Here is a 44,547-nt window from a genome sequence, read left to right on the forward strand (position 1 = left end):
GTGCAGAAGAAGCCGGACGGCAGCGACACGCAGAAGCTGGCGAAGCTGACGTTCGCGCCGACGCTGTCGACGGGCCCGGGCTTCTGGAACCGTCCGGAACTGCGCCTGTACGTGACCACGGCCAAGTGGAACGCGGCCGCCAACGCGGCCGAGAACGGCGGCGCCGGCGTCACCAACCGCGCCAACGGCGACACCAAGGGCACGTCCTATGGTGCGCAGGCCGAGATCTGGTTCTGATCGACGGACCTGCTGACGACTCCTTTCGAAGGGCCCTGCGGGGCCCTTTTTATTGCAGCGCCTCCGTAGAATGAAGCCTTTCCTGTTCGAAGGCGCCAGAGATGAAGCCTCGCACCGACACCGTGCCGCACCAGTCGAGCGTCAGCGTGCGTCAGTACGTTGTGGACCTCGCCCGTCAGCATCGGGTCTCCTACACAAGGACCTTTGCAGACGAGTGGGCTGAAGCGGCGACCCGACTTGCCGGCGATGACGTGCAGTCCGATGAAACCGCGGACCTGCTGGTGGCATTGAAGCGAGCCCACAAGGTCACGGACAGTGAGATGACCGCCTTGCTCGTCAACCACCTGAGGGAGAGGAAGGGTGTTTGACCCCTTCAAGGATTTCGCGACCGCGGGTTATCTCCGCAATTCCGCAGGCGAGAAGGATCTGCGGATCGTGAAGCGTGTCGAGCACGAGCTTTTCCGCGCCAATCTGCCTGATGCGGTGGCGTTTCTCGCGAAGCTTCCGAGCGTCGCCTATGCGGACTTCCTCGAAGTCCACCGGCTCCTGTTTCGGGGCCTCTATCCGTGGGCCGGACAGGATCGCCTTGTCGTGGCTCCGGAATGTGCCATCTCCAAGGGGGAGACCTTGTTCTCGCACCCGGCCTCTGCTCGCTTGGCTGTCGAAGAAGGACTTCGCCTGGGGCACGACAACAAGAGGATGAGCGAAGCGCCGGGCTTGGTGATGGGGCTCTTTGCCTACGGGCACCCATTTCTGGACGGAAATGGTCGAACGATGCTGATCGTGCATGCGGAGTTGTGCCATCGTGCAGACTTCTCCATCGACTGGCACGGGACGCGCAAGCCCGAGTATCTGCGGGCACTGAGCGACGAGATTGCTTCCCCCGGCAAGCGCATCCTCGATGACTACCTGTTGCGCTACATCGGTCCGCGTCAGGATCGCTCCATCTGGACGCAGGTTGCGCCGTCTCTTGAGGGGCTCGACGGACTGCCCTCCCTGGATCGGGTCGAAGGCAATTTCGGTGATGAAGCGATCGCGAGAAAGTACGACCAGTTCGACCGCGAAAGAAAAAAGGGTTACCAGTCCGGAGCCGCTTGACCGCGGCTCAGGGCTTCTCCCGATGTGGGCTTGGCCGCGAGAAGTCACATTTCGTTCGTCACTCAAACTATGTCGACGCGGCCCAACTTGCGCCCGCCGGCGGCCGAAGTGATGCTCCCACAAGACAGACCCCCACAAGACAGGAGAGAGACATGCAGTTCAAGCACACCCTGGGCGCCGTCGCGTTCGCGCTCGCTTTCGGATCCCTCAGCACCGCCGCCCAGGCGCAGCTCACCGTCGGCGTCAGCTGGTCGAACTTCCAGGAAGAACGCTGGAAGACCGACGAGGCGGCCATCAAGGCCCAGCTCGAGAAGCTCGGCGCCAAGTACGTGAGCGCCGATGCCGGCGGCTCGCCCGAGAAGCAGCTGGCCGACATCGAGGGCCTGATGTCCAAGGGCGCCAAGGTGCTGATCGTGCTGGCGATGGACAAGGACGCGATCCTGCCGGCCGTCAACAAGGCCGCGAAGCAGAAGGTGCCGGTGGTGGCCTACGACCGCCTGATCGAGGCGCCCGGCGTCTTCTACATCACCTTCGACAACAAGGAAGTCGGCCGCCTGCAGGCGCGCGCCGTCTTCAAGGCCCAGCCCAAGGGCAACTACGTGATGATCAAGGGCTCGCCGACCGACCCGAACGCGAACTTCCTGCGCGAAGGCCAGCAGGAGGTGATCGACGCCGCCGTCAAGAAGGGTGACATCAAGATCGTCGGCGAGGAGTACACCGACGGCTGGAAGCCCGAGGTCGCGCAGAAGAACATGGAGCAGATCATCACGAAGAACGGCGGCAAGATCGACGCGGTGGTCGCGTCGAACGACGGCACCGCCGGCGGCGTGGTGGCCGCGCTCACCAGCAAGGGCATCAAGGGCATCCCGGTGTCGGGCCAGGACGGCGACTTCGCCGCGCTGAATCGCGTGGCCGCCGGCTCGCAGACGGTGTCGGTCTGGAAGGACGCGCGTGACCTGGGCCGTGAAGCGGCCAGCGCCGCGGTGGCGCTCGGCGGCGGCAAGTCGCCCGAGAAGGCCGTCAGCTGGAACGGCGGCGAGAAGAAGATCGCGCTGCAATCGCGCTTCCTCGCGCCGGTGGCGATCACGCGCGACAACCTCGATGTCGTCGTGAAGGCCGGCTGGATCAAGAAGGACGAGCTGTGCAAGGGCGTGACGGGCGACAAGGTGCCCTCGGCCTGCAAGTGAGTCCACTGATCGAGCAGTTGCGCCGCGCCGCCGTCGACTGGCGGCTGGTGCTGATGGGGCTGGTGCTCGCCGTGATGTCGCTGGTGTTCCACGCGATGTCCGGCGGCATCTTCCTGTCGCCGGAGAACCTCTACAACATCGCGCAGCAGACGGCGGTGGTCGGCATCGTCTCGACGGTGATGGTGCTGGTGATCGTCGCCCGCCACATCGACCTGTCGGTCGGCTCGACGATGGGCTTCGTCGGCGTGCTGATCGCCTACCTGCAGTACACCGCGGGCTGGTCGTGGCAGGCCGCGTGCCTGGCCGGCCTGGCGGTCGCGCTGCTGGTGTCGGTGTACCAGGGCGGGCTGACGGCGGTGCTCGGCGTGCCGTCGTTCGTCGTGACGCTGGGCGGGCTGATGTCGTTCCGCGGCGCGGCCTTCCTGGTCGCCGACGGCAAGACCCAGCCGGTCAGCGACGATTTCTTCGTCAACCTCGGCGGTGGTTATGACGGCGCGATCGGCGTCGGACCGAGCTGGGTGCTGGGCGCGCTGCTCGGCGCGGCGCTGGTCGTGCGCATGCTGCTGCGCCGACGCGCCAGGCAGCGCCACGGCATGGCCCGGCAGCCGCTGTGGGTCGACGCGCTGCTGGTCGGGCTGACGATCGCGCTGCTGCTCGGCTTCGTCGCCGTGATGTCGGCGTACCGGATCTCGTCGAAGACCGAGGCGCAGGGCATCCCGGTGCCGGTGCTGATCTGGGGCGTGGTGGCCGCCGGGCTGTCGTTCATCGTGCACCGCACCCGCTTCGGCCGCTATGTGTTCGCGATGGGCGGCAACCCCGATGCGGCGGCGCTGGTCGGCATCCCGGTGCGGCGCGTCACGCTGATGCTGTTCGCGCTGCTGGGCGTGCTGATCACGGTGGCGGCGATCGTCTCGGTGGCGCGCCTGAACGCCGGCACCAACTCGCTGGGCAGCGGCATGGAGCTCTACGTGATCGCCGCCGCGGTGATCGGCGGCACCGCCTTGTCCGGCGGCAGCGGCTCGATCCTCGGCTCGGTGCTGGGGGCGCTGATCATGCAGTCGCTCGACAGCGGCATGCTGCTGCTCGACGTGCCGATCGGCAAGCGCATGGTGATCATCGGGCAGGTGCTGATCGTGGCCGTCGTGTTCGACGTGCTGTACCGCCGCTACGTGCAGGAAAGCTGATGGAACCCCTCGTCGAACTGGTCGACATCCACAAGGCCTTCGGCGGCGTGCGCGCCGTCGAGGGCGTCAACCTGAACCTCTTTCCCGGCGAGGTGGTCGCTCTGCTCGGCCACAACGGCGCCGGCAAGTCGACGCTGATGAAGATGCTGGCCGGCGCCTACCCGATCGACAGCGGCGAGACCCGCATCGGCGGGCAGAAGGTGCACATCCGCACGCCGGCCGAGGCGCAGTCGCACGGCATCGAGACGATCTACCAGACGCTCGCGCTGGCCGACAACCTCGACTCGGTCGCCAACCTGTTCCTCGGCCGCGAGAAGCTCACACCGTGGCGCACGCTGGACGACCACTTCATGGAGGTGCAGGCGCGGCAGGTCTTCCAGCGCCTCAACAAGAACTTCACCAACATCCGCACGCCGGTGCGCCGGCTGTCGGGCGGGCAGCGCCAGGTGGTCGCGATCTCGCGGGCCATCTACTTCAACGCGCGCATCCTGGTGATGGACGAGCCCTGCGCGGCGCTCGGCCCGGAGGAGACGCGCATGGTCGGCAACCTGGTGCGCCAGCTGAAGTCCGAAGGCGTCGGCATCTTCCTGATCAGCCACGACATGCCCGACGTGTTCGAGCTCAGCGACCGGCTCGCGGTGATGAAGAACGGCAAGCTGGTCGGCACCTACCGCACCGCCGACGTGACCGAGGACGAGGTGCTCGGCATGATCATCCTCGGCAAGCAGCCGGTGGGCAAAACGCAGGCATTTGCGCCGGTTTGACAGCCCGCCCCGCCGCTTGCTGCGGTGCGGGATGCTACATTTCGGGGGTTTGCCCTAGGGCCCGCGCGGGCCGATGCCTTCCGGCTCGCCCGCGGCTGTAACCACCCTGAAACCCATCCCGATCGCTGTCCTGATGGCCTTGCCCACCGCCGCGCCCGAGCGTCAGCTCAAGCATCGACGCAGCATCGACGTGCGCGTCTATGCGCGCGGCAACGGCCTGTGGGAGGTCGACGCCCACCTCGGCGACATCAAGACCCGCGACGCCACGCTGGGTGGCCAGGTGCGCCACGCCGGCGACCCGATCCACGACATGCTGCTGCGCCTGGTGATCGACGAGGCGTTCAACATCGTCGAGGCCGGCTCCGAGACCCGCTGGATGCCGTACCCCGGCCACTGCGACGACCTCGGCGATGCCTATGGCGCGCTGGTCGGCCTGAACCTGATGCAGGGCTTCCGCGCCGCGGTGCGCCAGCGCCTCGGCGGCGTGCTGGGCTGCACCCATCTGACGGAAATGACCCAGGTGCTGCCGACCGCCGTCGTGCAGGCCTTCGCCGGCGAGGTGCTGGACACGCGGGAGGACAATGCGTCCGGCCGCCAGCCGTTCCAGCTCGACCGCTGCCACGCACTGCGCACCGACGGCCCGGTGGTGCGCACCTTCTACCCCCGCTGGTACCGAGCGTTGCCTGTGCCAGGCACCCCCATCGACGGGCCTGCCCGTTGAATATCTTCAGAAACTGAGCGAGAGAGTCCGCGATGAAAATCCATGAGTACCAAGGCAAGGAAATCCTGCGCCAGGCCGGTGTCCCGGTCCCGAAGGGCTACCCGGCATTCAGCGTGCTGGAAGCCACCGAGGCGGCCCAGAAGCTGGGCGGCCCGGTCTGGGTCGTGAAGGCGCAGATCCATGCCGGCGGTCGCGGCAAGGGCGGCGGCGTGAAGCTCGCGCGCTCGCTCGACGACGTGAAGAAGCTGTCGGGCGAGATCCTCGGCATGCAGCTGAAGACCCACCAGACCGGCCCCGAAGGCCAGAAGGTGCGCCGCCTGCTGATCGAGGAAGGTGCCGACATCAAGAAGGAGTACTACGTTGCCGCCGTCACCGACCGCGCGACGCAGAAGGTCGCGATGATGGCCAGCAGCGAAGGCGGCATGGACATCGAAGAGGTGGCCCACAGCACCCCCGAGAAGATCCTGAAGGTCTTCATCGACCCGCTGACCGGCATGACCGACACGCAGGGCTACGAGCTCGCCAAGGGCATCGGCGTGCCCGAGGCCTCGCAGGCGCAGGCCGTCGACGTCTTCAAGAAGCTGTACGGCTGCTACATGAGCACCGATGCCTCGCTGGCCGAGATCAACCCGCTGATCCTCGAAGGCAACGGCAGCATCAAGGCGCTCGACGCGAAGTTCAACTTCGACTCGAACGCGCTGTTCCGCCACCCCGAGATCACCGCCTACCGCGACCTCGACGAAGAGGATCCGGCCGAGATCGAGGCCAGCAAGTTCGACCTCGCGTACATCCAGCTCGACGGCAACATCGGCTGCCTGGTGAACGGCGCGGGCCTCGCGATGGCGACGATGGACACCATCAAGCTGTTCGGCGGCGAGCCGGCCAACTTCCTGGACGTGGGCGGCGGCGCCACCGCCGAGAAGGTCACCGAGGCCTTCAAGATCATGCTGAAGAACCCCAAGGTGAAGGCGATCCTCGTCAACATCTTCGGCGGCATCATGCGCTGCGACACCATCGCCGAAGGCGTGATCGCCGCGTGCAAGGCGGTCAACCTGTCGGTGCCGCTGGTCGTGCGCATGAAGGGCACGAACGAAGACCTCGGCAAGAAGATGCTGGCCGACAGCGGCCTGCCCATCATCAGCGCCGACTCGATGGCCGAAGCGGCCCAGAAGGTCATGGGCGCCCTGAAGGCCCCCCTGAAGGCCTGAGCCTCCGCGCGACGACCCTCCAAGGAAAAATTCCATGAGCATCCTGATCAACAAAGACACCAAGGTCATCACGCAGGGCATCACCGGCAAGACGGGCCAGTTCCACACCCGCATGTGCCGCGACTACGCGAACGGCAAGAACTGCTTCGTCGCCGGCGTGAACCCGAAGAAGGCCGGTGAAGATTTCGAAGGCATCCCGATCTTCGCGAACGTGCGTGACGCGGCCGCCAGCACCGGCGCCACCGTCAGCGTGATCTACGTGCCGCCGGCCGGTGCCGCGGCCGCCATCTGGGAGGCCGTCGAGGCCGACCTGGATCTCGCCATCTGCATCACCGAAGGCATTCCCGTGAAGGACATGCTGGAAGTGCGCAACAGGATGAAGCAGAAGGAAGCCAAGGGCGGCAAGCAGACGCTGCTGCTCGGCCCGAACTGCCCCGGCCTGATCACGCCGGACGAGATCAAGATCGGCATCATGCCGGGCCACATCCACCGCAAGGGCCGCATCGGCGTGGTCTCGCGCTCGGGCACGCTGACGTATGAAGCGGTCGCGCAGCTCACCGAGATCGGCCTTGGCCAGTCGAGCGCGGTCGGCATCGGCGGCGACCCGATCAACGGGCTCAAGCACATCGACGTGATGCGCATGTTCAACGACGATCCCGAGACCGATGCCGTCATCATGATCGGCGAGATCGGCGGCCCGGACGAGGCGGATGCCGCCCGCTGGTGCAAGGACCACATGAAGAAGCCGATCGTCGGCTTCATCGCCGGCGTCACCGCGCCCCCCGGCAAGCGCATGGGCCATGCCGGCGCGCTGATCTCGGGCGGCGCCGACACGGCCGATGCCAAGCTGGAGATCATGGAGGCCTGCGGCTTCACCGTGACGCGCAACCCGTCGGAGATGGGCAAGCTGCTGAAGGGCCTGCTCTGAGCACGCTCGCCTAGTCGCCCGAGAAGGGGCCGCCTGCGAAGGCGGCCTTTTTTTTGAGGGGGACGCCTGGCCGCTGTGGAAACTACAGAAGCCGGGCGCCCGTTGGCTGAAAGACAATCCGGCCTTTCCCAGGCACACACAACAACCAGGAGGATCCAAACCCATGGACTTCACGTCAGGAGCCCTGTGGGGCGCCTTCGGCGCCATCATCGCCGCCAACATCCTGCTGTCGGGCGACAACGCCGTGGTCATCGCGATGGCCGCCCGTTCGTTGCCGCATGAGCAGCAGAAGAAGGCCATCTTCTGGGGCAGCGCCGCCGCGATCGTGATGCGGATCGTGCTGACCATCGTCGCGGTGCAGCTGCTGCAGCTGCCCTACCTGAAGGTGATCGGCGGCGTGCTGCTGCTGTGGATCGGCGTGCAATTGCTGGTCGACTCGGAAGACGACGGCGAGGTCAAGTCGCACGGCACGATGGGCGCGGCGATCCGCACCATCCTGGTCGCCGACCTGGTGATGAGCGTCGACAACGTGCTGGCCGTGGCCGGCGCCGCCGACCGGGCGCCCGAGGGCGCGCGGCTGCCGCTGCTGATCGTCGGCCTGGCGCTGTCGATCCCGCTGATCATCGCCGGCAGCACGCTGCTGATGAAGATCATGGACCGCTTCCCGATCATCATCACGCTGGGTGCGGCGCTGCTGGGCTTCCTGGCGGGCGAGATGTTCGTCAGCGACCCGTTGACCCGCGACTGGTTCCACGCCAACGTGCCGGAGGCCGACTTCATCGTCGGCGGCGTGTGCGCGGTGCTGGTGGTCGTGATCGGCCTGTGGCTGCAGAAGCGCGGCGCGGCGGCGAAGGCGCACGCGAAGGAATGAGCGTGTGATATGGTGCCCGCTCCATCATTTCCACGGTGCGGGCCATCGCCTTGGGGCAAGCAAGGAGCGTCATTCACTGCTGGTTTCGACGGAGCGCCGGCCTGAGCCTGGCAGGGCTTGCGGCCGCGCCTGCGCTGGCCCGTCCCGGCGCCGATGCGCTGCTCAGCGGCGGCCTCATTCCTCCTGAGCCCTCGTTCAATGCGGCGGCGACGCTCGTCGTCGTCGCGCTGCTGCTGGCCGCCGGGCTGGCGCATGTGCTGCTGGTGTTGCCGCGCCTGGAGACCGGTCGCGGCCGCCTCGTGAGCGGCGTGCTGGGCGCAGCGCAGATCCTGATCGCCTGGGGCCTGCTGCCTGCCGCCATCTGGGTGCCGTGGCTGCTGCCGCTGGCCGCGCTGGTCGCCGGGCACCTGGGATTCGAGCGCGGGCTGGCGGGGCGCCGGGTGGTGGCGCCCGAACCCCCCGGACTGCCCGCCCTCGATCTCGCGGCTACCCTGCCGCGCGCCGGTGCCGAAGGCAGCATGCTCGGCCGCTACCGCGTCGAACGCGAACTCGGCCGCGGCGCGATGGGTGCCGTCTACCTCGGCCGCGACAGCAAGATCGGCCGCATGGTCGCGATCAAGACGATGGCGCTGAGCCAGGAGTTCGAGGGCGACGAGCTGGACGAGGCGCGGCGCCGCTTCTTCCGCGAGGCCGAGACGGCAGGGCGCCTGCAGCACCCCGACATCGTGACGATCTTCGACGCGGGCGAGGACCAGGAGCTGGCCTACATCGCGATGGAATACCTGAAGGGCGAGGACCTGCAGCGCCACAGCCAGCCCGGCCGGCTGCTGCCGGTGCCGCAGGTGCTGCGCATCGTCGCGCGCGTCGCCGAGGCGCTGGCCTATGCGCACAGCCAGGGCGTGGTGCACCGCGACATCAAGCCGGCCAACGTGATGGTCGACCTGGCGCGCGACCTGGTGAAGGTCACCGATTTCGGCATCGCGCGGATCTCCGATTCGAGCCGCACCCGCACCGGCATGGTCCTCGGCACGCCGTCGTTCATGTCGCCCGAGCAGATGGCCGGCCTGCGCGTGGACGGGCGCAGCGATCTCTACTCGCTCGGCGTGATGCTGTTCCAGCTGCTCACCGGCCTGCTGCCGCACCGCTCGGAATCGATGGCCACGCTGATGCACCAGATCGCCAACGAGCCGGCGCCCGACGTGCGCAGCTTGCGCCCCGAGCTGCCGGAAATGCTGGCCGACGTGGTCACGCTCGCGGTCGAGAAGCGGCCCGAGGTGCGCTATGCCGACGGCCGGCAGATGGCCTCCGACCTGCGGCAGATCGCCTCGCTGATGGACGCCGCGGCGCTGGCGCCGCCGCCCGCCGTAGGATCGCCACCCCCCGATTCCAGCGGATTCACGGCGACCGTGAAGTTCGATCGCGCCGATCCAAGGCACAATTCCTGACCCCCTCGGTTTGAAGGTTCGATGACTCTGCCCGTGTCCGCCACCGCCATGTCGCTTGAATTCTTCAGTGCCACGGACACCGGCCGAGCGCGCAACAACAACGAGGATTCGGTCGCCGTCCACGAGGCTTCGGCGCTGGTCGTGCTGGCCGATGGCATGGGTGGCTACAACGCCGGCGAGGTCGCCAGCGGCATGGCCACCTCGTTCATCAAGACCGAACTGGGCCGCTGGCTGCAAGAGGCCTCGGGCAACGCGTCCGACACCGACGTGCGCCGTGCGATGGACATCTGCGTCGACAACGCGAACCGGGCGATCTTCAACGCCGCCAATTCCAACCCGCAGTACGCCGGCATGGGCACCACGCTGGTGGTCGGCGCGTTCCGCGACGGCCGGCTGCTGATGGGTCACGTCGGCGATTCGCGCGGCTACCGCTTCCGTGCCGGCAGATTGCAACAGATCACGCACGACCATTCGCTGCTGCAGGAGCAGATCGATTCCGGGCTGATCACGCCGGAACAGGCTGCTTTCTCCGCCAACAAGAACCTCGTGACACGCGCGGTCGGCGTCGAAGACACCGTGTTGCTGGAGACCCACCTGCACGACCTGATGCCGGGCGACATCTACTTACTCTGCTCCGACGGGCTGTCTGACATGCTGGACGATGAAAGCATCGGCCAGGTGTTGCAGGCGCACGACTCGCTCGACGAGGCGGGTGCGGCGCTGATTGACGCAGCCAATGATGCGGGTGGAAAGGATAATATTGCGGTGGTCCTGGTTCGGGTACGGGGCCAGAGCATCGCGCCACGGTCCTGGTGGCCGTTCAGGCGTTGAGGCGCCAGCACATTGCACGGGGCCCGCGTTCGGTGCCCAGACATACAAGAGAGACTAGAGGTCAAGCATGGGCAAGTTGGTCGTATCGCTCGACGGGGTCGTGATCAAGGAAGTGCAGATCACCAAGGACAAGACGACCCTTGGCCGGCGGCCCTACAACGACATCGTGATCGACAACCTGGCCGTCAGCGGCGAGCACGCGGTGCTGCAGATGGTCGGCTCCGATGTGTTCATCGAAGACCTGAACAGCACCAACGGCACCTACATCAACGGCAAGGCCGTCAAGAAGCAGCTGCTGGCGCACAACGACACCGTCGAGATCGGCAAGTACAAGATCAAGTACCTGGTCGAGGACGGCACCGACTACGAGAAGACGATGATCATGAAGCCCGGCGCTGCGCCGGTGCCTTCGGCCCAGGGCTTTGCGCAGACGCTGGCGCCGGCCTCGGGCTTCGGCGGGCTCGCCGCGTCGTCGAACCCGGCCACCATCAAGGTGCTGAACGGGGCGGCGGCGGGCCGCGAGGTCGCGCTCACCAAGGTGGTCACCACCGTCGGCAAGCCCGGCGTGCAGGTCGCGTCCATCACCAAGCGCCCCGGCGGCTATGTGTTCGCCCACGTCGAAGGCGCCACGCGCCCGACGATCAACGGCAACCCGCTGGCCAGCGACACGCTGCCGCTGAAGAACGGTGACGTGATCGAACTCGCCGGCACGCAGATGCAGTTCGTGCAGGCCTGACGGGCTCGGCACCCGACGAGATTTTCTGTAGCCCGGCCGGCGTGAAGCAATTCACGTCGATCCCGAATGCCGGGTGTCGAGGTGTTCAAGGCGGGCCGAATCGCGGCTTCGCACCTTGCATCACCGGGCGGTCGCGGTCAGCATTCAGCGTTCTGTCCTGCTGGCGTGCGCGTGCCGCGCGCCTCCTGCCACCGCCATGAAAATCCGCGTCCTCGGGTGCTCCGGGGCCATTGCCGCAGGCAGCCGGACCACCGCCTTCCTGGTCGATCACGATGTGCTCGTCGATGCGGGCACCGGCGTGGGCGACCTGTCGCTCGATGAGCTGGCGCAGATCGACCACATCCTGATCAGCCACTCGCACCTCGACCACATCCTGTCGATCGGGCTGCTGGCCGACAGCGTGATGCGCCGGCGCATGGCCGCAGGCCGGCCGCCGATCCAGGTGCATGCGCTGCCGCAGACACTCGAGGCGCTGCGCCAGCACATCTTCAATGGCGTGATCTGGCCCGACTTCACGCGGCTGCCCAGCCGTGAGCAGCCGGTGCTGCAGCTGCGCCCGTTCGAGGTCGGCCAGCAATTGATGCTCGGCGGCAAGACATTCGAGGTGCTGAGCGCGGCGCACACGGTGCCGGCGGTCGGCTTCGGGTTGAAGGGCGCCGACGGCTGGTGGATCTACACCGGCGACACCGGGCCCAATCCGCTGCTGTGGGAGCGGCTGTCTGAAATGACGGTGGCGCACCTGGTGATCGAAACCGCGTTCAGCGACGACGAGCGCCAGCTGGCGCGCATCAGCCGGCACCTGTGCCCGGCGGCGCTGGGCCACGAACTCGGATCGCTGAAGGGCAGCGTCAATGTGCACATCACGCACATCAAGCCGGGCGAGGTCGACTCGGTGATGCAGGAAGTTGCCAACCTCGTCACGCCGCATCGCATCGCCGCGCTGCAGGCGGGTCAGATGATCGAACTGGCCTGAAGCATCTGACAACGGATTTCGCGGGGCCGGTGACAACTTCGGAGTGACGCTTTTCGTCAATCCAGAACCGGTGCAGTAGGCGATTGGTGCGGACGGTGACCGCCCGCGTCAGAACTGCGGGCGAAATTCACATCAAAACTAGGGATTGAGCTTGGCACGAGGACTGCATCTTGTCTGGCGTGTCCCACCCGTTCCCATCTCAGGAGCTCTACACCATGAAGCGCGTTCAACAAGGTTTTACCCTCATCGAACTGATGATCGTCGTTGCGATCATCGGTATTCTGGCTGCCGTCGCTCTGCCGGCTTACCAGGACTACACCATCCGTGCCAAGAACTCGGAAGTCATCCTGGCTGCGTCGGCTTGCCGCACCACGATCACTGAAGTGTTCCAGTCCGGAAGCTCCGTTCCTCAAGCAGCGAACAGCTGGGGCTGCGAGGCGAGCACCGCTTCGTCGCAATATGTCGCCCAGATTGCCACGGCGGCCACCACCGGCATCATCACCGTGACCAGCCAAGGCATCAAGAACATGGCTAACGGCGGTGTGGGCGGCAAGGTCACCCTGATCCCCTACAAGGATGCTGCCACCACCGCTCCGACGGCTGGCGACTCCGTCTACCGCTGGGTTTGCGGCGGCACGGGCACCGACATCCTGGCGAAGTTCCTGCCGGGTTCGTGCCGCGGCTGATCCGCATCGCTGATTTTTCAGCAGACAATGGCGGCCCTCGGGCCGCCATTTTCATTTTCCAAGCCCGTTTCCAGCGCACCCGATGCTCGAACTGCTGTCCCTGCTGGCCCTGGTGGCCGCCTGGCTGGTCCCGGATCATTACCCACCGTGGACATCGTTCTACAACGAGGTCTGTGCGGCGATCGCGTTGTTCGCCCTTGCGCTGGATGCCGGCCGCGGCTGGTTGCGTGAACGCCTGCCGGTCGTGTTCTGGTTCGTCTGTGCAGTGGCGCTCATCCCACCCGTGCAATGGCTGTGCGGCCGGCTGGTCTTTGCCGGCGACGCCTGGGTCGCGGCCTTCTACGTGATGGTTTTTGCTTCGGCGATCGGCGTCGGGTATGTGCGCGCCGGAATCAAACCGAGATTCGCCGAAGTGCTGTCCACCGTCTTGCTGGTGGGTGCCGTCGCTTCGAGTGTCCTCGCACTGGGACAGGCGCTGGAGTTGCCGATGGGCCTGTGGGCCGTCGAGATCCCGTCCGCCTTCCGTCCGTCGGCCAATCTGGGCCAGCCCAACAATCTGGCGACCCTGATCGGCATGGCCGGGGTCGGCCTGCTCTACCTGTACGAGCTGYGCCGCGTGGGCGGGATGTCGTCTGCCGCGCTGCTGGCGCTGCTGCTGACGGCGATGGCCGTGACGCAGTCGCGCACGGCCCTCGCATTCGGCCCCGTCGTGCTGGGTGGCATGCTGCTGATGAGGCGACGCGTCGGGTTCCGCACGCCACTGTCCGCGGTGGCTGCCGTCACGGCCTGCCAGTTCCTGCTGATGTGGATCTGGCCGCAAGTGCAGTCGGCGCTGCTGCTGACCAGCACGAACCCGCTCGGCGCACGGGCCTTGTCGTCGAATCGCTTCGTCGTGTGGCCGCAGCTGGTGGAGGCTCTCAACCACTCGCCCTGGAGCGGCTACGGCTGGCTTCAGGTCGGCGAAGCCCAGCTCAGCATGGCCGGACCGGGCGTGCAGTTCAACGAACTCTGGCTGCATGGTCACAACCTGTTCCTCGAGTTGCTGCTCTGGTGCGGCTATCCGCTGGGTGGCCTGCTCGGCCTGTGCATCGTCGCCTGGGCCGTCAGCCGGACCTTCTCCGTGCGCAGCCTGCCGGGTGCAGCCGGCGTGCTGACGCTGGCCGTGGTCGGCGCGCACAGCATGATCGAGTTACCGTACCACTACCTCTACCTGCTGGTGCCGGTCGGTCTGTGGATCGGCATCATCGAGCGCGATGTTCCCGGTCGCTTGAATTTCCCGGCGCGATGGGGCGTCCCGGCCGTGGCCGCCAGCGCGGCACTGGGGGTCGCGCTGACCTGGAACTATCGCGAGGTCGAAGAGGATTTCCGCCTGATCCGTTTCGAGAAGTCCGGCATCGGCCGATTGAGAGCGGCCCAGCCGGCACCGGACGCGCCGTTGCTGTCCTCGCTGACCTCATTCCTGCGGCTGTCTCGCCTGCCGCTCACGCCGGAACTGTCCGATGCGGATCTGGCCGAGTTGGCGCAGCTCATGCGACGCTACCCCTATCCCGCATCGATCTCGCGCTACGCTGCCGCGCTGGCACTGAAAGGTCGAGCCGATGAGGGCAGGCAGGTCTTCACGGGCATTCAATCGATCTACGGTGGCAAGATGGCCAGGAGCGAGCGGAAGGTCCTGCTCGAACAAGGCGAGCAGGCACAGCAGCCGAAGCTGGTCGAATTCGCAGCGACACTGCCCGATTGAGTTGCCGGCCTCGTTTCACAACCTCGCTTTCAGAGATGCCATGGACATCTTCCACGCCCTCCCACGCCGCGTCCGCGCCACGTCCTTGCATGTCCTCGTCAGCGCCTGCATCGCAGCGCTGGCGAGCGTGCTGGTGTTCCTGGTCTGGTACCCGAGCCCGTACGGTGAGCTCACCGGGGGCTTGAACCTGTTCGTCCTCCTGACGGCCGTCGACCTGGTACTCGGTCCGGTGCTGACGGCCGTTGTGGCCGCGCCGGGCAAGCCGATGCGCGAGCTGGTGCGCGACATCGCCGTCATTGCCTGCGTGCAGGTCGCCGCGTTCGGCTATGGCATCTACACGATCGCACTGGCGCGACCTGCCATCGTCGCCTTCGAGGTCGATCGCCTGCGCGTCGTGACGGCAGTCGAGATCGAGACCGAATCGCTGGCCGCCGCACCGCCCGGCATGCGCCAGCTGTCGTGGACCGGGCCGGTCCTGATTGCCGCGCAGAAGCCCACCGCACCGGATGCCGCCTTCCGCGCGATGACGAAGGGCCTGGGAGGCGTGGATCTGTCGATGGACCCGGCCAACTGGTCGGACATCGCCGGCGCACGTGCCGACATGCTGAAGGCCGCCCGCCCGATTTCGGAACTTGCTGCGCACTATCCGGACGCCGGCGCCGCGGTGCAGTCCATCGCCGCCAAGGCGGGCGTGGATGCGGCCAGGCTTCGCTTTCTCCCCTTGATGTCGCGCCGCGAGAGCTGGGTCGTGCTGCTCGACGAACCGCAGGCGAACATCGTCGGCTACCTCCCGCTGGACGGGTTCTTCTGATGCCGCAGCCTTCGCGAGGCGGCCTCGAGGCGCTGCGCATCACGGCCATCCTGGCCGTTGTCGTGCCCGGCGCGCTGGCGTACAACGTCCCGCCTTCCGCGACATTCCTCAACCAGGCCGCGGCACTGGTGGGGTGGGGCGTGTTCCTCTTCCTGATGGTGCTGGCCGGTTGGTTGAAGCCGCGGCCGCCCCTGAACCCGGGCGCTGCCGTCAACAGCCTGCTGGCCGCCTTCGGCCTCATGCTGGCCGGCGTCCTGGCATCGGCCCTGCTGGCGGGCCTGCCCGTGCCGCTTGCGCTCTCGTCGGCCGGGCTGCTGGTGGCGGCCGCGCTCGTCACCTGTGTCGCAGCGGCGGGTGCACGGACCGAGGTCGGAGAGCACGCCTTTCGCGCGTTCTGCGAGGCCCTGGTATGGGCCGGTGTCCTGAGCACCGGCATCGCCCTCGTCCAGACCTTCGCGCCGCAATGGACCAACGGCAACTGGATCGCGCATGTCTCCTCGCCCGGTCGGGTCGGCGCGAACCTGCGGCAGCCCAACCACCTGGCCAGCCTGCTCGTGCTCTCGGCGATTGCGCTGGTGTGGACCCGGGAACGTGCATCGGACGCGCCGAAGAGCACATCCGTCGTGCGCTGGAGCACCGGCCTGTTGCTGCCGCTGTTCATCTTCGGCATCGTGCTGACCGCCTCGCGCACCGGGGCGATCTGCGTTGCGCTGCTGGCGGTCTGGGCCGTGGTGGATCGCCGCATGTCCCGCACGACGCGGTTGCTCCTGTGGGCCGCGCCAGTCGTCTTCGTGCTGGGCTGGGTCGGCATGGACGCCTGGGCCCGCGCCGGCACGCACGCGTTCAGCGGCGATTCGCAGTTGCACCGGTCCGACCTGTCGAGCTCGCGTTTCGCCATCTGGGGGAACACGCTGTCCATGATCGCTGCCCAGCCCTGGACCGGCGTCGGCTGGGGTGAGTTCAACCTGGCCTGGACCTTGTCGGCCTTCCCGGGCCGCCCGACGGCGTTCTTCGACCATACCCACAACCTTCCGCTGCAGCTGCTGGTCGAGCTGGGTTTGCCACTCGGCCTGCTCGTCCTGGGGCTGCTCCTCTACGCGCTGTGGTGTGCGTGCCGCGCGGCCTTGCGCGTCCCGGCCGGGCAGGACAGCAGCAGCCTGCGTGCGGCCACCATGATGGTTCTGACCATGGCCGTGCACAGCCAGCTCGAGTACCCGCTGTGGTACGCGTATTTCCTGCTGCCCACGGTCTTCGCCTTCGGCACGGCACTGTCGCGGGGCGCTGCCGCAAGCGACCCCGCGCGCGGCGGCCGCAGCCTGCCGCCGCTGCTGTTGGCGGTGGCCTGCTGCGGGCTCGTCGCCGGAGGCATCGCCGCGGTGGCCGACTACGCACGCGTCGTCGCGATCTTCTCGCCGCCCGCCGGGGCGGCCAGTCTGCAGGACCGCATCGCCGACGGCCAGCGCAGCTGGTTCTTCGCGCACCACGCGGACTACGCAGCGGTGACGACGGTCGAACACCCTTCGGAAGCGATGCCGTCGTTCCGCAGCGCACCGCACTACCTGCTCGATGCGCGCCTGCTGATCGCGTGGGCACGTGCGCTCGACGAGGCCGGCGATGCGCAGCGTGCACGCTACGTGGCACGGCGTCTGCGAGAGTTCAACAACGACCAGGCCGAAGCCTTCTTCGCGCCCTGCGACGATGCGGCTGTGAAGGACAAGCCCTTCCAGTGCCTGGCTCCCGAGTCTGCGCTCGGCTATCGCGACTTCCGGTAGCGCCAGAACGCGCGCGATGTCCACAGCCGCACGAAGCTCATCAGATGCCATCGCAAATGCCGCCAGCTGCCGCCGCCCGAGGAGCGCCTCGCGTCGTGCACGACCACCGTGTGCGGCAGCACCTCGATGCGCCAGCCCGCGAGCTGCAGGCGCAGGCACAGGTCGACATCCTCGCAGTACAACCGGTAGCCTGCATCGAAACCGGCCAGCTCGCGGAACACCTCGCTTCGCACGGCCATGAACGAGCCGGCCACCCATTCCATGTCCGCCGTCTCGGTGAGCCGCCGGTCCCGGGAGGCAGCCCGACGAACCAGCGACAGCGGCGTCGGGATCCGGCGCCGGAAGTCTTCGACCTGGCCGCGCGCGTCCACCTGCCACGGCACCGCCAGGGCACATCGCGGATGTGCCAGCGCTTGCGCGAGCGCGGCGAACGGATCCTCGTGCAGGCGCACGTCGGGATTGGCGATCACGAACAGCGGGGTTTCGCAGTGACGGAACGCTTCGTTGTGATTCGCGGCGAAGCCTGCCTGCCTCGCGTTGCGGATCGTCAGCACCGGTGCGCCGCCGATCGAGGCCGGTGGGGACCACGGCTCGTCGGTGTTCAGCGTCACGATGATCCGCCTGACGAGATCGCAGCGGATGCGGTCGAGATCCGACAGCAGCAGGCTGGCGAGTTCGCCCTGACCGTGGCTGACGATCGATACGGTGATGTCGTTCATCGGGCGCAAGTCTATGCGTTGCCATGCGGCATGCCGCACCGGGAGCCGCACCCGTGACGCCCGCCTCGACCGTCGCGCCGCCCGACGCGGACGAGATGGCTGCCGTGCTCGTGCTGTTCGACCCGCGGGCCGGCACTGCGGCGTCGATTGCATCGCTGGCAGGCGCCGTGAAGCGGCTGCTCATCGTCGACAACTCGCCGTCGGGCCATCCCGCCGTGGCCGATGCCGTTGCGCTGCCGTCGAATGCCAGCGTGCTGGTCAACGGCAATGCCGGAGGTCTCGCGGGGGCCTACAACGCTGCGCTGCGACGGCTGGGCGATGCCGACGCCGCCGCGCTGCGCCATGTCGTCTTCGTCGACGACGATTCCGACACGGCCAGCCTGTCGGCGTTCCTTGCCCATCCATCGACGCGAAGTGCCTTTTCGCGCAGCGACACCGCGGCCGTGGCGCCCGCCCATCGCGACCGGGCGACCGGGCTGCGGGCCCGCCACCTCGAACTGTCGCGCTGGCGCTTCCATCATCTGCCGCGTGAGTTCACCGGCACGCGGCCGGTCGCCTTCGTCATCAACTCGATGTCGGTATGGAGCCTGGCGGCGCTGCGCCGCGTCGGACCCTACAACGAGGGTCTCGCGGTCGATCACGTCGACACCGAATACTGCATGCGGGCGCGGCGCGCCGGCCTGCACGTGCTCGTCAACGGCGACTGCGAGTTCGCGCACTCGGTGGGCGAGCGAACGGCCTACCGCGTGCTCGGCATGACGCTCCAATCGGGCGGCCACAGTCCGCGACGGCGCGGCATGATCGGGCGCAACACCATGTGGCTCGCGACCCGTTATGCCCTGGTCGAGCCGGCATTCTCGGCACTCTGCCTGCTTCGTCTCGCCTATGAAGCGACCGGCATCGCATTGGTCGAGGACCGGCGGCTGGCCAAGCTCGCCCGCCTGTCGAGCGGGGCGCTCGCGGGGATCTTCGGCCTCGCCCGTCCGCTGCCGGCCGGGATTCGCCGATGATTGCTTCCGCGCGCACGGCCGCGCAGCGCGTCTGCGCGGTCATCGTCACCTTCGAGCCCGATCCCGCGCGCCTGCAGTTGTTGCTCGACGCGCTGCACGGCCAGGTCGTACATGCCGTGGTCGTCGACAACGCGAGCGGCGGCATGCCCGGCCGCCTCGAATCGACGCTGTCAGGCGTCGAGCTTGTGCGCCTGCCCGAGAACCGCGGCGTCGCCGCGGCGCAGAACATCGGCATCCGGCGCGCGTTGGAGCGTGGCAGCGACTTTGTCCTGTTGCTGGACCAGGACAGCGTTCCGGCGACGGACATGGTGTCCGAGCTCGTCTGCGCAGCCGATGCCATGCGCCTCGCCGGCCATCGTGTCGCCGCTGTCGGACCGGCATTGCAGGGCAGTGGCGTGACGGCCGATTTCGTCCGCTTCGGGTGGTTCGGCTACCGCAGGCTGGCGGCGTCGACGGCACGGCCCTGGGTTGCCTGCGACATGCTGATCGCATCCGGCTGCCTCGCCACGCGGGCCGCGCTTGAAACAGTCGGGGACATGGATGAAAGCCTGTTCATCGACAAGGTCGACACCGAGTGGTGCCTGCGCGCGCGGTCGCGCGGCTTCATGCTGGCCGGCGTGTCGTCAGCGGTACTCCAGCACCGATTGGGCGAGCACACGCTGCGTGTCTGGTGGATGCGCTGGCGCCAGGTGCCGGCGCATCGGCCCTTCCGCTACTACTACATCGTGCGCAACAGCGTCCTGGTGTGGCGCCGGCCGTACGCCAGTTGGCGCTGGCGCACCGCCGACATCAAGCAGTGCCTCCACATCGTGCTCTTCTTCGGCTTCCTGAGCGAGGCTCGATCGCAGAACCTGCCACCGATGCTGCGCGGACTGCGTGACGGCCTGCTGTCGCGCGCCGGACCCCAGTCGAGCGCGCGCGACTGAGGAAAGCTCGTCAGTTCGAGCCGGCCGGTGGGCCGATCCGCAGCCGGCTTGCCAACCGATCCCACAGCCGGTTGAGCCGGCCCCGCATCAGGATGCGCGATGGCACGGGTCGGCGGTGACCCTCGCGCAACCGGAAATACCGCTGTGTGAAACGAGGATCGCTCGGGCCGAGGTTTCCGATCGGCACGCCCAGCTTCCACGCCAGGAACGGAAGGCTGATCTGGTCGCGCCGGACGCCGCTGCGGTATGCCGCCCACCACGCCGCCATCAGGCGCTGGACGCCAGGTGAAGCGTGGCGGCGCACGATCACGCCGGCCTCATGGAGGCCGTGTCCGCGCGGAAAACCCTCGGCCGCATAGCCGCGCATCTGGCGCCGGATGGTCGCCGACCAGGCGTATCCGATCGCGGCGCACTCTTCGGCTTCCTGGTAGGCGCAGTCGCGAAACGGGTGCGCATAGAGCGACAGGTCGTGGCTGGCGAGCGCGTTCGCGGCCATCGGACGAGGATCCGAGATGATCTGGATGTTTCCGTCCACGTAGAGACTCGCCTCGTGCTCCGGGAAAATCAGGTGCGGGTGCATCTTGGCGTAGCGGTTCAACTCCGGCGCGCTCAGCGGCATGGCCGGTAGGCGCTGCAGGATCCAGGGCGACGGCACGGACACGGCCGCGTCCGACAGGCAGATGAAGTCGATGTCCGCGCTCTCGACGAGCGGCGCCGGCAGCTCGTCGTAGTTGCCGGCGACGCAGGTGTAGACCAGCAGGCGACCGGTGCTCACAGCCATGCGTCCGCCCAGGCCAGGAAGCTCAGCACGCACCACAGCACGCCGGAGTGGTCGGCCTGGGCCGCCCGATGCTCGGCCAGCAGCCGGGCGCAGAACGGGCGGTTCAACGAGGGCGATCCCTTGCTGCCGTGGATCAGGTCGGCCGCCCAATCGTGCAGGTCTGAACGCAGCCAGTCGGCCAGTGGCGCCGAGAAGCCCTGCTTCGGGCGCTCGACCAACGCGCGCGGCACGTAGCGGTAAAGCAGTTCGCGCAGCACGCGCTTCGATTGGCCCGCACCGACCAGGTACTCGGTGGGCAGCGACGCCGCCAGCTCGGCGACGCGGTGGTCGAGCAGCGGCGCGCGGCTTTCCAGGCTGTTGGCCATGGTGGCACGGTCCACTTTGGCGAGGATGTCGCCCGGCAGATAGGCGCGCTGGTCGAGCAGCATGGCGGCCCGCACGTAATCGGGCTGACGCCCTTGTGCGAGAGGGGCTGGCGCGGAGAAGACGGTCTCCAGGCGGCGCGCACCCGGCACGATGTCGAGGTCATCCTGCGAAACCCGCGCCAGCACCTCGGCAATGTCCGTCGGGCCGCGGGCCGACAGCAAGGCGTGGCGAAGGCGAAGTCGTTGTGCGACCAGGCGCGAAGCGATCGGCCGCGGCAACGGGGCCGACAGCGCCTGGGCAGCGCGCCACGGAACGGCGGCCAGCAGCGCCGCGAATGCATGCCGCCCCGGCAGGCCCGCGTAGCGCCTGCCGACCAGGTACTTCGGATAGCCGCCGAACACCTCGTCGCCGCCGTCGCCGGACAGCGCCACGGTGAGATCCCGGCGAACCAGTCCGGCCAGCAGGAAGGTCGGGATCTGGGACGAGTCGCCGAGCGGCTCGTCATACAGCGTCGGCAACTGCGGAATCACGGCGCGCGCGTGGGCACTGCTGACGTAGAGCTCGGTGTGCAGGGTCTGCAGGTGCTGTGCGACCGCACGCGCGTGCGGGGCCTCGTCCGAGGCGGGCGAGTCGAAACCGATGCAGTACGTCCGGATCGGCGTGGCGGACTGCGCCTGCATCAGCGCCACGATGGTCGAGGAGTCGATGCCGCCGGACAGCATCGCGCCGAGCGGAACGTCCGCCTGCATCTGTCCCTTCACGGCATTCCGAAGCAGGGTGTCCAGTGCGCCGACCGCGTCCTCGAAGCTGCCCTCGAAGGGCTTTGCCAGGCCCTGCGCGAAAGCGTCCTCGGCACGCCAGTAGTGATGGAAGGTCGGTGCAGCCGAGGCTGCGTCGATGTCCAGCTGCAGGATGGCCGCCGGTTCCAGCTTGTGCACGTTCTCATAGATGCTGTGCGGCGCGGCGATGTAGCCGAAGCGCATCAGCTGGGCCACCGCATGCAGGTTCAAGCGCCGCTCGAACGATGGATGGGCCGCCAACGCCTTCAACTCGGACGCGAACAGGAAGCTGTTGTGTTGGCGGGTGTAGTAGATCGGCTTCTCGCCGAACCGGTCTCGCGCCAACGCCAGCCGCCGCTGCTGCCGGTCCCACAAGGCGATCGCGAACATGCCGACGCAGCGGGTCAACGCAGCGGCGAGCCCCTGCTCCTCGATCAGCGCCAGCAGGACTTCGGTGTCGGAGTGGCCCTTGAACACCGCGCCGCGTGCGACGAGTTCGTTGCGCAGGCTGGCGTGGTTGTAGATCTCGCCGTTGAAGGCCAGCACGTAGCGCCCGCTGGTGCTGAGCATCGGCTGGTGGCCGGAGGGCGAGGTGTCGACGATCGCCAGTCTCAGGTGCCCGATCGCGACGCCGTCGTGCAGCCAGGTTCCGCTGTCGTCGGGTCCGCGATGCGCGATGCGGGCCAGCATCTCGCGCAAGGTGCTTTCGGCAGCCTCCGTGGCCCGCGAGAGGTCGATGAATCCGGCGATGCCGCACATGTCAGGTCTCCTGCGCTTCGTCTCGCGACCGCCAGTAGTGGATTCCGACCATCAGCACGACGAGCTGCGAGCAGACCAGGGTGGCCATCCAGCCGGTGGGTCCGAATGCCGCGATGGCGGGAATGCCGACCAGGACACAGATGCCGAGGACTGCGAGGTTCAGCGACATCACCTTCGGCTTGCGATGGCTCAAGGTCAGGTATCCCGTCAATGCCGGACCGAATATGCCGACCACCAGCCACCCGAGGCCCCAGGCCAGCAAGGACCGCGTGTCCTCGGCTGTCGTGCCGAAGATGAACGCCGACAACGGCTCGCGGCAAGTCCATATGATGCCGGCCAGCAGCGTTGTCGCCGCGAGATGAGCCCCGATGAGCTGGGTAAGCAGGCGCCAATAGGCGCGCCGGTCGTTGACGTAGCTGCTGGCCAGGCGCGGGTAGGCGGCGACGTAGGTCAGCTGGCATGCCGCCGCCAGCGCGTTGACCACACGCTCGACGGCGCTGTAGCTGCCGGCCGACGACGCACCGGCCACCTGGTTGATCAGGATCGGGCCCGCCACGGTGTACAACGCGGAGGCCAGTTGGGAAGCGAACAGCGGCCAGTCCTCTCGCAGCAGCGGCAACGGGCGGCTGTTGCGTACGGTGTCGCGCCGCAGGCCGGCGAGCCGCCAGGCCGAGCACAAGGTGACCAGGCCGACGAACACGCCTCCGAACGACAACGACACGGCGGCGGCCACCACCGATACGGTGCCGTTGCCGACGACCCCCCACCACCCGAGCGCCAGCGCCCCGCACGAGCCCACGATGGCGGCGAGCGCAACCCGGAGGAAGCGTCCCTGGAACTGCAGAAACCAGCTCGCATTGGCCGCTGCACCGATCGGGACCAGCAGCAGCACGAGCCAGCTCCCGGTGCCAGCGGCGCCGGGAGGGGCCTGCGTGGCGGCCACGAGCACCATCAGCGGCAGCACGACGGCCAGCAGAGTGGCCTTGCCCACCACGACATCGGCCAGGATCGTGTCCGTCGCGGACGGGTCGCCGGCCAGGCGCTGCGGGCCAGTCAGCTGGAATGCGTACTGCGTGATGAGCCCTCCGAAGCCTGCCCACGCGAGGGCCACTGCCAGGTGGCCATAGTTCGCCAGACCGATTGAGCGCACGATGTGGGGCACGAGCAGCAGCGGCACCAGCGCCCCCGCCGCGTACTGGAACAGCAGGATCGCATTGGCCTTCGCGATGTGGCGGATCATGCCGGGAGCGTCATTCGCCGGATCGGTGCGGCACGCGCGGCCCGGGCCCATGAGCTTCTGCTACCGTAGCGCGTGCGCTCGCCGCCCTGCTGCGCCTTCCCGCAAAACCCATGACCAGTTTCGTCGTTGCGCTGTTGATTTCATTCGTCATATCCGGGCTCATTATCCGGGTCTCGCGTCGGCATGGATCCTTGCCTTGGGACGACACCCGGACCGGCGTGCAGAAGTTCCACGCCGTGTCGACGCCGCGCGTCGGAGGCCTGGCCTTGCTGGTGGCGATGCTCGGGCTGGCACTGTTGATGACGGCCACTGCTCCGGCGTTGGTGGGCAGTTTTTCGTTGCTGCTGCTGGCCGGTGCGCCGGCGCTGCTGACCGGCCTGGCCGAAGACATGACCAAGCGCGTCGGCGTGCTGCCGCGCCTGCTCGCGACCATGCTGAGCGGTGCCATCGCGTTCTTCTGGCTCGGCGCGGAAGTACGGCGCGTCGATATCGGCTTTCTCGATGCCCTGCTGCTCTATAACGCCGTGAGCCTGCTGCTGAGCACGATGGCCGTCGGCGGACTGGCCAACGCGATCAACATCATTGATGGCTATAACGGACTGGCGGCCGTGGTGGCCAGCGCGATGTTCCTGTCGCTGGCTTACGTGGGCCTGCAGGTGGGGGATCCGCTGATCGTCGCCACCGCGCTGGCCGCCACCGGCGCCCTGGTCGGATTCCTCGTCTGGAACTGGCCACGCGGGCTGATCTTCCTGGGCGACGGCGGCGCGTATTTCGTCGGCTATCTGCTGGCGGTGCTGGTGATCCTGCTGGTGGCGCGGCACCCGCAGGTGTCGGCCTGGTACGCGCTGGTGCTGTTCGTGTACCCGGTGTTCGAGACCGTGTTCTCGGTGTGGCGCCGACGTTTCCTGCGCGGCACGAGCCCCGGCCTGCCGGACGGCCTGCATCTGCACACGCTGATCTTTCGCCGGCTGGTGCGTTGGGCCGTCGGGCGCCAGGAGGCCGCCAGCCTCACGCTGCGCAACAGCCTGACAGCGCCCTATCTGTGGGCGCTGTCGAGCTTCGCCGTCCTGCCGGCATCGCTGCTGTGGCGCCACACCCTCGCACTGCAGATCGTCGCGGCGATCTTCTGCGTGCTGTACGTGTGGCTGTATGCCCGATTGGTGCGGTTTCGCGCACCTCGCGCGCTGATGATCCGTTCCAAGAAGGGCGGGCTGATCAGCCGCTGGCGCGACTTCTGACGCCGGCTCAAGCAGCCGCCACCCAATCCCCCGACTTCCCCCCGTGCTTCTCCAGCACCCGGATCTCCCCCATCACCATCCCGCGGTCGACCGCCTTGCACATGTCGTAGACGGTCAGCAGCCCGACCTGCACCGCCGTCAGCGCCTCCATCTCGACGCCGGTGCGCCCGAGCGTCTCGACCTGCGCGGTACAGCGCACCAGGCTCGCCGCCGCGTCGATCTCGAACTCCACCGCGACCTTGGTGATYGGCAGCGGATGGCACAGCGGGATGAGCTCGGCGGTCCGCTTGCTGGCCTGGATGGCGGCGATGCGGGCGATGCCGATCACGTCGCCCTTCTTGGCCGTGCCGCCCTGGATCAGCGCGAGCGTGGCCGGCTGCATGCGGATCACGCCGGCGGCGCGCGCGATGCGGTGCGTCTCGGCCTTGCCCGACACGTCGACCATGTGCGCCTGCCCCTGCGCGTCGAAATGGGTCAGGCCGCTCGCGGGCTGGGACTGTGCTGGGGGAAGGGGCTTGGACATGAAGGGAAACATCCGGGCAACGTGGCGCTGGCATCATAGCGATCGGCCGCTCCTCGCCTTCGTGCCCCACCGGATGACACGTTCACGCTCCACCCGCCTCACCGCATCGCTGTGCGCGCTGGCCCTGCTCATCGGCAGCGCCGGGGTGCGTGCGCAGGACACCCCCCCACCGGCCACGCAGAACGCGCTGCCCGCGCTCGGCGATTCGATCTCCGACGACCTGAGCGTCGGCACCGAGCGCCGGCTGGGCGACCAGATCATGCGGGCGATCCGACAGGATCCCGACTACCTCGACGACCCCGTCCTCGTCGAGTACCTGCAATCGATCTGGCAGCCGCTGGTGGCGGCCTCGCGCGCCCAGGGCAACATCGGTGCCGAGACCGACCAGCGCTTCGCCTGGGAGCCGTTCCTGGTGCGCGACAAGACCGTCAACGCGTTCGCGCTGCCCGGCGGCTACGTCGGCGTGCACCTGGGCCTGATCGCGATGACCGCCACGCGCGACGAACTCGCCTCGGTGCTCGCGCACGAGATGTCGCACGTCACGCAGCGCCACATCGCGCGCGGCATGGTCAACAGCCGGCGCCAGTCGCTGATCGGCCTGGCCGGCATGATCCTCGGCGTGATCGCCGCGACCCGCAGCAACCGCGTCGACGGCGCCAACGCGATCTTCACCGGCTCGCAGGCCGCGTCGGTGCAGGGCCAGCTGAACTTCTCGCGCGACATGGAGCGCGAGGCCGACCGCGTCGGCTTCAACGTGCTCACCGGCGCCGGCTTCGCGCCCGGCGGCATGGCGGCGATGTTCGAGAAGCTCGACCAGGCCTCGCACCTGAACGACAGCGGTGGCTTCCCGTACCTGCGCACCCACCCGATCACCACCGAGCGCATCGGCGACGCCCGCCAGCGCCTGGGCACGGCCGCGCCGGTGGCGCCGGTCAGCGTGCTCGCCCACGTGGCCGCGCAGGCGCGCGCCCGCGTGCTGATGGACACCCGCATCGACGCGCTGCGCCGCTGGCAGTCGCAGGACAGCGTGGCGCCCGATGCCAGCGTGGCCGATCGCCTGAACGCCGCCTATGCGAGCGCGCTCGCGTCGACGCTGCTGCACGACTGGACCCGCGCCGATGCGGCGCTGAAGGTGGCGCTCGGCGTGGTGCGCGGCAGCCCGCGCAGCGATGCCGTCGCCGAGCGCGAGGTCGTGATGCTGCAGGCGCAGTCGCTGGCCGAGCGTGGCGACGGCGCGCGCGCCGGCCAGGTGCTGAAGCCGTACCTCGAGGCCGGCGCCACGCCGTCGCGCGCGGTGCTGCTGCTGCAGGCGCAGGTGGCGCTGGCGTCGCCGAAGACCGACCCGGCCGTCAAGCGCAGCGCCGACGACCTGCAGACCTGGACCACGCTGCACCCGAGCGACGCGCTCGCCTGGCAGCAGCTCAGCCGCACCTGGGAGCAGCTCGGCCAGCAGCTGCGTTCGCTGCGCGCCGAAGCCGAATCGCACTATGCGGTGGGCGACCTGACCGGCGCCGTCGACCGCCTGCGCGCCGGCCAGCGGCTGGCCCGCACGCCGGGCGGCAAGGTCGATTTCATCGACGCATCGATCATCGATGCGCGGCTGCGCGAGCTCGAAGGCCAGCGCCGCCGCCAGATGGAAGAAGAACGCCGCCAGGAAGGCTGAGCTCCACCGGACCCCATCGGAATCGGCCACGGCGTGGCTTATCCTCCCGGCACTTCTGGAGGAGACGGCATGCCACGATCCATCGCCCGGGCCCTCGGCGCCGCCACGTTCGCGCTGCTTGCCGTGCTGGCTGCAGCGCCCGGCCCGGCCCGCGCCGCCACCATCACGTCGATCAGCCCGCAGGGCGAGGTCGCGCAGGTGCGCCAGGTCACGGTGAAGTTCTCCGAGGCGGTGGTGCCGTTCGGCGACCTGCGGCTGCCCGATCCGCTCGGCGTGGTGTGCGAAGGTGCCACGCGCGCCGGCTCGGGCCGCTGGGCCAACGACCGCGTCTGGCTGTATGACTTCCGCGAGGCGTTGCCGCCCGGCACGCGCTGCACGCTGAAGGCGAAGTCCGACTGGAAGCCGCTGAACGGCGCGCTGACCGGCGGCAGCGAGTTCACGTTCAGCACCGGCGGCCCGGCCATCGAATCGACCCAGCCGTACGCCGGCAACCTGGTCGAGGAAGACCAGCATTTCGTGCTGCGGCTGACCGGCCCGGCCGTCGAGGCCACCGTGGCCGCCCATGCGGCCTGCGAGGTCGACGGCATCGGCGAACGCATGCCGGTGCGGGTGGTGACGGGCGCGGTCCGCGACGAGATCCTGAAGGCGCGCCAGCTCGAGAAGCAGGCCGAGCGCATCGTCGTGCTGACCTGCCAGCGCCCGCTGCCGCCCGACGCCGCGTTGCGCCTGGTCTGGGGCGCCGGCATCGCGGCGCAGGCCAACCCGAAGATCGTCACGCGCACCGAGCAGCGCCTGAACTTCCGCGTGCGCAAGGCCTTCACCGCCGAGTTCAGCTGCGAGCGCGAGCGTGCCGAGGCACCGTGCCTGCCGATCCGCCCGCTGACGCTGCGCTTCTCGTCGCAGCTGCCGCGCGAGCTGGCGGCGGCGGTCCGGCTGCAGCCGGCCTCGGGCAAGGCGATCGCGCCGGAGTTCGATGCCGACGACAAGGCGGCCGAGGTCGACAGCCTGCGCTTCCCGATGCCGCTGCCCGAGCGCAGCGCCTTCACGATCGAGCTGCCGCGCAACCTGAAGGACAGCTCGGGCCGCGCGCTCGCGAATGCCGCGAGCTTCCCGCTGAAGGTCGCGACCGGCGACGCGCCGCCGATCGCGAAGTTCGCCGCCGCACCGTTCGGCGTCGTCGAGCTGAATGCCGATGCGATGCTGCCGGTCACGCTGCGCCATGTGCAGGGCGACCTGCGGCCGGCCGCGGGCGGCGGCGCGGTGCGCATCAAGACGCTGCGCACCGATGCCGACATCCTGCAGTGGTATGCCCGCGTCGCCCGCTACCACGAGAGCCGCCTCACCGCGAAGGAGGCCGGCCTGCCGGCATCGCAGCACTACGAGACCGAGCGCGTCGTCGACGGCAAGGGTCGCAGCAAGGAAGTGCGCCACGAGCGCGTCGTCGAGACCCGCGAGCTGTCGCTGCTGAACGGCGGCGCCGACGTGAAGCGCATGGACCTGCCGCAGCTCGTCGGCGGCGACCCGCGGCCGTTCGAGGTGGTCGGCATCCCGATCCCCGACCCCGGCTACCACGTGGTCGAGATCGAATCGCGCCGCCTCGGCGAAGCCCTGCTCGACAAGAAGGCGCCGATGTACGTGCGCGCCGGCGTGCTGGTCACCAACCTCGGCGTGCACTTCAAGCTCGGCCGCGAGAACAGCGTGGTCTGGGTCACGACGCTCGACCGCGGCAAGCCGGTGGCCGACGCCGACATTGCGGTCAACGACTGCCGTGGCCAGCGGCTGTGGGCCGGCCGCACCGATGCGAACGGCCTGGCCCGCATCGACCAGGTGCTGGAGCGGGCCGGCGAGTGCCCGGCCGACAGCGGCTTCTTCGTCACCGCGCGCAAGCCGACGCCGAAGGGCCTGACCGACACCGCCTTCGTCTTCAGCAGCTGGCAGAAGGGCATCGAGACCTGGCGCTTCAGCTTCCCGACCAGCCACGATGCGCAGCCCGACGTGCAGGCGCACACGGTGTTCGACCGCACGCTGCTGCGCGCCGGCGAGACGGTGTCGATGAAGCACTTCATGCGCCGCGAGACCAGCAGCGGCCTGGCCGCGGTGCCGGCCGAGCGGCTGCCGACGCGGCTGAAGATCGTGCACCAGGGCAGCGGGCAGGAAGTGACGCTGCCCTTGAGCTGGAACGGCACGCGCAGCGCGGCCTCGAGCTGGAACATCCCGCCGGCCGCCAAGCTCGGCGTCTACGACGTGACGCTGGAGCGCGAAGGCGGCGGTGACCGCGAGCGCAGCGGCTGGTCGGCCGGCAGCTTCCGCGTCGAGGAGTTCCGGCTGCCGCTGGTCGATGCGCGCGTCAGCGGGCCGAAGGAGGTGCCGGTCGCGCCGAAGGAGCTGCCGATCGGCGTGCAGCTGAACTACTTCGCCGGCGGCGGGATGGCGCAGGCGCCGGCCCGGCTGACGGCCTTGCTGCGCAGCCGCGCGAGCGGCTTCGCGGGCTACGACGAGTTCAGCTTCGAGCCGCCGCGCGACCCGAAGCAGGCCGCGCGCGGTGACGACGGTGACGAGGGCACGCCCGAATCGAGCGGCAAGGTGGTCGCCGACAAGCTGCCGCTGACGACCGACCGCGACGGCGCCGCCAGCGCCACGCTGAAAGACCTGCCCGCGATCAAGCGGCCGAGCGAGCTCGTCACCGAGGTCACCTTCAACGATCCGAACGGCGAGGTGCAGACCGCGTCGACCACCGTCGCGCTGTGGCCGAGCGCCGTCGTGCTGGGGGTGAAGACCGGCTCGTGGGCGAGCGCGCGGGGCCAGGTGAAGCTGCAGGTGCTGGCGCTGGACACCGCCGGCAAGCCGCTGAAGGGCCAGGCGGTCGAGGTGCGGGGCCGGCTGTCGCAGGTGATCAGCACGCGCAAGCGCATGGTCGGCGGCTTCTACGCCTACGACAACCGCACCGAGGTCAAGGAGCTCGGCACCGTGTGCAGCGGCAGCACCGACGACCGCGGCCTGCTGCTGTGCGATGCGGCGCTCGAGAACGCCGGCCAGGTCGAGCTGATCGCGAAGGCGAGCGACAAGGCGGGCAATGTCGCCGAATCGGCCGCCAGCGTGTGGGTCACGAAGCAGGGCGAGCTGTGGTTCGCGCAGGACAACGACGACCGCATCGACGTGCTGCCCGAGAAGAAGAGCTACGAGCCCGGCGAGACCGCGCGGCTGCAGGTGCGCATGCCGTTCCGCGAGGCGACCGCGCTGGTCAGCGTCGAGCGCGAGGGCGTGATCGCGACGCGCGTGCTGACGCTGCGCGGCGACGACCCGACGGTCGAGCTGAAGATCGAGAAATCCTGGGGCCCGAACGTGTATGTCGACGTGCTGGTGCTGCGCGGGCGCATCCGCGAGGTGCCGTGGTATTCGTTCTTCAGCTGGGGCTGGAAGGAGCCGCTGAACTGGGTGCGCTCGTTCTGGTACGAGGGCCGCGAGTACCAGGCGCCGACCGCGATGGTCGACCTGTCGAAGCCGGCCTTCAAGCTCGGCATCGCGGCGCTGAAGGTGGGCGTGCAGGAGCACCGGCTGGACGTGAGCGTGACGGCCGACAAGCCGCAGTACGCGGTGCGCCAGACCGCGAAGGCGCGCATCAAGGTGCTGCACGACGGCAAGCCGCTCGCCAATGCCGAGGTGGCGTTCGCCGCCGTCGACGAGGGCCTGCTGGCACTGCGCCCGAACGATTCGTGGGACCTGCTCGGCGCGATGCTGAAGCCGCGCGCGCTCGGCGTGGAGACCGCCACCGGGCAGAGCGAGATCATCGGCCGGCGCCACTACGGCCGCAAGGCGGTGGCGGCCGGCGGCGGTGGCGGCAAGAACGCGACGCGCGAGCTGTTCGACACGCTGCTGCTGTGGAAGGCCCAGGTGGCGCTGGACGCCAACGGCGAGGCGGTGGTCGAGGTGCCGCTGAACGATTCGCTGACCAGCTTCCGGCTGGTCGCGGTGGCCGATGCCGGCGTGCAGCAGTTCGGCAGCGGCAGCACCAGCATCCGCGTGACGCAGGACTTGCAGGTGTTGTCGGGCCTGCCGCCGCTGGTGCGCGACGGCGACCGGTTCAGCGCGATGCTGACGCTGCGCAACACCACCACGCACGAGATGAAGGTGCGGGCCACGCTCGCCGGCACAGCGAACAGCGGCGGCGAGCGCGGCGCCGACATCGTGCGCACGCCGATCGAGCTGCCGCCGCAGGAGGCGGTGCTGCCGGCCGGCGGCGCGAAGGAGCTGAGCTGGCCGGTCGACGTGCCGGCCGAGGTGTTCAGCATCGCGTGGGAGGCCGGTGCCGAGGAGCTCGCCGGCAGCGACAAGGCGAGGGACCGCCTGAAGCTCACGCAGCTCGTCAGCGCCGCGGTGCCGGTGCGCGTGCTGCAGGCGACGCTGTCGCAGCTCGACGGCCCGTTCACGCTACCGGTCGCTGCGCCGGCCGATGCGCTGCCGGCGAGCGGCACCAAGCGCGGCGGCCTGAACGTCGGCGTGCAGCCGAAGCTGACCGGCGCGCTGCCCGGCATCCGCCGCTACTTCGAGACCTACCCGTTCATCTGCCTCGAGCAGAAGACCTCGAAGTCGGTGGGCCTGAAGGACGCGAAGTTGTGGGCCGGCGTCGCGAACGCGCTGCCGACCTACCTCGACAGCGACGGGCTCGCGAGCTACTTCCCGCCGCGCGCCGAAGATGGCCCGCGCGGCAGCGACCGGCTCACCGCCTACGTGCTCGCCGCGACGAACGAGGCCGGCTTCGAGCTGCCGCCGGCCGCGCGCGACAGCATGCTGGACGGGCTGACCGCGTTCGTCGAGGGCCGCATCGAGCGCAAGTTCTGGTCGCCGCGGGCCGACCTGGACGTGCGCAAGCTCGCCGCGATCGAGGCCCTGTCGCGCTACGGCCGCGCGCAGCCGAAGATGCTCGGCTCGGTGAACCTCACGCCGAACCAGTGGCCGACCGCGGCGGTGATCGACTGGCTCGGCATCCTGCGCCGCGTGCAGGGCGTGCCCGAGCAGGCCAAGCGGCTGGACGAAGTGCAGCAGATCCTGCGCAGCCGGCTGACCTATGCCGGCACGACGCTGCGCTTCAGCAACGAGGGCGACGACTTCTGGTGGTGGCTGATGGACAGCGCCGATGCCAATGCGGCGCGGCTGATCCTCGCGGTGCTCGACGACCCGGCCTGGCGCGACGACCTGCCGCGCATGGTGGTCGGCAGCCTCGGCCGGCAGCGCGGCGGCGCCTGGCTCACGACGACGGCCAACCTGTGGGGCTCGCTGGCGCTCGACAAGTTCTCGGCGAAGTTCGAATCGGCGAAGGTGGCCGGGCGCACGGTGGCCGGCACCGGGGGTGCGACGGTCGCGATCGACTGGGGCAAGTCGGCCGACGGCGGCAGCGTGAAACTGCCGTGGCCCGAGGCGGCCGGCACGCTGAGCGTGTCGCAGGAGGGCTCGGGCAAGCCGTGGCTCACGGTGCAGAGCCTCGCGGCGATCCCGCTGAAGGAGCCGATCCGCGCCGGCTACAGCCTCGCTCGCACGGTCACCGCGGTCGAGCAGAAGGACAAATCCAAGTGGTCGCGCGGCGATGTGCTGCGGGTGCGGGTCGAGGTGGACGCGCAGTCGGACATGACCTGGGTGGTGGTCAGCGACCCGGTGCCGGGTGGCGCGACGCTGCTCGGCTCGGGCCTCGGCCGCGACAGCGCGATCGCGACGCAGGGCGAGAAGCGACAGGGGGCGTGGCCCGTCTTCGAGGAACGCAGCTTCGAGGCCTTCCGCAGCTACTTCGACTACCTGCCGCGCGGCAAGCATGTGATCGAGTACACCGTGCGGCTGAACAACCCCGGCCGCTTTGCGCTGCCGCCGACGCGCGTCGAGGCGATGTACGCGCCGGAGAGTTTCGGGGAGCTGCCGAACGCGGCGATCGAGGTCGCGCCGTGAAGTGGGTGGCCTGCGCTTCACTGTTGCTGCTCGCAGCGACGACGGCGCAGGCGCTGCCGACTTTCAACGACGTGAAGTCGGCGTGGAAGCCGTCCGACGTGACGCTGCTCGCCCGCGACGGCACGCCGCTGCAGACGGTGCGCGTCGACAAGAGCGCGCGCCGGCTGGCCTGGGTGCCGCTGCAGGAGGTTTCGCCCGCACTGCTGCAGGCCATCGTACTCAGCGAGGATCGGCGCTTCTACGAGCACAGCGGCATCGACTGGGGTGCGGTCGCGAAGAGCGCGTGGGCCAACGTGTGGAACACCCGCACGCGCGGCGCATCGACGCTGACGATGCAGCTGGCCGGCCTGCTCGACGACGACCTGGCGCGGCCGGTCGGCGGGCGCAGTGTCGCGCAGAAGCTCGGCCAGGCCGTCACCGCGACGCGGCTCGATGCGCGCTGGAAGAAGAGCGAGATCCTCGAGGCCTACCTGAACCGGGTCGCGTTCCGCGGCGAGGTGGTCGGCATCGATGCGCTGTCGCAGACGCTGTTCGGCAAGCACCCTGGCGGGCTGGATGTCGACGAGTCGGCGATCGCGGCAGCGCTGTTGCGCGGGCCGAACGCGACGCCGGCCGTCGTCGCGCAGCGCGCCTGCGGTGTGTTGCAGCTGCAGAAGCTCGATTGCAAGGGCGTCACCGCGCTCGCGCAGACCGCGCTGCTGCGCCAGGGCGGCATGCCGCTCGGCGAGCAGCTCGCGCCGCATTTCGCGCGGCAGGTGGTGGGTGAGGGGTCGACGCAAGCGATGGTGCAGCGCACGACGCTCGATGCGCGGCTGCAGCGTTTCGCCGTCGGCACGCTGCGGCGGCAGCTGGCCGAGCTGTCGGGCCGCAACGTCGAAGACGGCGCGATCGTCGTGCTCGACAACGCGAGTGGCGAGGTGCGGGCCTGGGTCGGCTCCAGCGGCAGTTTCTCGGATGCGGCGCAGGTCGACGGCGTGCTGGCGCGACGCCAGCCGGGCTCGACGCTGAAGCCCTTCGTCTACGAACTGGCCTTCGAGCGCCGGCTGATCACGCCGGCCAGCCTGCTCGACGATTCGCCCGCGCAGCTCGCGACGACCAACGGCCTGTACCTGCCGCAGAACTACGACCATGCGTTCAAGGGCTGGGTCAGCGCGCGCACCGCGCTCGGTGCGAGCCTGAACGTGCCGGCGGTGCGGGTGGGTGCGATGCTCGGGCCCGATGCGCTGGTCGAACGGCTGAACGCGCTGGGCCTGGCGCTGCCCGAGAGCGGCGGCTTCTACGGGCATTCGCTGGCGCTCGGCAGCGCAGATGTGAGCCTGCTGGCGCTGACGAACGCGTACCGGGCGCTGGCGAATGGCGGGCTGTTCTCGCCACCCACGTTGCACGGTGCGGCGGCGGTGCCGAAGCGCGTGGCGAGTGCGGCCGCCAGCTGGCTCGTCACCGACATCCTGGCTGACAACGCGGCGCGTGCCCGCACCTTCGGGCTGGACAGCAGCCTGGTCACGAAGGGTTTCGCCGCGGTGAAGACCGGCACCAGCAAGGACATGCGCGACAACTGGTGCGTCGGCTACACCGACCGCTACACCGTCGGCGTGTGGGTCGGCAACGCGAGCGGCGAGGCGATGCACGACGTGAGCGGTGTCAGCGGCGCCGCGCCGGTGTGGCAAGCGCTGGTGCGCGTGCTGCATGACGGCGCGCCGTCGAAGCGGCCGGCAGTGCCGGCGGGCGTGGTGCCGATGGCGATCCGCTTCGACGACCAGCGCGAGGCGGCGCGCGACGACGTGTTCGTCGCTGGCACCGAGCAGGCGCTGTGGAGCGCGAGCAGGCAGGTGCGCGGCGCGCAGCGCTTCGGCATCGCCAGCCCGCGCGACGGCAGCATCTTCGCGATCGACCCCGACATGCCGCCCGCCGCGCAGCGCATCGTGCTGGAAGGCGAGGCCGGCACCTGGTGGATGGACGGCAAGGCGCTGGGGCAGGGCGAGCGGCTGCACTGGGCGCCGTGGCCGGGGCGGCATGAGCTGAAGCTGACGGGGCGCGATGGAGTGCTGCTGCAGATGGTGAGGTTCGAGGTGCGGGGGGCGGATGTGCGAACCGACAACGCTGGTGTGAAGCCGCGCCGGCGTTGAAGGCCCGGTTGCGGTCAGGGAACTCGGGGGAGGGGTGCTGTTACTCAGGGACGTGACGGACGTGACGGACGTGGGTCTGTGCTGGCGGGCTGAGGAGCAAGCATGCTGAGGAAAGTGTTTTGGGCGACTTCGAAACGAGACAGGTTGCCGAAGGAAACAGAGCATCGAAATGATGCGGCCGGGAACATGCAGAAATCCAGAGAGAACGCGCGAACTTGCACCGGAGTGAGGCTCTACGCTGGGCAGCACCCATACAACATCACCCGGACAACCCGAAAAGCCTTCGCCAACCAGCCTGCGACCGCGTTGCTGATTCGCGGTCTCGATTGCGCCGAGAAACTCATGGGTGAAGAAGGCAAAGGACCGAAGAGTGCGCTCAAGGCCCTTCTCGCGTACATCGAGTTGATTGGCGAGAACCGCGCAATCCGAAAATGCATCAAGCCTTTCCGGGAAGCGCTGAATGAGATGAGTGCGGCGGCAGCGGATCGGCGTGAATTCAGCAAGCCACGGCTTGAGCGCGTGTTGCGCAACATGCGCACTGAAATCGTAGATTTGCAGGAGAGGCGAGAGGCAGCGATGGAAAGCCTGAAACATCGCGGCATCTACTAGGGATCGCCGCGCGATGTCGCACCCGGCCCGGTTACCATCCCCGCCGGGCCGCCTCACGCGGCTCACGTCGCTCGGACGGTTCCGGGCGCTCACGTGAAAGTCTTCCTCCATGTCCTCGTCTGCAGGCCAGCGCCGCTTTGCGCGCATCGACCGCCTTCCCCCCTACGTCTTCAACATCACTGCCGAGCTGCGCGCCGCTGCGCGACGGCGCGGCGAAGACATCATCGACATGAGCATGGGCAACCCTGACGGTGCCACGCCGGCGCACATCGTCGCGAAGCTCGCCGAGGTGGCGCAGCGGCCCGACACGCACGGCTACTCCACGTCGAAGGGCATTCCGCGCCTGCGCCGCGCGATCTCGCACTGGTACCAGGACCGCTACGGCGTCGCGATCGATCCCGACAGCGAGGCCATCGTGACGATCGGCTCGAAGGAGGGCCTGTCGCACCTGATGCTCGCGACGCTGGACCGCGGCGACACCGTGCTGGTGCCCGACCCGAGCTACCCGATCCACATCTACGGCGCGGTGATCGCCGGGGCCGACATCCGCTCGGTGCCGCTGGTGCCGGGCGTCGACTTCTTCGCCGAGCTGGAGCGCGCGATCCGCGGCAGCTACCCGAAGCCGAAGATGATGGTGCTGGGCTTCCCGAGCAACCCGACGGCGCAGTGCGTCGAGCTCGATTTCTTCGAGCGCGTGGTGGCGCTCGCGCGCAAGCACGACATCTTCGTGGTGCACGACCTGGCCTACGCCGACATCGTGTTCGACGGCTGGAAGGCGCCGTCGATCATGCAGGTGCCGGGCGCCAAGGAGATCGCGGTCGAGTTCTTCACGCTGTCGAAGAGCTACAACATGGCCGGCTGGCGCGTCGGCTTCATGGTCGGCAACCGCGACCTGGTGGCGGCCCTCGCGCGCATCAAGGCGTACCACGACTACGGCACCTTCACGCCGCTGCAGGTGGCGGCGATCGCAGCGCTGGAGGGCGACCAGCAGTGCGTGAAGGACATCGCCGCGCAGTACCAGCGCCGCCGCGACGTGCTGGTGAAGGGCCTGCACGAGGCCGGCTGGATGGTCGAGTCGCCGAAGGCCTCGATGTACATCTGGGCGCGCATCCCCGAGCCGTACCGCGCGCTCGGCTCGCTGGAGTTCGCCAAGCAGATGCTCGCGAAGGCCAAGGTCTCGGTGTCGCCCGGTATCGGCTTCGGCGACCACGGGGATGACCACGTGCGCTTCGCGCTGATCGAGAACGAGGCGCGCATCCGGCAGGCGGTGCGGGGGGTCAAGGCCATGTTCAAGGCGGATGGGGTGGAGCTGCTGCGAACAACCTGACGAACGTCTGCGCCGGGCCTGGAACGGCTTCGGCGCCGTGGTTACTCAGACGGTCTCGGGGACGACCCCTGCGGGTCGGGCGCGCCGCGTAGCGTGGCGTGCATGCGGTCCCTGAGCCACTTGTTGGGAGACATCAATGCACAGTGTGAGCACCTTCACCACCCCGAGAACATTCGAGTGCCCTTCCGACGCATACGGTGTCGAGCCGGACCGAAAGCCGTCAAGACTTGCCGACTTCCGCCAACCGTTCGCGAAGGCCCGGAGCAAAGCGCACAAGATGCTTGAAGCCGTGACGGACGCGGTTCGGGATGCGGGAAATGTTTGGCAAGAGTGTGGCCAAGGCGTCGCGAAGGCGGCCGGCGCGGCCCTCGAAGCAGGTTGCTCGGCCGCCGGCAAGACTGCCGATGCAGCGGGTTCGGCTGTGACGAAGCTGCGCAAGATCGTATCGGCCGGGTCGTCCTTCGCAGAGGCCTCGACGGCGATCAACGCCGAGGCACAGCGCCTGGACAGCACGTTCGAGTTGGAGGCCAAGGGCAAAGTCGATGGATCGCGGCAAGCCCGGGCTGACTCGACCCCTGAACGACCCGACGACAGGGCCCCCTCGGGTCTGCATCGGCGCGAGGGTTATCAAGCCCCCGAGTCGTACGAACCGCGCTACGAATCGCTGCCGGAGGCCTTCTTCGTGATGCTGACGTGCCGTCAACCTCAGGCCTACGATCTGATGTGCCACGAAGTCGATCTCCACTATCACCTGGAGTGCGTCAAGTGCGAGGAGCAGGGCCGGACCATGTCACCGGTGTGGCCGCTGGTCTCGACACATGCCGACCTGGTGTGGTCCCACTTCTTCGATCCGGTGGCGTCCGGCAGGCTGCAAAGCGAGATGGCCGAGCTCAAGCACAGCCTCTATCTGCTCACGCAGCTGTGACAGGCCTCGGAGGGCAACGTGCCCGAGGCCCGGCGCCTGACGAAGGTCAGAGGCGGGGCAGTGGAACCGGAGTGGCTCGCTGGTTACTCAAGGCCCGTGCGAACGAGTTTCAAGGCGACGGGCGTTTGCATGGTGCAAGGCTGCGGCCTGGCCGTTTCGTTGCCTGCGGAGGTTTCCATGCCGAGTCTGAAATTCATTGCAAAGGTCTTCAAAGGGAGCTTGGGCGCTCTGAGTGGGGCCGGTCCCGCCAAGAGCACGCTTGCCAAGAACCTGCGCCCGGTCTTCGCGGTGCAGCGGAGGGGTGCGGCCATTTGCGCTGCCGAGGCATTTCACCGCTTGCGTGAACGGCGCATGCCGACCGGCGCGAAGAGGGCCATCCAGTCATTCGTTGATCGCCTGTCGAAGAACACGGATCGGTACGGCAAGAGCACCTACCTCTTCGATGGCAAACCGGCTCGCGATCTGGTCCTGGCCCCCGGCTGGAAACTCGTGAATGGAGCAAGTCGAGCCGTTGCGGGCGGCGTATCCGGGGTCAGGCGGGCCTTGGCAGCTGCGCCGCCAACGATTCGTCAATCGACCATTGCCACGTCGACGGACCTGACGTCCGAACTTGCCGCCCCCGCCACGACAGTGCCTGCGCAGACCACGGCGTCAGCAACCTCGGCTCCGACCGAGAATCCGACGACGACGCGAACGGTCACATTCAGGCCGGACGACATCGGCGACGAGGGCTTTGCCAAACTGGTGAACGACTTCACTCGCAACCGGCTGGCCTGACCTTCTGAATCAGTTGCCTCGAGAGTTGAAGACCGCCTCCAGAGCGGCATCGATCACCACCCCGCACAAGCTGTAGATCAACGACCCGATCAAGGCCGCGAAGAAGCCGGCGACCGCCAGGCCGCTGAGCAGCTGCGCCGCGAAATAGAACATCAGCGCGTTGATCACGAACAGGAACAGCCCGAGCGTCAGCACGGTGACCGGCAGTGTCAGCAGCACCAGGATCGGTCGCAGCAGCGCGTTCAGCAGGCCCAGCACCAGCGCGGCCAGCATCGCCGAGCCGAAGCTGGTCACCGTGACGCCGGGGTAGAGGTGGGCCACCAGCAGCAACGCGGCGGCGAGCAGGAGCCAGCGGAGGAGGGTCTTCATCCGCGCGAGCATACCTGCGCCCCCGCGCGCCGGAGCTCCTCCGATGTGGTCCGACGACCCAGGGTTTTCCGCTCCCCCCAGGGTTAGGGGGAAGGAAATGTCACGCCTTGACACACCGAAGCTGCGCCACCGAGCATCCAGCTTCCCATCAACCCCACGCACAGCGCAGTTGCACGCACCCGTGTACTGCGCTGTCCCGGTCCTGCTTGCAGGCAGTCGGACGGATCGGGTGGACGTGCCCCACAAGGAGTGTCTCGTGTCTATCCGAATTTCCTGGAAGTCCGGGCTGGCGGTCGTTGCCGCGCTCGTCCTGGCCGCCTGCGGCGGCGGAGGCGGCAGCGGCAGTGACGGTGCGCCCGATACCTCGGCCGCCGCGGATGCGCCGCTTGCCGACGCTCCGGTGCGCACCGTGCAGCAGACCGCGCTGCCCGGTGGCCGTGTCGACGTGGTCGATACGCGCCTGTCGAAGGCGACCGGCTCGGTCGACGTGTGGGTGACGCTCACCGACGCGCCGGTGGCCGCTGCCGCCGCGCAGCTCGCCGTTGCCGCATCGACCACCGAACGCACGCTCAGCGTGAAGACGCTGCGCGAAGCGCCGCAGGCCACGCGCGAGGCGCTGGCCGCGCACCGCAAGAGCGTGCTGTCGCACCAGGATGCGCTGCAGGCCAGCCTCTCCACGCTCGGCGCCCAGGAACTCGGCCGCGTCCACATGGCGCACAACGCCATCGCCGTGCGCGTCGACGCCTCGCAGCTGAAGGCCATCGCCGCGCTGCCGGGCGTCGCCAAGGTGCGCCGCGTCAACCACTACGAGATGAGCCTCGCCGAGACGGTGCCGTACATCGGCGCCACCGCGGCGCAGCAGGCCGGGGCCGACGGCACCGGGGTGCGCGTGGCGGTGCTCGATTCGGGCATCGACTACACGCACCGCAACCTGGGTGGGGCCGGCACGCCCGAGGCCTACCTGAAGGCCTACGGCACCGACCCGAGCGATCCGCGCAACACCACCATCGACCCGAGCGTCTTCCCGACCAGCAAGGTGGTCGGCGGCTTCGACTTCGTCGGTGACGTGTGGCCGAACGGCCCGCGCACCGAAGACCCGAACCCGATCGACTTCCAGGGCCATGGCACGCACGTCGCCGACATCATCGGCGGCAAGAGCCTGGACGGCACCCACAAGGGCGTCGCCCCCGGCGCCCAGCTGCTGGCACTGCGCGTGTGCAGCGCGGTGGCGACCAGCTGCAACGGCGTCGCGATCCTGAAGGCGATCGACTGGTCGATCGACCCGAACGGCGACGGCGACCCGTCCGACGCGGTCGACGTGATGAACCTGTCGCTCGGCTCCGACTACGGCCAGAACATCGACGACTCCACCGAGGCCATCTCGACCGCGGTCGATGCCGGCATCGTGGCGGTAGTCGCGGCCGGCAACTCGGCGAACAAGCCGTACATCGTCAGCTCGCCGTCGATCGCCCCGGGGGCCATCAGCGTCGCGCAGACGCAGGTGCCGAGCGCCGTCGCCTTCGGCCTGAAGATCAACTCGCCGGCCTCGATCGCCGGCACCTACGGCAACACCGCGACGGTCGACTGGGCGCCGATCGCCGGCGGCTTCAGCGGCGACGTGGTGTTCGTCGGCACCGCCTGCCCGGGCGAGGCGCTGCTGGCCAACCCGGCCGGCAAGGTGGCGCTGGTCGACCGCGGCGCCTGCTCGATCAGCCTGAAGGTGGATGCGGCCGGCGCGGCCGGTGCCACCGGCGTGCTGCTCGGCCTGGTCGCCCCGGGCGACGCGGTGTCGTTCAGCAACGGCGGCGGCACCCACTTCGTGCCGACGCTGGTGATCACGCAGTCCACGTCGAACAAGATCAAGGCCAACATCGCGGCACCGGTCAACGTGACGGTCAGCGACGGCACCAAGGTGCCGCTGATCGGCAGCATGGCCAGCACCTCGGCGCGCGGCCCGAGCATCAGCTACCAGACCATCAAGCCCGAGATCGGCGCGCCCGGCGCCTCGGTGTCGGCGGTGGCCGGTGGCGGGACCGAGGAGGAAGCCTTCGGCGGCACCTCGGGCGCGACGCCGATGATCGCGGGCTCCGCGGCGATCCTGATCGGCAAGTACCCGGCGCGCACGCCGCTGCAGATCAAGGCGATGCTGATGAACAGCGCGATGAACCAGATCTACACCAACCCGGCGCTGCTGCCGGGCGTGCTGGCGCCGATCACGCGCATCGGCGCGGGCGAGGTGCGGGTCAACAAGGCGCTGGCCTTGAATGCCATCGCCTATGAGCCGGGCTCGCTGTCGGCGGCGCTGTCGTTCGGTGCGCAGGAGGTGTCGGCCCCGGCCGAGTACGAGAAGAAGCTGGTGGTCGAGAACTTCGGCACCACGGCCAAGACCTTCTCGATCAAGAGCGCCTTCCGCTTCGCCGACGACCAGGCCAGCGGCGCGGTGACGATCTCGGCGCCGAGCTCGGTGAAGGTCGCGGCGGGAGGCCGCCAGACGATCACCGTGAAGCTGCGCGTGAACCCCGCCAAGCTGCCCGACTGGACGCTGGAGGCCGGCGCGCAAGGCGGCAGCGGCGACCTGTTCGACGCACCGGAGTACGACGGCTACCTGACGCTCACGGCCGGCACCGAGCTGCTGAGCGTGCCGTGGCACATCCTGCCGCGCAAGGCGGCGCAGAACCTCGCGGTGGCGGCGGTGCGCCCGAACTGGCCGGGCGGCATCATCCTGATGGGCAACATCGGCGCGGCCGACAGCGAGTTCGACATCTTCGCGCTCACCGGCACCAGCAAGAAGGCCGACCCGGCCGAGCTGCCGAAGCCGGGCGACAACTTCGCGTTCATCGACATGCGTGCGATCGGCGTGCGCTACGTGGCCGATGCGGGGGCGCTGCAGTTCGCGCTGAGCAGCTTCGGGCGGCGCGCGACGCCGAACTACCCGGCGGGCTTCGAGGTCGACATCGACGTCGACCGCGACGGCGTGCCGGACTTCGCGGTCTACAACGCGGAGCAGGGCGGGTTCGGTGCGACCGGCATCAACCTGATCAACGTCGTGAACCTGGCGACCGGCGCGGGAGGCGCCTTCTACTACGCGGATGCGGACTTCAACTCGGCGAACATGATCATGACGGTGCCGCTCGCGGCACTGGGCCTGACGCCGGACCAGCAGTTCGACTTCACCGCGATCGGCTACGACAACTACTACAGCGGCAACGTGACCGATGCGTTCGACAAGATGACCTTCACGCCGGCCAAGCCGCGCTACGCGGTCAACGGCGACAGCAGCGGCATCGTGCGCAGCCTGCGCATCCAGCGCGTGGACACGCTGACGCCGGTGGGCGGCGCGACGGCGTCGCCGTCGCAGACCGGGTTCCTGGTGATGCTGCGCCGCGAGGCCGGCACCGAGGCCCAGGTGATCGTCGCGAAGTGATGATCTGACTTGCAGGGCCTTGCCGAAAGGCGGGGCTCCTGACACCTCTGACGGGCCGCCTTGTGCGGCCCGCTTCCGTTTCAGCGGCAGAAACGGACGCTGTCGCCCTCGGCCTTCTGCATGAACAAGGGCTCTGCCTTGATCGAGAGCAGTTCCATCGGCGATGCCTCGCCGCTCATCATTCCGTCTCGGCGAACCAGAGCGTCTTGACGACGCCGTTCTCGAGAAAGACGAAGAGGAACCTGAGCGTGGCTGGGTCGGCATAGACATAGGCGATCTCGCCGAAGTCGGACCTCTTGCGCCGTGCGATCACGGTGTGATGGCGACGATCCATCTCCTTCAGGTCGTCAACGCGAAACGGTTGCCCCAGGCGTTCAACGACAGCAGCTTCGGGCCAGCCGATGGCAATACCTCCCAGCCGACGCCCGAAATCCGGTGCGCGCCGCTGATTTTCAGGAGTGCACAGCGGTGTGGTGGTCAGCATGATGCTGTTGAGTGTCGGCCGGCTCCATCTCGACGGATGGTCCTCGAAGCCGAACTCCGCCCACACACCGGCTTTGGCGTCGACGTAGCAGTGAGTTCGCGCCCCTGCTTCCCCAATGCTCACCGCTCCATGGCCGAGCTGGCGGACGACGGTGGGCTCGGTGGCCGACCTGTCTTCAATGCACAGGCCGGCCAGGCACGAGCCTTGGTCAGGTGCGGGTGCCGCCCAGGACGGCATGATGATCACCGAGGCCACCATCTGCAGTGCCGCCAGGAAGAATCTGCGGTTCATTCCTTCAGTCTCGGCGATACAAGATCGTGCCCTCGGGATACCGCATCCTGAAGAGCTGGATGCTGGTGCACAAACTTTCGACATCCACGTTCTGCCCCCTCGTGCACCCATTGGTCGGGACCCATCCTTGCCGGGGCGAGTAAGGATCGGCCGTTCCGGTTCCACCTCCGTGGATCCATCGGGAGCGAGGATCCGTGGTTCGCATCTTTGCCGTGCCGTAGGCATCACCAAGCTGTCCGGATTGACAGAACGTCACCAGCCCGGAGTAGGGGTCGGCAGCTCCCGGCAAGGAGTTGCTTGTGACCGCGTTGCGTGTCTCGAAGACGAACGACTCGCCGGAGGCAGCATCGTAGTAGACGCTGCGGCCCAGCGACATCTGCGTGTAGACGATGCCAAGACCGCTCCCGACGCCCCAGCGATCTAGGCCGTTCGGGTCGATGAAGCTGAGGGGATTGCCGTCGACATAGCTATAGGGGTTCCTGGGGAAGGGCTCGGCGATGCGACCGGCGAAAGCGGCCTCGGCGAGCACGCACAGCCCGACGGTCAACAGCCCGTTGCAAAGGATTTTCATGACAGGACGTCCTGATGGAGTGATGAGACTGCGGCGCAGTCTAGGAAGCTCGAAAGCACATCTCAATCGGTGCAGATGACCCACTCGTGAACCCTCACGCAATGAACTGCATCCCCTGCGAGTCGAACGCGTTCAACGCAACACAATGAGAATCATTCTTGTTTATGTTAAAGTTTTTGAAGTTGTTTGAAGTTGCCCCTCGCCGCACCCACCCCCACCATGGCCGCCGTTCCCGTCTCCGCGACGCATCCGCCGTTGCCGCCGCTCAGCCGCCGGCCGGTGCGCACCGACGGGCTGTCGCCGGGGCAGCTGCGTGCCGTCGTCGCCGGCATCGCCGCGTTGCACCTGGGTGCCGGCTGGGCGATCCTGCAGGTGCCCGCGGTGCGCGAGGCCGTCGTGCAGGCCGCGCCGATCTTCGTCAACCTGATGGCGCCGCCGGCACCGCCCACGCCGCCCGCTCCACCGCCCCCGCCCGTCAAGCCGGTCACCCGCACCCCGCCACCGCCGACGCCG

At 68.5% G+C, this 44,547-nt stretch carries 37 protein-coding genes and 1 pseudogene; 30 read left to right on the plus strand and 8 right to left on the minus strand.

The features are described from left to right. From AC1DXV_RS04640 to AC1DXV_RS04725, 18 genes are all read left to right on the plus strand, one after another. The coding region (locus tag AC1DXV_RS04640; RefSeq protein WP_477932655.1) for a carbohydrate porin at window positions 1-237 on the plus strand (237 nt) is incomplete at its 5' end. A 101-nt stretch (window positions 238-338) separates the two neighbouring features. After that, window positions 339-605, plus strand: coding sequence for a hypothetical protein (locus tag AC1DXV_RS04645; RefSeq protein ID WP_477873458.1), 267 nt, complete (start codon window positions 339-341; stop codon window positions 603-605). Next, entirely contained in the window at window positions 598-1,335 is a 738-nt protein-coding gene (locus AC1DXV_RS04650; protein WP_477873457.1) for a Fic/DOC family protein, read from the plus strand. The genes AC1DXV_RS04645 and AC1DXV_RS04650 overlap by 8 nt, the downstream gene beginning before the upstream one ends. Before the next feature lie 152 nt (window positions 1,336-1,487). Further along, window positions 1,488-2,522, plus strand: coding sequence for a D-xylose ABC transporter substrate-binding protein (gene xylF, locus AC1DXV_RS04655; protein WP_047591886.1), 1,035 nt, complete (start codon window positions 1,488-1,490; stop codon window positions 2,520-2,522). A 53-nt stretch (window positions 2,523-2,575) separates the two neighbouring features. Continuing rightward, window positions 2,576-3,706 carry a sugar ABC transporter permease gene (locus AC1DXV_RS04660; RefSeq protein ID WP_477865899.1) on the plus strand — a complete coding sequence of 377 codons (1,131 nt, stop codon included), beginning with the start codon at window positions 2,576-2,578 and terminating at the stop codon, window positions 3,704-3,706. Continuing rightward, window positions 3,706-4,470 (plus strand): ATP-binding cassette domain-containing protein, encoded by a 765-nt coding sequence (locus tag AC1DXV_RS04665; protein WP_477865892.1) that lies wholly within the window; start codon window positions 3,706-3,708, stop codon window positions 4,468-4,470. Before AC1DXV_RS04660 ends, AC1DXV_RS04665 begins: the two co-directional genes overlap by 1 nt. A 133-nt stretch (window positions 4,471-4,603) precedes the next feature. Further along, the gene (locus AC1DXV_RS04670) at window positions 4,604-5,191 is read left to right on the plus strand and encodes a DUF2889 domain-containing protein (RefSeq protein WP_477932657.1); all 588 of its coding nucleotides are present in this window, start codon (window positions 4,604-4,606) and stop codon (window positions 5,189-5,191) included. Window positions 5,192-5,223: 32 nt separating this feature from the next. Further along, entirely contained in the window at window positions 5,224-6,399 is a 1,176-nt protein-coding gene (sucC, locus tag AC1DXV_RS04675; protein WP_477865894.1) for an ADP-forming succinate--CoA ligase subunit beta, read from the plus strand. Window positions 6,400-6,433: 34 nt separating this feature from the next. Then, complete coding sequence (gene sucD, locus AC1DXV_RS04680; RefSeq protein WP_477932659.1) at window positions 6,434-7,327, plus strand: succinate--CoA ligase subunit alpha; 894 nt, start codon at window positions 6,434-6,436, stop codon at window positions 7,325-7,327. A 163-nt stretch (window positions 7,328-7,490) separates the two neighbouring features. Beyond that, complete coding sequence (locus AC1DXV_RS04685; RefSeq protein WP_477865896.1) at window positions 7,491-8,198, plus strand: TerC family protein; 708 nt, start codon at window positions 7,491-7,493, stop codon at window positions 8,196-8,198. 35 nt (window positions 8,199-8,233) lie between these two features. After that, a complete protein-coding gene (locus AC1DXV_RS04690; protein WP_477865897.1) occupies window positions 8,234-9,643 on the plus strand; it encodes a serine/threonine-protein kinase in 1,410 nt (469 codons plus the stop codon). Between the two features lie 48 nt (window positions 9,644-9,691). Further along, a complete protein-coding gene (locus AC1DXV_RS04695; protein WP_047501166.1) occupies window positions 9,692-10,474 on the plus strand; it encodes a Stp1/IreP family PP2C-type Ser/Thr phosphatase in 783 nt (260 codons plus the stop codon). Window positions 10,475-10,541: 67 nt separating this feature from the next. Next, window positions 10,542-11,210, plus strand: coding sequence for an FHA domain-containing protein (locus AC1DXV_RS04700; protein WP_047501168.1), 669 nt, complete (start codon window positions 10,542-10,544; stop codon window positions 11,208-11,210). A gap of 196 nt (window positions 11,211-11,406) precedes the next feature. Beyond that, window positions 11,407-12,183: an MBL fold metallo-hydrolase gene (locus tag AC1DXV_RS04705; RefSeq protein WP_477932661.1), complete on the plus strand. Its 777-nt coding sequence runs from the start codon at window positions 11,407-11,409 to the stop codon at window positions 12,181-12,183. A 215-nt stretch (window positions 12,184-12,398) separates the two neighbouring features. Further along, complete coding sequence (locus AC1DXV_RS04710) at window positions 12,399-12,869, plus strand: pilin (protein WP_477932663.1); 471 nt, start codon at window positions 12,399-12,401, stop codon at window positions 12,867-12,869. Window positions 12,870-12,951: 82 nt separating this feature from the next. Next, window positions 12,952-14,610, plus strand: a complete 1,659-nt coding sequence (locus AC1DXV_RS04715) for a PglL family O-oligosaccharyltransferase (protein ID WP_477932665.1) — start codon at window positions 12,952-12,954, stop codon at window positions 14,608-14,610. 40 nt (window positions 14,611-14,650) lie between these two features. Continuing rightward, complete coding sequence (gene tfpZ / locus AC1DXV_RS04720) at window positions 14,651-15,421, plus strand: TfpX/TfpZ family type IV pilin accessory protein (protein ID WP_477932667.1); 771 nt, start codon at window positions 14,651-14,653, stop codon at window positions 15,419-15,421. Further along, window positions 15,421-17,193 carry a PglL family O-oligosaccharyltransferase gene (locus AC1DXV_RS04725; RefSeq protein WP_477864149.1) on the plus strand — a complete coding sequence of 591 codons (1,773 nt, stop codon included), beginning with the start codon at window positions 15,421-15,423 and terminating at the stop codon, window positions 17,191-17,193. Before tfpZ ends, AC1DXV_RS04725 begins: the two co-directional genes overlap by 1 nt. On the opposite strand, the gene AC1DXV_RS04730 is transcribed toward AC1DXV_RS04725, so the two are convergent. Further along, window positions 17,175-17,912 carry a glycosyltransferase gene (locus AC1DXV_RS04730; protein ID WP_477864148.1) on the minus strand — a complete coding sequence of 246 codons (738 nt, stop codon included), beginning with the start codon at window positions 17,910-17,912 and terminating at the stop codon, window positions 17,175-17,177. The two genes, AC1DXV_RS04725 and AC1DXV_RS04730, sit on opposite strands and share 19 nt — an antisense overlap. A 53-nt stretch (window positions 17,913-17,965) precedes the next feature. On the opposite strand from AC1DXV_RS04730, the gene AC1DXV_RS04735 reads away from it, so the two are divergent. Both AC1DXV_RS04735 and AC1DXV_RS04740 read left to right on the plus strand, forming a co-directional pair. Beyond that, window positions 17,966-18,922: a glycosyltransferase family protein gene (locus AC1DXV_RS04735; protein WP_477864147.1), complete on the plus strand. Its 957-nt coding sequence runs from the start codon at window positions 17,966-17,968 to the stop codon at window positions 18,920-18,922. Continuing rightward, on the plus strand, window positions 18,919-19,848 hold the full coding sequence (locus tag AC1DXV_RS04740) for a glycosyltransferase family 2 protein (RefSeq protein ID WP_477864146.1): 930 nt from the start codon (window positions 18,919-18,921) through the stop codon (window positions 19,846-19,848). Before AC1DXV_RS04735 ends, AC1DXV_RS04740 begins: the two co-directional genes overlap by 4 nt. A 10-nt stretch (window positions 19,849-19,858) precedes the next feature. On the opposite strand, the gene AC1DXV_RS04745 is transcribed toward AC1DXV_RS04740, so the two are convergent. From AC1DXV_RS04745 to AC1DXV_RS04755, 3 genes are read right to left on the minus strand one after another with little or no spacing between them, the layout of a single operon-like run. Beyond that, window positions 19,859-20,629 carry a glycosyltransferase domain-containing protein gene (locus AC1DXV_RS04745; protein WP_477864145.1) on the minus strand — a complete coding sequence of 257 codons (771 nt, stop codon included), beginning with the start codon at window positions 20,627-20,629 and terminating at the stop codon, window positions 19,859-19,861. Continuing rightward, window positions 20,620-22,533, minus strand: a complete 1,914-nt coding sequence (asnB, locus tag AC1DXV_RS04750) for an asparagine synthase (glutamine-hydrolyzing) (protein WP_477864144.1) — start codon at window positions 22,531-22,533, stop codon at window positions 20,620-20,622. The genes AC1DXV_RS04745 and asnB overlap by 10 nt, the downstream gene beginning before the upstream one ends. Before the next feature lies 1 nt (window position 22,534). Then, on the minus strand, window positions 22,535-23,773 hold the full coding sequence (locus tag AC1DXV_RS04755; protein WP_477864143.1) for a lipopolysaccharide biosynthesis protein: 1,239 nt from the start codon (window positions 23,771-23,773) through the stop codon (window positions 22,535-22,537). Window positions 23,774-23,883: 110 nt separating this feature from the next. Here AC1DXV_RS04755 and AC1DXV_RS04760 point away from each other — a divergent pair, with 110 nt between their 5' ends. Then, a complete protein-coding gene (locus tag AC1DXV_RS04760; protein WP_477864142.1) occupies window positions 23,884-25,011 on the plus strand; it encodes an MraY family glycosyltransferase in 1,128 nt (375 codons plus the stop codon). A 7-nt stretch (window positions 25,012-25,018) separates the two neighbouring features. On the opposite strand, the gene moaC is transcribed toward AC1DXV_RS04760, so the two are convergent. Further along, complete coding sequence (gene moaC / locus AC1DXV_RS04765; protein ID WP_477864141.1) at window positions 25,019-25,534, minus strand: cyclic pyranopterin monophosphate synthase MoaC; 516 nt, start codon at window positions 25,532-25,534, stop codon at window positions 25,019-25,021. A 73-nt stretch (window positions 25,535-25,607) separates the two neighbouring features. On the opposite strand from moaC, the gene AC1DXV_RS04770 reads away from it, so the two are divergent. The 7 genes from AC1DXV_RS04770 to AC1DXV_RS04800 all read left to right on the plus strand — a co-directional run bounded on the left by AC1DXV_RS04770 (window position 25,608) and on the right by AC1DXV_RS04800 (window position 38,895). Beyond that, window positions 25,608-27,197, plus strand: coding sequence for a M48 family metalloprotease (locus AC1DXV_RS04770; protein ID WP_477864140.1), 1,590 nt, complete (start codon window positions 25,608-25,610; stop codon window positions 27,195-27,197). Between the two features lie 69 nt (window positions 27,198-27,266). Further along, window positions 27,267-33,131 carry an alpha-2-macroglobulin family protein gene (locus tag AC1DXV_RS04775; protein WP_477864139.1) on the plus strand — a complete coding sequence of 1,955 codons (5,865 nt, stop codon included), beginning with the start codon at window positions 27,267-27,269 and terminating at the stop codon, window positions 33,129-33,131. Beyond that, window positions 33,128-35,257, plus strand: coding sequence for a penicillin-binding protein 1C (gene pbpC, locus AC1DXV_RS04780; RefSeq protein ID WP_477932669.1), 2,130 nt, complete (start codon window positions 33,128-33,130; stop codon window positions 35,255-35,257). The genes AC1DXV_RS04775 and pbpC overlap by 4 nt, the downstream gene beginning before the upstream one ends. Window positions 35,258-35,359: 102 nt before the next feature. Next, window positions 35,360-35,866, plus strand: coding sequence for a hypothetical protein (locus tag AC1DXV_RS04785; RefSeq protein WP_477864137.1), 507 nt, complete (start codon window positions 35,360-35,362; stop codon window positions 35,864-35,866). 109 nt (window positions 35,867-35,975) lie between these two features. After that, window positions 35,976-37,193 (plus strand): alanine transaminase, encoded by a 1,218-nt coding sequence (gene alaC, locus AC1DXV_RS04790; protein ID WP_477932671.1) that lies wholly within the window; start codon window positions 35,976-35,978, stop codon window positions 37,191-37,193. A gap of 145 nt (window positions 37,194-37,338) precedes the next feature. Continuing rightward, window positions 37,339-38,118, plus strand: a complete 780-nt coding sequence (locus AC1DXV_RS04795; protein ID WP_477864135.1) for a hypothetical protein — start codon at window positions 37,339-37,341, stop codon at window positions 38,116-38,118. A 177-nt stretch (window positions 38,119-38,295) separates the two neighbouring features. After that, window positions 38,296-38,895, plus strand: coding sequence for a hypothetical protein (locus AC1DXV_RS04800; protein WP_477864134.1), 600 nt, complete (start codon window positions 38,296-38,298; stop codon window positions 38,893-38,895). Between the two features lie 9 nt (window positions 38,896-38,904). Here the strand turns inward: AC1DXV_RS04800 and AC1DXV_RS04805 are convergent, their stop codons facing one another. Then, window positions 38,905-39,264 carry a phage holin family protein gene (locus AC1DXV_RS04805; protein ID WP_477864133.1) on the minus strand — a complete coding sequence of 120 codons (360 nt, stop codon included), beginning with the start codon at window positions 39,262-39,264 and terminating at the stop codon, window positions 38,905-38,907. 256 nt (window positions 39,265-39,520) lie between these two features. Between AC1DXV_RS04805 and AC1DXV_RS04810 the strand changes: the two genes are divergently transcribed. After that, the gene (locus AC1DXV_RS04810; RefSeq protein WP_477864132.1) at window positions 39,521-42,688 is read left to right on the plus strand and encodes a S8 family peptidase; all 3,168 of its coding nucleotides are present in this window, start codon (window positions 39,521-39,523) and stop codon (window positions 42,686-42,688) included. A 178-nt stretch (window positions 42,689-42,866) separates the two neighbouring features. Here AC1DXV_RS04810 and AC1DXV_RS04815 read toward each other — a convergent pair whose 3' ends face one another. Next, window positions 42,867-43,463, minus strand: a complete 597-nt coding sequence (locus AC1DXV_RS04815) for a hypothetical protein (RefSeq protein ID WP_477864131.1) — start codon at window positions 43,461-43,463, stop codon at window positions 42,867-42,869. 4 nt (window positions 43,464-43,467) lie between these two features. Next, the gene (locus AC1DXV_RS04820; RefSeq protein ID WP_477864130.1) at window positions 43,468-44,034 is read right to left on the minus strand and encodes an RHS repeat-associated core domain-containing protein; all 567 of its coding nucleotides are present in this window, start codon (window positions 44,032-44,034) and stop codon (window positions 43,468-43,470) included. Between the two features lie 219 nt (window positions 44,035-44,253). Here AC1DXV_RS04820 and AC1DXV_RS04825 point away from each other — a divergent pair. Continuing rightward, window positions 44,254-44,547: pseudogene (locus AC1DXV_RS04825) on the plus strand (energy transducer TonB); the annotation flags it as partial.

It is taken from the genome of Rhizobacter sp. P3_C12 (assembly GCF_056402735.1).

What these genes read in the sequence shown, in the direction of transcription:
- tfpZ (WP_477932667.1), top strand. Translation starts at nt 14,651, where the DNA reads ATGGACATCTTCCACGCCCTCCCACGCCGCGTCCGCGCCACGTCCTTG.
- AC1DXV_RS04725 (WP_477864149.1), top strand. Translation starts at nt 15,421, where the DNA reads ATGCCGCAGCCTTCGCGAGGCGGCCTCGAGGCGCTGCGCATCACGGCC.
- AC1DXV_RS04815 (WP_477864131.1), bottom strand. Translation starts at nt 43,463, where the DNA reads ATGAACCGCAGATTCTTCCTGGCGGCACTGCAGATGGTGGCCTCGGTG.
- AC1DXV_RS04645 (WP_477873458.1), top strand. Translation starts at nt 339, where the DNA reads ATGAAGCCTCGCACCGACACCGTGCCGCACCAGTCGAGCGTCAGCGTG.
- AC1DXV_RS04670 (WP_477932657.1), top strand. Translation starts at nt 4,604, where the DNA reads ATGGCCTTGCCCACCGCCGCGCCCGAGCGTCAGCTCAAGCATCGACGC.
- AC1DXV_RS04700 (WP_047501168.1), top strand. Translation starts at nt 10,542, where the DNA reads ATGGGCAAGTTGGTCGTATCGCTCGACGGGGTCGTGATCAAGGAAGTG.
- AC1DXV_RS04770 (WP_477864140.1), top strand. Translation starts at nt 25,608, where the DNA reads ATGACACGTTCACGCTCCACCCGCCTCACCGCATCGCTGTGCGCGCTG.
- xylF (WP_047591886.1), top strand. Translation starts at nt 1,488, where the DNA reads ATGCAGTTCAAGCACACCCTGGGCGCCGTCGCGTTCGCGCTCGCTTTC.
- AC1DXV_RS04710 (WP_477932663.1), top strand. Translation starts at nt 12,399, where the DNA reads ATGAAGCGCGTTCAACAAGGTTTTACCCTCATCGAACTGATGATCGTC.
- AC1DXV_RS04685 (WP_477865896.1), top strand. Translation starts at nt 7,491, where the DNA reads ATGGACTTCACGTCAGGAGCCCTGTGGGGCGCCTTCGGCGCCATCATC.
- sucD (WP_477932659.1), top strand. Translation starts at nt 6,434, where the DNA reads ATGAGCATCCTGATCAACAAAGACACCAAGGTCATCACGCAGGGCATC.
- AC1DXV_RS04755 (WP_477864143.1), bottom strand. Translation starts at nt 23,773, where the DNA reads ATGATCCGCCACATCGCGAAGGCCAATGCGATCCTGCTGTTCCAGTAC.
- AC1DXV_RS04775 (WP_477864139.1), top strand. Translation starts at nt 27,267, where the DNA reads ATGCCACGATCCATCGCCCGGGCCCTCGGCGCCGCCACGTTCGCGCTG.
- sucC (WP_477865894.1), top strand. Translation starts at nt 5,224, where the DNA reads ATGAAAATCCATGAGTACCAAGGCAAGGAAATCCTGCGCCAGGCCGGT.
- AC1DXV_RS04660 (WP_477865899.1), top strand. Translation starts at nt 2,576, where the DNA reads ATGGGGCTGGTGCTCGCCGTGATGTCGCTGGTGTTCCACGCGATGTCC.
- AC1DXV_RS04730 (WP_477864148.1), bottom strand. Translation starts at nt 17,912, where the DNA reads ATGAACGACATCACCGTATCGATCGTCAGCCACGGTCAGGGCGAACTC.
- AC1DXV_RS04740 (WP_477864146.1), top strand. Translation starts at nt 18,919, where the DNA reads ATGATTGCTTCCGCGCGCACGGCCGCGCAGCGCGTCTGCGCGGTCATC.
- AC1DXV_RS04745 (WP_477864145.1), bottom strand. Translation starts at nt 20,629, where the DNA reads ATGGCTGTGAGCACCGGTCGCCTGCTGGTCTACACCTGCGTCGCCGGC.
- AC1DXV_RS04695 (WP_047501166.1), top strand. Translation starts at nt 9,692, where the DNA reads ATGTCGCTTGAATTCTTCAGTGCCACGGACACCGGCCGAGCGCGCAAC.
- AC1DXV_RS04800 (WP_477864134.1), top strand. Translation starts at nt 38,296, where the DNA reads ATGCCGAGTCTGAAATTCATTGCAAAGGTCTTCAAAGGGAGCTTGGGC.
- AC1DXV_RS04705 (WP_477932661.1), top strand. Translation starts at nt 11,407, where the DNA reads ATGAAAATCCGCGTCCTCGGGTGCTCCGGGGCCATTGCCGCAGGCAGC.
- AC1DXV_RS04760 (WP_477864142.1), top strand. Translation starts at nt 23,884, where the DNA reads ATGACCAGTTTCGTCGTTGCGCTGTTGATTTCATTCGTCATATCCGGG.
- AC1DXV_RS04820 (WP_477864130.1), bottom strand. Translation starts at nt 44,034, where the DNA reads ATGAAAATCCTTTGCAACGGGCTGTTGACCGTCGGGCTGTGCGTGCTC.
- alaC (WP_477932671.1), top strand. Translation starts at nt 35,976, where the DNA reads ATGTCCTCGTCTGCAGGCCAGCGCCGCTTTGCGCGCATCGACCGCCTT.
- AC1DXV_RS04785 (WP_477864137.1), top strand. Translation starts at nt 35,360, where the DNA reads ATGCTGAGGAAAGTGTTTTGGGCGACTTCGAAACGAGACAGGTTGCCG.
- AC1DXV_RS04665 (WP_477865892.1), top strand. Translation starts at nt 3,706, where the DNA reads ATGGAACCCCTCGTCGAACTGGTCGACATCCACAAGGCCTTCGGCGGC.
- asnB (WP_477864144.1), bottom strand. Translation starts at nt 22,533, where the DNA reads ATGTGCGGCATCGCCGGATTCATCGACCTCTCGCGGGCCACGGAGGCT.
- AC1DXV_RS04805 (WP_477864133.1), bottom strand. Translation starts at nt 39,264, where the DNA reads ATGAAGACCCTCCTCCGCTGGCTCCTGCTCGCCGCCGCGTTGCTGCTG.